A 57,671-nucleotide genomic window follows, 5' to 3' on the forward strand; every position below is an offset into this window, starting at 1 on the left:
ACGAAGGCTACCGAACCGACGGGCTCGGGTTGGCCGGTGTCAGCCCAGGTCCACGCGATGTACGCGGCAGCCATTACCGCGTAGAAGAACGCGAGCACCCAGAGGAGCTTTGCATTAGTCCGCATCTGTCTTACGCCTTTCCGCCTACGGTGACAGGCTCATTGTGTGCACCGGGTGCAGCGAGCTCGGGGTGGTTGAGGTCGAACGCCGGGCGCTCCGAACGGATGCGCGGGATCGAAGTGAAGTTGTGACGCGGCGGCGGGCAGCTGGTTGCCCACTCGAGCGAGCCGCCGTAGCCCCACGGGTCGTTCACGGTCACCTTCTTACCGTTGCGGTGAGTGAGGTACACGTTGATGAAGAACGGGATCATCGAGACCGCCAGAATGATGGCACCGATCGACGAAACCTGGTTCATCCAGGTGAAGTGGGCCTCCGCCTGGTAGGTGAAGTAACGGCGGGGCATACCCATCACACCGAGCCAGTGCTGGATCAGGAACGTGGTGTGGAAGCCGACGAACAGGATCCAGAAGTGAATCTTGCCTAGACGTTCGTTGAGCATCTTGCCGGTGAATTTCGGCCACCAGAAATAGAAGCCAGCGAACATCGCGAACACCACGGTACCGAAGATCACGTAGTGGAAGTGCGCCACCACGAAGTAGGTGTCGGAGACGTGGAAGTCGAGCATCGGCGAAGCGAGGATGACACCGGTGAGACCACCGAAGACGAACGAAACCAGGAAGCCGAGCGAGAACAGCATCGGGGTTTCGAAGGTGATCGAGCCGCGCCACATGGTACCGATCCAGTTAAAGATCTTCACACCGGTTGGCACCGCGATGAGCATGGTCATCAGGGCGAAGAACGGCAGCAGCACCGACCCGGTCACGTACATGTGGTGTGCCCACACCGAGGCCGAGAGTGCGGCAATCGCGATAGTGGCGAGCACCAGCGTCTTGTAACCGAAAATCGGCTTGCGGCTGAACACCGGGAAGATTTCCGAGACGATACCGAAGAACGGCAGCGCAATGACGTACACCTCTGGGTGACCGAAGAACCAGAACAGGTGCTGGTAGAGGATCGTGCCGCCGGCATCTACGTCGTAGATGTGGGTTCCAAAAACACGGTCCATGAGCAGACCAAACCAGGCGGCGGTGAGCACCGGGAATGCGAACAGCACCAGAATCGAGGTGATGAGCACGTTCCAAGTGAAGATGGGCATACGCCACATGGTCATACCGGGAGCACGCATGGTGAGGATCGTGGTGATGAAGTTCACGGCACCGAAGATGGTGCCGTAACCGGTGAGAGCAAGACCCGCTACCCACAGGTCGCCACCGGCACCGGGGCTGAAGGTTGACAGCGACAGCGGTGTGTACGCGGTCCAACCAAACGAGGCCGCCCCCTGCGGGGTGAGGAAGCCAAGCACCGCGATGATGGCACCAAAGCTGTACAGCCAGTAGGCAAACGCGTTCAGTCGCGGGAAGGCAACATCAGCGGTACCGATCTGCAGCGGCACGAGCACGTTGGCGAAGCCAGCGAATAGCGGGGTCGCGAACATGAGCAGCATGATCGTGCCGTGCATCGTGAACAGCTGGTTGAACTGTTCTTTGGTGGCGATCATTTCCATGCCGGGTGCGAACAGCTGACCGCGGATCAGCAGCGCAAGTACACCACCAATGCAGAACCAGACAACCGATGAAGCCAGGTACATGTATCCGAGCTTCTTGTGGTCGGTAGTGGTCAGTAGGTCAACGATTGCGTTGCCTTTTTTGCCGATCGTGTTGCGGTCGAGGTCGGAAACCGTGAGCGGTCCGTCGTTACCTTCGATGCCTGTCGGCCGGTTAAGCGTTGAACTCATCTTTACCCTGCCTTAGTGCTCTTCGTGTTGGATCTCGGGGACCTTGGTACCCGGGTTGTGCAAGTTGCGGTTGTACTCGTCGCCGACGGCGCCAGTGTTGCCCTGGGCGGCGAGGCTGTTGAGGTACTTGTCGTATTCGTCTTTCGATACCACTTTGACCTGGAACAGCATCATTGAGTGGTACTCACCACACAGTTCGGCGCACTTACCGATGTAGGTGCCTTCTTCGGTTGGAATGAACGACATCTGGTTGGTCTTGCCAGGAATCGTGTCTTCCTTGTAGTGGAACTGCGGCACCCAGAACGAGTGGGCAACGTCACGCGACTTCAGGTCGATAGTGACCTTTGCGTCAACCGGCAGGTAGAGCGTGGGCAGCTTGTCCATGTTGATTTCGCCGGTGGTCTTACCGTCGGCATCGCGGACTTCTTCGGCTTGAACACCCTGGTAGTACACGGCCTCGTGGTTGTAGTCTGAGCCCTCGACCTCGAGGTAGTTGAAGTCCCAGGCCCACTGCTTGCCGTACACCTCGATGTGCACCTCGCGCTCATCTTCGGCCCAGTTCTCTTCGATGTTGGCCTGTTCGCGTGCGGTGAAAGCAAAAAAACCAGCAACCAGCACGACCGGGATCACGGTGAACATGATCTCGATCGGCATGTGGTAGCGCATCTGCAGCGGCATACCGGTCTCGTTCTTCCGGCGACGATAGGCAACCGAAGCCCAGATAACCAGGCCCCAGGTCAGCAGGCCTACGCCCATGAGCGCGACCCACGAGTTGGCCCAGAAGGTACCGATGGCATCACCAATGTCGCTGATGCCCTCGTGGCCAGGCATATAGCCCGCACGTACTGTGTCATGGCAGCCGGTGAGCACCAGCGCCGCTAGCGCGGCCGTACCTCCGGCTAGCCACTTCTTAGTGTGGTTCTTCCGCACGATGGACCTTTCGAGAAGACGCATACAGACGACTCACAGTGTAGTCACATTTTTGAACGAGCGACGCCCACGCCACCCCGCGTGCGCGCCGCTTGTCGACAAAATGCCCTGCCAACCGCCGATTCGATGTGGGTATTAGTGAAATGAATCGCCGCAGGCGCACGAGCCGGCCGCGTTGGGGTTGTCGATCGTGAATCCCTGCTTTTCGATCGTGTCACTGAAATCAACTGTGGCGCCTTCGAGATACGGGACGCTCATCTCATCCACAATCAGCTCAACACCGTCGAAGTCGACCACAGCATCATTCTCGAGCTCACGCTCATCGAAATACAGCTGATAGATCAGGCCCGAGCAGCCGCCGGGCTGCACGGCGACACGCAACCGCAGGTCGGTGCGCCCCTCCTGGTTGAGCAGCGCCTTCACCTTGTCAACTGCAGCCTGGGTAAGTTTCACCCCGTGCGTGTGCTCGGTCATGGTGATGCCATTCAGGCCGATCACCTCATCAGTTTGGATTTCGGTGGTCATGGTTCCTCCCAATTGTTTCGTTAGATAACGCTGCTATCGAGCTGTTTATTCCGGCTCAGAGACCGCTTCATCCTCGAGCACTAGACCCGCAAGAAACAGCGCCTCTGTCTTGATCGCCTTGCGCAGCACACCAAGGTGCTGCGACTCATTCGGTGAGTGTGCGCGAGTTTCGGGGTCTTCCACCCCGGTCACGAGAATCTGAGCGCTCGGGAACCGCTCAACCAGCTCAGCAATGAACGGAATCGAACCACCGATCGCGGTGAGTTCGGGCTCAGCACCCCATGCGCCGCGCATTGCGGCACACATCCGCTCAACACCGGCAGCTTTGGTATCGACGAGGAATGGTTCCCCCACATCCAAGTCGTCAAACTCAAGCTCTGCACCCCAGGGCACCTGTGCGCGCAAATGCGCCATCAACGCTTCGGCCGCCTCCTGCGCTGGCTGACCCGGAGCAACCCGGGCCGACACCCGCACCCGAACCTCGGGTAGCAGCGTGTTCGATGACTCTGCCACTGATGGTGCATCAATCCCGGTGATGGTGATCGCCGGCTGATACCAGGTGCGCGCTCGCACCGGCCCCACGCCGATCAGCTCACCCCCGAGCGCACCGATCTCGCGTGCCAGCTGCCGCTCGTCGTAATCGGGCACCGCTGCAGCATGCGAGAGCACGCCCGGAACCGCAACCGAACCGTTTTCGTCCCACAGACTGTTCAACAGTCGGATCAGCACCAGCATGGCATCGGGGGCCACTCCCCCGAACATGCCCGAATGCCACGCGCCCGTCAGCGATCGCACTGTGAGCGCAAACGTCACATTGCCTCGCAGCGCGACCGTGAGCCCGGGTGTTTCGGTGCTCGGATTATCGCTATCGGCCACAATGATGTAGTCGGCGCCAAGCGCATCTCGATGTTCGTCGAGGAAGCGCCCAAAGCTTCGCGAGCCGTTTTCTTCTTCGCCCTCAATAAACACCGAGATCCCGATCGGCAGCCGCTGCTGGTGCGCCTCGCAGATATCGCGCAGCGCTTCGAGTGCGGCAATGTGCAGCATCACACCGGCCTTGTCGTCGCTCGAACCGCGACCATAGAGGCGCTCGCCGCGCAATGTGGGTTCGTACACCGGCGACTCCCACTTGCGTTCATCTCCGGGGGGTTGCACATCGTGGTGGGCATAAAGCAGCACGGTCGGTGCGCCGGGTGCAGGTGCACGATGCGCAATCACCCCAGGCTGGCCCGGACGGCCGGCAGCATCGTCGTACTGGTGAATTGCCACCTCATCAAAGAGCCCGGTCTGCTCGAGCTGATCGCACACAAATTCAGCGCTGCGCTGCACCTGTTCGCGATCAAATGCATCCCAAGAGACTGACGGGATGCGAACCAGCTTGGCGAGCCGGTCGATCGTGTGCGGCATACCGAGGTCGACACGGTCGACAAGGTCGCTGCGGAATTGGTCGAGTGCTGCGGATGCGTCCGCCTGACGAGATTGCGACATAGCGACAGCGTACTGGCAGCGGCTGAGTCAACTAGGATAGACAGCACCTAGCCACCCGGAGGTAGAACAAAAACCATGGCAAAGCACGAGACCCAGCCGGCCAAAGACAGCGACAACGAAGCCGCTGCGCCGACACAGGGGAAGAAAGGCCCCACCCCTCGACGTCGCGAGCGTGAGGCACAAAACTTTCAGCCGCTGGTTCCGGAAAACCGCAAGGCTGCTTCGAAACAGGCGCGCGAGCAGATTCGTCGTGAACAGGCTAAGGCACGCGAGGGTATGGCCCGCGGTGACGACCAGTACCTGCGTCCGAAAGAGCGTGGCCCGCAAAAACGCTACCTTCGCGATTTCGTTGACATTCGCTTCACGCTTGGCGAACTACTCGTACCGTTCATGTTCCTGGTGATTTTCGCCACCATGATCCCCGGATTGCAGTATTACAGCACTTTTGCGCTGCTGGCTATCTGGACCTACCTGCTCGTCTGCATCGTTGAGGGCGTCATGCTCGGGCTCATCGCTCGTAAACACGTCACGAAAGTCGTCGGCGAGGCGCGTACCGAAAAAGGCTTCGTGTGGCAGGCCATCTCACGCAGTATGCAGATGCGGTTCATGCGGCTGCCGAAGGCACGTGTCAAGCGCTTCAGCTCGATTGCATTCACCGCGAACTACAAGTAGTCAACGCGGTGGCGGCGCAGGGATTGCGAACAGCTGGCTCCTCAGCACCGCATCATATGCGGCTGCGGCAGCTGCTAGCGTCCACGGCGACGCAGGCGTTCAAGTCCGCGGTTAATTCCCGCCGCCCATTGCGGGCCTTCGTACAGAAACGCCGTGTACCCCTGCACAAGAGTGGCGCCGGCGGCGAGCCGCTCGTGCACGTCGTATTCATCAGTCACGCCACCCACCGAAATGATGCAGGGGCCATCACCAAGCTCGGCGCGCAATAGCTTCAACACCTCGAGTGAGCGATCGCGCACCGGTGCCCCCGACAACCCACCGGCACCGTAGGCCTCCACCACTCGCGAGCTGGTCGCAAGCGGTTCGCGCTGGATGGTCGTGTTCGTTGCCACAATGCCGGCAAGACCGATGCGCCGCACGAGCTGCGCGATGCGCTGCACCTGGTCGTCAGCCAAATCGGGAGCGATCTTCACCAGCAGCGGCACTCCATCAGCAGCTTTGAGGGTCGCCCGCAAAATGGGTTCGAGGGCGTCGAGTTCCTGCAGGCCGCGCAGTCCGGGTGTGTTTGGTGATGAGACATTGATCACCAGGTAGTCGGCCTGTTCACGCACAGTCGCGGCCGCTGAAACATAGTCGGTCACCGCATCCGCTGCCGAAGTCACCTTGTTTTTGCCAATATTGATGCCCACAATCGCCTGCTGGTTGCGGCGGGCACGAAGATTTTCGAGAGTGTTCTCAGCACCATCGTTATTGAACCCCATGCGGTTGATGAGCGCACGATCATCAACCAACCGAAACAGCCGCGGCTTCGGATTACCGGGCTGGGCCTTAGGTGTAATGGTGCCAACCTCAACGTGACCAAAACCGAGCGCGGCTAGCCCATCAACCATGTCGGCGTTCTTATCAAACCCCGCCGCCAAACCGAACGGCGACGGAAAAACCAGGCCGAGAGTCTCAACACTCAGCGAGCTCGCCGGGCGCGTGCAGCGTGCGAGCGCGCGGCGAGCTGCCTCGAAGCGCCCGATACCGCGCAGCACACCGGCGGCAATGTGGTGTGCTCGTTCGGCGTCCATCCGGCGAAAAACCGTGGTGAACACGACCTGATATCCGGAGCGTACGAGCCGAGTGAACACTGTGGTCCTTTCGCTTGGGCCTTAGTCGGCACTATCGGGTTAGCTGGAATATTTCGCGGTGACACCATCGTGCTTGAGCTGATCGATGGCACGCTCGAAGTCGTGCATCGAATCAAAGTCACGGTACACACTGGCAAAGCGCAAATACGCAACGTCGTCGATCTCGCGAAGGAATGGCAGCACTGCCAACCCCACATCACGCGCACCCACCTGCGAGGCGCCACTGGCGCGAATGGTTTCTTCAACACGCTGTGCGAGTAGCCCCAGGTCGGCTTCTGTGACGGGCCGACCCTGGCAGGCTTTTCGCACACCGTTTTTCACTTTTTCGCGCGAGAATGGCTCTTCTACACCGGAACGTTTTTTGACACTCAGGCTCGCGGTCTCGATCGTCGAAAACCGCTTCCCACACTCCGGGCACTGCCGACGCCGCCGAATCGCGATACCGTCATCGATCGTGCGCGAGTCGACCACGCGCGAGTCTTCGTTCCGACAAAACGGGCAATACATCCCTGCCCCTAGCTGAACCGTGCGTCGACCGACTCGCCGTGTGCGGGTAGGTCTTCATCTTCGGCGATGACGCGGATGTGCTCACGTACTGCCGACAGCGCGTCGCGGTCGTAACGAATGAGCTGCTGGGAGCGCAGGAAGGTGTGTGCGCCGAGCCCGGAAGCGTGCGCGGAAGAACCGCCGGTGGGAAGCACGTGATTAGAGCCGGCCACATAGTCGCCCAGCGGCACTGGCGCGTAGGGGCCAATGAAGATGGCGCCGGCATTAGTGATCATGGCGACTGTGGTCGCATCATCAGCGGTGTGAATCTCGAGATGTTCGGGGCCGTAGACGTTTGATACTCGGCAGGCCGCGGTGAGATCATCAACCAACACGATCGCAGACTGCTCACCGCGCAGCGCGATGCCGGCGCGTTCACTATGCTTCGTGGCAGCAAACCGCGGCTCAAGCGCTGCCAGCACCTTGTTCGCAAACGCCTCGTCGTCGGTGACCAGCACGCTCGAAGCAAGCTCGTCATGCTCAGCCTGACCGAGCAGGTCGGCAGCCACCAGGTCGGGGTCGGCCGACCCATCGGCGATAATCAAGATTTCGGTGGGCCCGGCCTCAGCATCGATACCGACCACCGATTGCACGGCACGTTTAGCGGCGGCCACCCAGACGTTGCCGGGGCCAGTGATCACGTCGACCGGTTCGAGACCAATATCTGCCACACCATACGCGAGCGCACCGATCGCGCCGGCGCCACCCATCGCGTACACCTCGGTCACCCCGAGCAACCCCGCAGCGGCGAGGATGGTCGGGTGAATGTGACCGTGGTGATCGGCTTGGGCGGGCGAGGCAATGGCGATGGATGCAACACCGGCTACCTGCGCGGGAACCACGTTCATCACGACACTTGAGGGGTAGACAGCTTTACCGCCAGGCACATACAGTCCGACTCGGGATACCGGCTGCCAGCGCTGCTCGATCACAGCGCCGGGTGCCACCTCGGTGAACGCGGGCGGTGGCACCTGAGCGGCCGAAGCCTGACGCACACGAGTAATCATCTCTTCGAGTGCGGAACGCAGCTTCGGCTGCAGCTGCGCGGTTGCCGCCTCGATTTCAGCGAGGGGCACTCGGATCGCCGGAACTGTGGTGCGGTCGAAGCGTTCGGCCTGCGCTTGCAGCGCGGCCTGGCCATGTTCTCGAACCTCATTGATGAGCTCGATTGCTCCGGGAACTGCAGCGGTAACGTCGAGTTGTGGACGGGGAAGAACAGCGCGCAACTGACCGGTTGAAAGCTGCTGACCGCGCAAATCAATGGTGTTCATCATGATGGCTCCATTCTAGTTGTCATCTGCGGGTGCGCACGATTCGGTTGCGTTCGGGCAAAAGCTATCCCAGACATTCCGGGCCGAGCAGCGCCACCAGCTCGGAGTACAGGGCGCCAGAGTTCTCTACCCGGTGTGGAAGCTCAAACCGACGAATCGCATAGGGGGTGCGCAGCCGTAAGCGCACCTCACTCTCACCGGTGTTACGCCGCAGCAGGGCATCGAGCTCGGTCACAAGCGGCACAGTAGCCTGGCGATCGTTCAGCGTGATCGTCAGCGCCTGATTATCACCCACCGAAAGCTGCGGGATGGTGATCCCCTGTGCCGTGATGGTGACTCCGTCATCACGCTGCTGTGCTCTCCCCCGAATCACCGCAATCGTGTCAGATTTCAATTGCCCGGCGTACTCCTGATAGGTCTTGCCGAGGAACATCACGGTGATTTCGCCGCCGAAATCTTCAACAGTGACCATAGCGTACGGGTTACCCGACTGCCGGGCAATGCGGTGCTGCACCACGGTCATGAGTCCTGCGATCTGCACCTGCGAACCGTCCGCGACATTCGCCTCTTCGGCGGTCAGCTGCAAAATCTGGTGGGATGCGAGCTTCGCCAGATCCGTCTCGAGGCCGCGCAGCGGGTGGTCGGAGACATACAGCCCGAGCATGTCGCGCTCAAAAGCAAGTTTGTCTCGACGCGAAAACTCGGGACGCTCGGGCACCACCGACTCTTCTTCTTCAAACTCTTCAAGCCCGGCAAACAGGTCGACCTGGCCGTGTGCCTCATTGCGTTTTTTCGCCACCGCAGCATCGATCGCATCCTCGTGAATCTCCACCAGTGCGCGCCGCGTATATCTCAGCGAGTCAAACGCACCGGCCTTGATGAGCGACTCGATAGTGCGCTTGTTAGTGACCGAGGTTGGCACCTTCGTGAGGAAGTCGTGAAACGAGGTGAACTTCCCCTTGCTTTCACGCGCGGCAACGATATCGGCGACAACCTGATCGCCCACGTTTCGCACCGCACCCAGCCCGAATCGAATGTCCTGTCCCACCGCACGGAAGCGCAGCGTCGATTCGTTCACGTCCGGCTGCAGCACGCGGATACCCATATGCCGGCACTCGTTGAGATACTCGGCAAGCTTGTCACGCGAGTCGCCCACCGAGGTGAGTAGGCCCGACATGTACTCGGGCGCGTAGTGACATTTCAAGTAGGCAGTCCAGTACGACACCACGCCATATGCTGCCGAGTGGGCCTTGTTAAACGCGTAGTCAGAGAACGGCAGCAGGATGTCCCACAGTGCCTGCACCGCCGCTTTCGAAAACCCATTGGCGTGCATCCCCGACGAGAACTTTTCGAACTGTTTCTCGAGCTCGGCCTTTTTCTTTTTGCCCATTGCTCGCCGCAGCAGGTCGGCTTGACCGAGCGAATAGCCGGCCACTTTCTGGGCGATCGCCATCACCTGCTCCTGGTAGATGATCAGACCGTACGACTCGGCCAAGATGTCACGCAGCGGCTCTTCAAGCTCGGGATGAATCGGCGTCACCGGCTGCAAACCGTTCTTGCGATGGGCATAGTTGACGTGCGAGTTCGCGCCCATCGGGCCGGGGCGATACAGCGCGATCGTTGCCGAAACGTCGTTGAAGTTGTCGGGTTTCATCAGCCGCAGCAAGGCCCGTAGCCCGTCACCATCCAGCTGAAAGACTCCCAGCGTGTCGCCGCGTGAAAGCAGCCGATAGGTGTCGGTATCGTCGAGCGCCATGCGTTCGAGATCGATTGCTTCGCCACGGTTTTCGGCAATGTTGTCGATCGCGTCTGAAAGAATCGTCAGGTTGCGCAGACCCAGAAAGTCCATTTTGATCAGCCCGAGTGACTCACAGCTCGGGTAGTCAAACTGGGTGACGATCTGACCGTCCTGCTCGCGGCGCATCAACGGAATCACATCAATAATCGGCGCCGACGACATGATCACACCTGCGGCGTGTACACCCCACTGGCGTTTGAGGCCCTCGAGCCCTTTCGCAGTGTCGAACACCTTCTGAAACTCGGGGCTCGACTCGATGACCGAACGAAGCTCACCAGCTTCTTTATACCGACCCGCTTCCGGGTTGAACACATCGCTGAGCGGAATGTCTTTCCCCATCACCGCCGCGGGCATCGCTTTGGTGAGCGTCTCGCCCACCGAGAAGGGATAGCCGAGCACTCGAGATGCGTCTTTGAGGGCCTGCTTCGACTTAATCGTGCCGTAGGTGACAATCTGCGCCACGTGGTCGTCACCGTATTTTTCGGTGACGTACTGAATCACCTCACCGCGACGACGGTCGTCAAAGTCGATATCAAAGTCGGGCATCGATACCCGGTCGGGGTTGAGGAACCGCTCGAAGATCAGCCCGTGTTCGATCGGGTCAAGATCGGTGATGCGCATGGCGTAGGCACACATTGAACCGGCGCCCGAACCACGCCCGGGCCCCACTCGCACGCCGTTTTCTTTCGCCCACTGAATGTAGTCGGCAACCACCAGGAAGTAGCCGGGAAACCCCATCTGTTTGATGATGCCGGTCTCATAGTCGGCGCGTTCGCGCACCCGGTCGGGGATGTGGTCTCCGTATCGGTAGTGCAGCCCGCGCTCGACTTCTTTCTCGAACCAGCTGGCCTCGGTTTCGCCCTCGGGCACCGGGAATGCCGGCATGTAGTTGGCCGATTCATCGAACTCGGCGTTGCAGCGCTCAGCAATCAGCAGCGTATTGTCACAGGCATCCTGAAAGTCGCGGAATAGATGCCGCATCTCGGCGGGTGACTTCAGGTAGTAGCCCTCCCCATCGAATTTGAATCGGTTCGGGTCGTCGAGCGTCGAACCCGATTGCACGCACAGCAGCGCCGCATGGTGTACGGCATCTTCTTTGCGCGTGTAGTGCAGGTCGTTGGTGACCACGCGCGGCAGATTCATCTCTTTACCAAGACGCAGCAGATCATCCCGCACGCGACGTTCAACCTCAACGCCGTGATCCATGAGTTCGAGGAAGAAGTTTTCCTTCCCGAAGATGTCTTGAAACTCTCCCGCCGCCTGCTTGGCAAGCTCATACTGACCCAGCCGTAGCCGTGTTTGAATCTCACCCGATGGGCAGCCGGTGGTGGCGATGATTCCCTTACCGAAGCGGTTCAGCAACTCGCGGTCCATCCGGGGCTTAAAGTACTGCCCCTCAATCGAAGCCCAGCTCGATAGCCGGAAAAGATTGTGCATACCCTGCGTGGATTCGGCCAGCATCGTCATATGCGTGTAGGCGCCGCCACCTGAAACATCGTCACCACCGCCATTGCCCCAGCGCACACGTTCGCGGTTATTGCGGTGGGTACCAGGTGTCAGATATGCCTCGGTGCCGATAATTGGTTTGATCCCGGCCCGTTTCGCAGCCTTGTAGAACTCGTAAGCCGAGAACATATTGCCGTGGTCGGTGGTTGCCAGTGCCGGCATTCCCATTTCGGCAGCGAGCTCGCACACCTCGTTAATTTTCGCCGCACCGTCGAGCATCGAGTACTCGGTGTGGTTGTGCAGGTGTACGAACGAGTCAGACGTAGCCACGGCGCCTCCGGTAGCAGGTTAGGGATGGCTCCAGTCTAGTTTGCGCGGCAGCTCGTTGGCGTGGTGTCGGGCCTGCGTAGTAGCGACTCGATGCTGCCAGCACGGTCGCCGGTATCAGTAGTCGACGCCGCGGCGCAGCGCTTCGAGCGCCTGCTGCAGGTCATCAGGGTAGTTCGAGGTGAACGACACATACTCACCGGTGAGCGGGTGCACAAAACCGAGCCCCACCGCGTGCAGCCATTGCCGGTCAAGGCCGAGGGCAGCCGCCAATTTGGGATCACAACCGTAAAGCGGGTCGCCGACACAGGGGTGCCCTTGGGCCGAGGTGTGCACACGAATCTGATGGGTACGCCCGGTTTCGAGCTTTACTTCGAGTAGCGATGCGCGGCGGAACGCCTCGATCGTGTCGTAGTGCGTGATCGATGGTTTGCCGTCGGCAACCACAGCAAATTTCCAGCTCGAACCGGGGTGGCGGCCGATCGGCGCATCAATCGTCCCCGAAAGCGGGTCCATGAGCCCCTGCACCACTGCGTGATAGGTCTTGTCAACCGCCCGATCCCGAAACGCCTGCTTCAACACCGAATAGGCGGTTTCTGATTTTGCCACCACCATCAGGCCCGAGGTGCCAACATCCAGCCGGTGCACGATGCCTTGACGTTCGGGTTGCCCTGATGTGGTGATCCGGAACCCGGCGGCTGCCAGCGCACCGAGAACGGTGGGGCCACTCCACCCCACCGAGGGGTGCGCGGCCACCCCTACGGGCTTCATCACAACCACAAATGATGGCTCATCGTGCACAATCTCAAGCTCGGGAACCGGAATCGGTTCTACTTGTAGTGGCCTTTCATGCTCCCACTCAATGTGCAGCATTGCACCTGCTGGCAGACGGTCGGATTTCGAGGCTGCCACGCCGTCGACGAGAATGTCACCCGCCGCGGCAAGGTCGGCAACCCGGCTTCGACTCAAGCCCATGAGTTTGGCGACACCGGTGTCGACACGCTCCCCAACCAGGCCGTCAGGTAGCGGCAGAATTCGCGTCTGTTTCATGGCATTCCACGGCGGTTCTGTCGGGTTTGTCAGCGGGCATGGTTTTGGCTGAGCCGCGTTCGCCGTCAAAACCCACGTCGAGGATGGTCAACAGCGCGACCATGACCATGCCACCGACAATCGCGATATCGGCAAGATTGTAGATGGCTGGCACAATCCAGGGCGTCGAAATGTAGTCAACGACGTGCCCCTCAAAAACACCCGGTGCCCGGAAGAGCCGGTCACCCAGATTCCCCAGGGTGCCACCGAGAACGAGCCCCAGCACAACCGCCCACCATACCGATTGGATGCGGCGCGCATTCGCCACAATCACCCCGACCACCACGGCCGCGATAATTGTGAAGATCCACGTCATTCCCGAAGCAATCGAAAACGCAGCGCCGGGGTTACGCACGAAGTGAATCTGCAGTGCCTCACCGATCACCTCGATGCGTTGCCCCTCGACCATGTGGTCGACAACCAGCTGTTTGATGAGCTGGTCTCCAGCCAATAACACGGCCGCGACCCCGACCAGCAACGCAATATGGCGTGTGCTGGCCGCGGGCCGCGGTGTGGTGATGGACTCAGTCACTCCGAGATACTACTGACCGGCTTCTACCTCGCCGCCACCGGACGAGTTGAGCTCGTTGAGCTGGCCCTCGATGTAGCTGCGCAGGTTGTTGCGGTAGTCGCGCTCGAATAGACGGAGCTCTTCGATGCGTTCTTCAAGCTTGCGCTGTGACGCCTCGAGGCGGCTGGTGGTGTCACGCTCACGGTTCTCGGCGTTGCTAACGAGCGCGCGCGCGCGATTTTCAGCGTCGGCCACGACGCGCTTCGCCTGAGTCTCGGCTTCGTCGGTCACTACCTGGGCCTGCGAGTTGGCTTCCTCAACGATACGCTTGGCGTCGGCTTCAGCCTCGGAGATCAGTTGGTCGCGGCGGCGGGTACCCTCGGCAACATGTTCGTCGTGCAGACGACGTGCCAGCACCAGCAGCGACTGTGACTCGGCGGTCACATCGCCAGCGGCAGCTTCGGGAGCGGGGGCTGGCACCGGAACGGGAGCCGGAGCCGGAGCGGTAACAGGAACGGGAGCCTCTTCTCGCACCTCGGGTGCAGGTGCAAACGGCGCAGCCGGCGCAGCTTCGCCGCCTCCGGCAGCCCTGAGCCGCTCGTTTTCAGCCGTAAGCTGTTCGTTTTCAGCAATCAGTCGACGAAACTCAGCGACCACCTCATCGAGAAAGTCGTCAACCTCGTCTTGGTCGTACCCCTCGCGGAACTTCGTTTGCTGAAACCGCTTGTTAACGACGTCTTCCGGCGTAAGCGCCATGGGTCGGGCCTCTCTCTTCGTGGATTGGAAACAGCTCGTTACTGAGACAGATCTCGATCTACTTCGACAACCTTACGCCACAACCACAACATTCGTCACATCATTTTCATGAAATGAGCTGCTATTGCGCACTCGTCACGGCCAAATAGCTCGTGAAATAGCTCAACAGATTCAGCCCGATTAACACCACAAGCCACGAAAGATCAAGGGCGATATTGCCCACTTGCAACGGTCGAATCCACTTGCGGAGCAACTTCAGCGGCGGATCGGTGAGCCGAAAGACGGCGTCGACCAGCACTAACAAAACACCCCTTGGTCGCCAGCGCGGCGCAAGCACCATGGCCCAGTCAATAATCAGCCGTGCCCACATCACCGCCGTGTAGAGAGTGATGATGTAGAAAAGCATCGTCCACAAGAGATACAAGTGCGTTCCAACCTGTCAGATACGAGATTGACGGTGCACCCATGGGTACACCGTCAATGAGGCACTGCAACACAATTTAGCTGAAGAACGTGTTGTCGTCAGCGTGGCTCGACTCGTCAGCGTGCACGTTGACATGTTCGGGGGTCAGCAAAAACACGCGATTCGTGACGCGCTCGATCTTGCCGAGCAATCCCTGCGCGAGACCCGATGCAAAGTCAATGATGCGTCGAGCATCGCCGTCGCTCATCTGCGACAGGTTCATGATTACCGGCACGCCATCACGGAAGTGCTCGGCAATCACTCTGGCATCGTTGTCGAAAGCCTTAGGGTGGACGGTGAGAATCTCGTTCATCTTCGATGCCGCGGGGGTCGGCTTAACCACGGGAGTCGCGTGCGGCACGGACGCCCGGTTGATTGGGGTTACAGGAGCGGGGGTGGCGCGCTCGGTTACCGGCTCTACGCGATCAGTTTCGGCATTTGTCACCGACTGCGTGACCTGCCCCTGACGGTCGATCTGGTTGTCGGTTTCCTCGGCGAGTCCGAGATAAACCATTGCGTTACGAAGCGGATTGCCCATGTGTGCCTCCTGACGTGTATGCAATTACGTTACGGGGCGGTTGGACGATTTCCGGTGATTGCCGTGCCGATTCGCAGGTGTGTCGCACCCTGTGAAATTGCTGAGTGAAAGTCGTGCGACATTCCCGCCGAAATCCATCTCGCATCCGGCACAATTGCGCGAATTCGTTCTGAGGTGAGCCGAACCTGTTCAAATGCCGGCAGCGGATCAACACCCAGCGGCGCCACCGCCATCACACCGCGCAAGCGGATGGTCGGGGTTGCAGCGATCCGCTCTGCTAGCACTTCGGCTTCGCCAAGCGGAACTCCTCCACGGCTCGGATCGCCGTCTAGCGACAGTTGCATCAGCACATCGAGCGCACCCGCATCGCCACGCTCGAGCGTCGACAGTGCTGTGACGAGTTCTTCACGGTCAATAGAGTGCACTGCATCGGCGTAGCGCCCCACCTGGCGGGCTTTATTACGCTGCAACTGCCCAATGAAGTGCAGACGCCCCGCCCCCAGTTCGTGAATGCGCTGGGCCTTATTGCGCGACTCTGGGTGTCGGTTTTCACCGAAATCGCGCACACCGAGTTCAGCGAGCACATCAATGAGTTCGAGTGGCTGGTATTTGGTCACCACGATGACCGTCAGCTCGTCGCTCGAGCGTCCGACCGCAGCGGCAGCCTCAGCGATCTCGCCTCGCACCCGCTCGAGCCGTTCGGCAACGGCCGCAGCATCAACCGCGCTGTTCATCGCAGGAATGAGGGGATGTCGAGACCACTACCGTCCTCGTCATCGAACGGGCTGTCATTCTGGCGCGGAGCGACAGTGGGCTGCTCGGCAGTGCTCCATGCCGGAGCCTGATCGAGTCGGGGAGCGCTTTCTTCAGCGATCGATGCGGGATGTGTGACCGGTTCTTCCGACTCATCAACCGGATCAATGTTGCGCGCAGTGGCCTCTGCGACTGTCGGCAGCGACAGCGGAGCGCTTTCTGGCTTCAGTTCGGGTTTGCTTGGCTCTTCGTTACGCACCATGGGCTTCGGTTCACCACCGATGAAACCGGCAGCAATAACCGTGACGCGCACTTCGTCGCCGAGGGTGTCGTCTACAGCGGTACCGAGAATGATGTTGGCACCATCAAATACCGCGTCACGCACCAGTTGGGCGGCTTCAGCCACTTCGAACATGCCGAGGTTCGAGCCACCCTGCACCGACAGCAGCACACCGTGCGCCCCCTCGATTGAGGTTTCGAGTAGCGGCGAGGCAACCGCCAATTCGGCAGCCTTGACCGAGCGGTCGGCGCCGCGCGCGGTACCGATCCCCATGAGTGCCGAACCCGCTCCCTGCAACACCGATTTGACGTCGTTAAAGTCAACGTTGATAACACCGGGGTTGGTGATGAGATCGGTGATGCCCTGCACACCGGCCAGCAACACCTGGTCGGCCGTTGAGAATGCTTCGAGCATCGAGATACCGCGATCGCTGATCTCCAAGAGCCGGTCGTTTGGCACCACAATCAGCGCATCGACCTCATCTTTGAGCGCAGCCACACCGGTTTCTGCCTGATCCATGCGCCGACGGCCTTCGAAGCTGAAGGGCTTCGTTACCACACCGATCGTGAGCGCTCCTATTGACTTGGCAATGCGAGCCACCACCGGGGCACCGCCGGTGCCGGTGCCACCACCCTCGCCAGCGGTGACGAACACCATGTCAGCGCCAGCGAGAGCCTGCTCGATTTCTTCCACGTGTTCTTCGGCAGCGCGACGACCAATTTCAGGGTCGGCGCCGGCTCCCAGGCCGCGGGTGAGCTCGCGACCGATGTCGATCTTGACATCGGCATCCGAGAGCATGAGGGCCTGTGCGTCGGTGTTCACCGCGATGAACTCGACACCACGCAGGCCGATCTCGATCATGCGGTTAACGGCGTTGACGCCGCCACCACCAACGCCGACGACTTTGATGACGGCGAGGTAGTTATTCGTGTTGGCAGAAGTGGTGTTCGACACTGCGTGACCCCTTGTCGTTGGGTGGTTGATCCCCGTAGCGAGCTCAAACCCGGTCGCGGACGATTGCTGGTTGTAACGTTATGGCCGTTTACCCGCTGAGCTCTGCGGCGTCTCGCGCGTGTTGCCGGAAGCATGCAACTTGCCTCAACCAGGGGTTGAACCTTTGCGGGTGCTCTGGTTATGGCTGTGCGTCACGCGATACCGGATTGTCGGGGCTCGACACGTCAAAATATGCGGGCTGCCCGCCCGACGCCACCACGAGTGCTTCGAGCACCCGCGCCTTGCGGTCGGAGTCTTCGGCACTCCCCCACATTACGAGCGTTCCGTCACGCAGCGTCAGTGTGATGCTGTCGAGTGTGTTCGCTGAAATCTCCGCAACTTGCTTGCGCAGTTCGCCGTCGAGCGCGAGCGAGGCTTGAGCTGCAGCAGCGAATCCGGGAGCATCGACGCTGCTCACTCGAATCACCGGAATATCGCCGGGCAGCTTGTCGGCTCGCCAAAGGGTGGTGCCAACCGCATCAACCATGACGATACCGTCGCCACCCGTGATCGCTCCCACCGGTACACGCTCCACCACCTCGACAATGAGCCTTGAAGGTGGTTCGGTGCGCACCGAATAGCTTTGCACCAGCACAAATTGATCGAGCAGAGCCCCCACATCGGCATCGGTCACCTGCGCCAGTGGTCGCCCCTCAAGCTGTTTCAGCGACGATTCGATCGCCGCTTTATCGGCACGCTCAACGCCGATCACAGCCACCTCGCGCACGCTGAATAGCGGCGTAAACACTCCAATCGCCACGAACACGACAACGAAAGCGGTAAGCCCGGTAACGCCCCACAGCACCCGGCGACGGGTTCGGGCGCGGCGGGTGAAACGGCGCACCTCGTCGCGCTCGAGCTGCTTACGTGCCCGGCGAGCCTGCCACAGCGGCGGCAGCTTCGAATCTGTAGCGGCAGCCTCGCTACTGGTCGGTTCACGCCGAGCACGCTCGGTTTCGGATCCGGTCACCGGGTCGGTTTCGCCGGTGTCGTAAACGAAATCGTCATCGTCGCGGCTCGGGGGCCAATCATCTCCCGAACCGCGACGAAACCGGTCAAACCCGCCCACGAATTCACCTGTCGCTACGGCTGTTGATCACAGCGGCAGCCGACTCGGATGCACGCGGTGTACGCGCGCGCAGCGCCGCCAGCAGTTGCGGAATGATGAGGTTGACATTGCCGCAACCGAATGTGATGACGAAGTCGCCCGGTTCGGTCCATTCCGCAACGCGGGTGGCCGCATCAGCCCAATCTGGCCGGTAATCGACCTTGCTTGCATCCTCAAACCCGCGCACGACAAGTTCGCCGGTTACGCCCGGCACCGGGTCTTCACGGGCACCGTCAACATCGAGCACCACCGTGTGGTCGGCAAGCGCCTCGTAGGCGGCAGCAAATTCGTCACTCATTGCCTGCGTTCGCGAATACAGGTGCGGTTGATGAACGGCAAGGATGCGGCCGTCACCAACCACCTCGCGTGCGGCAGTGAGCGCTGCCACCACCTCGCGCGGGTGGTGTGCATAGTCGTCGTACACCGAAACACCATCAATCGTGTCGTGCAGCTCGAAGCGGCGTTTCGTACCGGTAAAAGCGGCCAGCCCCCGCAGCGCAGCAGCCGGGTCGACGCCGAGTTCGCGAAGCACCGCAACGGCACCTGTGGCATTCAACGCATTGTGGAAGCCAGGCACCGCCAGCTCGCCCTCATACTCGGCACCGTCTACGGCGATCCGCATCCGGGTGCGCCCCTGCAGCGGCGTGGTTGCAAGTAGCCGCACATCGGCGTTCTCTGCGGTGCCAAACGATACGGTGCGCGGGTGATCGAGCCGTTTGCGAAGCGCCACGGTCAGGTCATCATCGGCGCTGAGCACCACAGCCTCGCTGGCACCGCTGGCAAAGTCGACAAAGGCCTGCTGGAAAGCGTCGACGCTGCCATAGTGGTCGAGATGATCGTTGTCGATATTGGTGATCAGCGCGATCGCGACGTCGTAGAACAAGAATGAGCCGTCCGACTCATCGGCCTCAACAATAAACTCTGCTCCCGAACCGCGGCGTTCATTGGTTCCGAGTGGTGCGACCACACCGCCGTTAACAAAACTTGGATCGCGGCCAAGCTCGACCAACGCGGTGGCAATCATGCCGGTTGAGGTGGTCTTACCGTGGGCGCCGGCTACCGCAACCACCCGCGAGTTTTGTGTCAGCCACACCAGTGCTTGCGAACGGTGCAACACGGTGATGCCGCGCTCGCGAGCCGCCACGAGTTCGGGGTTATCGGGCCACAGCGCCGAGGTGACGACCACCACATCCACCCCGTCGGGAAGGTTCTCGGCGGCGTGTCCAATGGTTACTTGAGCGCCGGCGCCAAGCAGATTGCGAGTGTATTCCGACTCGCTGCGGTCGGAGCCCGACACCGCAACATTCGAATCGAGAAACATCCGGGCGATGCCGCTCATGCCCGAGCCACCAATCCCAATGAAGTGTGCGCGCGCAATTTGCGCGGGAATCTGCGCTTGCGGATCCGGCTTGATTACCACGGTGATTCCTCTCCTGAACGTTCGCAACCGGCAAACTCACCGGGCCGGTAGCTTGAATAGACCGATCAACTGGTTGAATGTTTCGGCTGCTGGTTAACTGCGCCGCCGAGACCGGCCCGGTCGGTTTTTCAGCCTAGGTGCTTCGGTTGTCATCGCGTCACCGATCAGTTCGGCGAGCCGCTCGGCAGCATCGTTAATACCGATCGCGGCGGCATTTGTAGCCAGCTGGGCCATTGCTTCATCGTCACGCATCAGCGGTAAAAGTTCACTGCGAATCCACTCAGCACTCATCTGGGCGTCACTTACGGTGCGGGCCGCACCCGCTTCAATCACCGAGGCAATGTTCTTTGCCTGCTCGCCGTTACCGACCGCGTAGGGCACATACACCGCTGGCAGCCCCACCGCCAGAATCTCTGACACTGTCGATGCGCCCGCGCGCGAGAGCAGCAGATCGGCAGCAGCAAATGCGAGATCCATCCGATCGCAATATTCGACCACGTGATAGTTCGGCAGCTGCGGATCGTCAAACGGCGAGAGTTGCCCAACAATATGCACCACCTGCCAGGCCGATTCGGGCTGCGTCGAATCAGCTGGCTCAGGGGTACCGGTGAGATCGACTCCGGCCTCGCGAACAGCGTCATTAATTCGCTTAGCTCCGAGCGAGCCGCCGGTTACCACGAGTGTGCGCCGGTGCGGATCCAACCCAAAATAAGAGATGGCTTCGGGGCGCAGCGCCTCACGGTCAAGCTGTGCAATCTGTTTGCGCAGCGGCATCCCCACCATCACCGCGCGCGGCAGCGGCGTGTTTGAGAACGCCACGGCCACCCGGGCTGCCCAGCGGGCACCGAGCCGGTTGGCAAGCCCAGGCATGGCATTCGCTTCATGTACCACCACCGGCACTCTACGGCGCGCTGCCACATAGGCCGGGGTCGCTGCATAGCCGCCAAAGCCCACCACAACTGCAACGCCACGGTCAGCGATCAGTCGACGCACAGTGCGCACCGCGTGAAGAAAGCGACGTGGAAACCGCAGTGCGCCACCGTTGAGCCGGCGTGGAAACGGCACTTTCTCAATGAGCTTGAGTTCATACCCGTGGGCGGGAACGAGGCGCTCTTCAAGGCCACCACGGCTGCCGAGCACGATGATCTCAGCTGCGGGATCGCGCTCGCGCAGCGCGTCGGCGGTGGCCAGAAGCGGGTTGACGTGGCCGGCAGTACCCCCGCCAGCCAGCAGATAGGTCGTCATCGCGAGACCGATTCCTTTCGCGCTTGGACCGCACCGGCGGGTTGGTTACCAGCCGATGAGGGAACACTCGGGCCGGTGCCGCGGCTCACCGACAGCACAATCCCCATAGCCAACAGTGTGGTGACCAGAGCCGAACCACCGGACGATACAAACGGCAACGGCACACCCAGCACCGGTAGCAGTCCGATCACAACAGCAATATTCACGAATGCTTGGAAAATGATCCAGCTGAAGACGCCGCCGATAATGGCGCGATCTGGTGCATCTGCGGCATTGCGCCACATTCGCAGCATTACGATCGCCAGCGCGGTGAACATGACGATCACCAGCAGTGCCCCCAGCAAACCAAACTCCTCACCAATTATGGCGAAGATGTAGTCGTTATCGGCCTCGGGTAGCCACGACCACTTCGCGGTTGAGTTACCGAGCCCCACACCAAACAACCCACCGTGGGCGAGGGCGTAGAAACCATGCGTGGTTTGCCAGCACAGGTATTCATAGTCGCACTCGCCAGAGAAAAACGCGGTGATACGTGCCACACGGTTGGGTGACAGCGCCGCAGCCATAACCGCACCGATAACCGCAAGTGCCACACCCGAGGCGATCCAACGCAGCGGCATACCCGAGAACCACATCGTTCCCAGCAGCACCACGGCCATCACCATTACGGTGCCGAGGTCTTTCCCTGCCATCGCCAAACCGATAATGAGCAGTGACGGCAACAGAATTGGCACGATCAGGTGCTGCCACCGTTCGATTGGCTTGCCCTTCATTCGCAGTACCGCACCAAACCAGACACACATCGCAATCTTGCCAACCTCGGCAGGCTGGAGCGAAGTGAAGCCCAGATCGAGCCAGGCACGGTTACCGCCCTCGGTAATTCCAAGCGGTGTGAACACGAGCGCCTGCAGCACCAGGGTGACCACCAGCAACGCCCCCGCAATCTTGCCAGTCCAGAACTGTCGGGGTAGTCGTGACGCAACATACATGATGCTGAAGCCGAGCACCGCGAACACTGCCTGTCGCAAGAACTTGGATGACACCCCGCTACCGGCCGCGAACGACTCAACCGAAGAGCTCGAAAGCACCATCACCAACCCGAAGCCGGTGAGCAGCACCACCAATGCCCACAGCATCGTTCGGTCAACATCTGCGGGTGTGCCGGGCTTGCCAAAACGGATGCGATACGCCCAACCGCGGGGTGCGTCGCTACCCGAGCTGCTCTGGCTCATCGCTACTCCCCCTTCGCTCCGGTTTGGCTAGTCGTTATTGTCGGTCAGCGCTGCTCGTACTGCCTGCTGAAATTTTTCGCCGCGGTCGGAGTAGCTCGCAAACTGGTCCATTGATGCCGCGGCAGGGGCCAACAGCACCGTGTCACCATCGCGGGCGAGATCGAGTGCCGCCGCAACCACCTGCGGCATCACACGATCAGTGTCGTCGCAATCGATCGCAACCAGCGGCACCTCGGGCGCGTGTTGGGCGAATGCAGCAAGCACCGGTTCGCGATCAGTGCCGATCACCACCGCACCGCGCAGTCGTTTGTTGTGCGCAGCCACAAGCGGTGCGATATCGACTCCTTTGAGGAGCCCCCCAACGATCCACACCACACTGCGATAAGACTGCAACGAAGCCTGGGCTGCATGGGTGTTCGTCGCCTTCGAATCATCGACCCAGCGAACACCGTTGCGGGTGAGCACGTGCTGGTTTCGGTGTTGATCGGGAGTAAATCCGGCGATCGCGGCCGAAATCTGTTCGGGAGTCACGTCAATTGCACGCGCCAGCGCAGCGGCCGCAAGCACATCCTCAACGAGATGTTTCGCGCTCATCCCACGTTCACGCAGCTCGTCGACGGTGGTGAGTTCGAGTGCCCGGCTGCGCCGGTCATCAAGGAATGCACGGTCAACGAGAACACCGTTCACCACCCCGAACGCGCTCACCGGTGGCACATCGGTACCGAATCCGATAGCTCGGCAGCCTTCAATCACATCGGCCGCTGCAACTAGCTCACGAGTGGTGTCATCGGCAAGGTTGTACACGCAGGCGACACGGGCCAGGTGGTAGGCACGACCTTTCGCTTCCCGGTATGCAGCAAATGAGCCGTGCCAGTCGAGGTGGTCGGGCGCGACGTTCAGCACCACTGCGGCCTCTGGCGACACCGTGATGGTGTGATGCAGCTGATAGCTCGAAATCTCGACAACGAGCACGTCATAGCCCTGAGGATCGCGCACCGCATCCAGCACCGGGATCCCGATGTTACCCGCGGGAGCAACGCGCAATCCCGACTCAGCCACCATATGAGCCGTTAACTGGGTGGTGGTGGTTTTGCCGTTCGTTCCGGTCACAAGCAGCCAGCGCGAGGGGGTACCGGTTTTATCACGCAGTCGCCAGGCCAGTTCGATATCGCCCCACACCGGAATCGACTCGCCCTGAGCCCATCGCAGCAGGGTGTGATGTGGCGGGTAGCCGGGCGAGGCAACGACCAGATCGGCGTTGAAATCGCGCAGCTGCTGCGGCACCTCATCCGCCGATTCAGTCACCACGCACGGCACCTGCAACACCTGCAGGATGCGCTGACGATCTTCGTCGGGTCGCCCGGCGATCACGAGCACCTCGCAACCGAGTTCGGCGAGCGTATCGGCCACCGAAAAGCCAGTCATTCCCAGGCCGAACACGGCTACTCGAAGATCCGACCAGTCGGAGTGCCAGCTGATAAGCGAGTCGAGTCGTCGGTTCATAGTGTGAGCTCCGCGGCGATAGCCCACTCGGCATAGAAAATTGCCAGGCCCAGAATTGCGAGCAGGCCACCAATGATCCAGAAACGCACCACCACGTTTTGCTCGGCCCAACCCTTAAGTTCGAAGTGGTGGTGGATGGGAGACATGAGGAAAATTCGCTGCCCCTTGGTCACCTTGAAATAGGCGCGCTGCACGATAACTGATCCGGTTTCGATGACAAACAAGCCCGCAATCACCACGAGCAGCAGCTCTGTGCGGCTCATGATGGCAAACGCTGCCAGCGCCCCGCCGAGTGCCAACGAACCGGTATCGCCCATGAAGATCTTGGCTGGCGAGGTGTTCCACCACAGAAAACCGACCAGCGACCCCACGATCGCCGCGGCGAGAATGGTCATATCGAGTGGTGCGTGCACCACATAGCAGGCATGGGCCACGTCGGGTGACAGTCGCGGCGCATCACACTGCTGGTTGAACTGCCAGTACCCCACGACCCCATAGGTGCCGATGGCGAAGATCGATGCGCCGGTGGCGAGACCATCCAGACCGTCGGTGACGTTCACGGCATTTGAGGTGGCGGTGGTAATGAAGACAATCCACAGCACCACCAGCACCGTGCCCACCACCGCACCCAGCACGAAGAAGTTGATGGGGGTGTCACGAATCATCGAGATAGCGCTTGAGATCACCGGCACATCGTTATCGTTGACAAATTGCAGCCCCACCAGCGCGAAGATGGCAGCCACAATGACCTGACCGAAGATCTTCTGCCAGCCGCCAAGGCCGAGTGACTGGTGCTTGCGAACCTTGAGGAAATCATCCACGAACCCGATGACGGCATGCCCCACCATCATGAACATGGCCAAGAGCCCCGTTGCGGTGGGGCCCTCTCCAGCGGTGTACACAGCGATGAGGTAGGCGATCACCGAGCCGAGCACGAAGATGACCCCGCCCATAGTGGGTGTGCCTCGTTTCGCGTAGTGCTCTTTGGGTCCATCCTCGCGGATGTACTGTCCCCAGCGCAGCCGGTTGAATCCCTGAATGAATACCGGTGTGAGAAACAGGGTGAACAGCAGACCAATCGCACCGGCCAGCAGAATCGCGATCACGCAGTGGTTCCTTTCACAAGCTCGCCAATCCGGTCACCGAGCGCCAGAAGCCCGGCAGAGTTCGATGATTTTACAAGCACAATGTCACCCGGTTGTAGATAGCTTTCGAGAAACTCGAGTGCGGCATCGGCGTCGGCAGCAAAAGTAGCCTCGTTATCCCAGCTGCCCTGCGCCACCGCTGCCAGATAGAGCGGTCGAGCAGCCTGCCCCACCACCACGGTCTGAGTGATCCCCAGCCGCACCGCAAGCTCGCCAAGTCGGTCGTGTTCCTGCACATGCAGCTCACCAAGCTCACTCATTTCGCCAAGCACCGCAACCGTGCGTTGCTGAGGTTTGGCAATCTGCGCCAGGGTGCGAAGTGCTGCACGCATCGAGTCGGGGTTCGCGTTATAGGCGTCATTGATCACCGTGATCGGCTCGCGAACCAGCACCTCCATCCGTCCGCGCTCGGCGCGCGTCACCCGTTCGAGGGTCGCGACGATATCCGACACCGCGATTCCTTCCGCCCAGGCCGCGGCGGTGGCGGCAAGCGCATTCATCACGTGATGCTCACCAATCACCGCAAACTGCACCCGCACGGGTTCGTGGTCGGGAACATGCAGCGTGAACTCGGTGCCCTGCTGCCCTACCATCACCTCGGTAGCACGCACCTGGGCTGCTTCCGAACGGCCAAAGGTAATAACCCGGGCCGAGGTGAGCTCGGCCATTGCCATTACGCGAGGATCGTCAGCGTTGAGCACCGCGACACCGTCTTCCGACAGCGCCTTAACCATCTCTGATTTGGTGCGCGCGGTCGCTTCGATACAGCCAAACTCACCGGCGTGTGCGAGACCAACCACCAGTACGATGCCCACATCGGGTCGCGCCATACCGGTCAGCCTGGCAATTTCGCCTTGGGCACTCGCCCCCATTTCGGCGACGAGCGTGTCGGTGGTTTCATCCACTTTGAGGAAGGTCACCGGCGCACCCACCTCGTTATTGAACGATTTGATCGGGGCAACAACGTTTCCGTGGGCACCAAAAATTGCTGCCAGCAGGTTCTTGGTTGTGGTTTTGCCGTTTGAACCGGTGACGGCTACCACTCGCATCCGGCCCAGCGACCGCACGTGTTCAACCACTACGCGAGCCAGATCTCCCAGCGCTGCAACCGTGTCGGCCACCACAATTTGCGGCACGTCGACGTCGAGTCTGCGTTCTACCACGCACACCGCAGCGCCGGCTTCAGCGGCCTGGGGTACGAAGTTGTGTCCGTCGGTGTGCTCACCGGGTTTGGCGAAGAAGATATCGCCGCTACCGATATTGCGGGAGTCGGTGTCGCACACACCGCATACGGTCTGTTCCGGATCAGCACCGATCAGTTTCCCTGCCATAGCCGCTGCCATGTCACCAAGTCGCATTTCGATCATGCCGGGGTGCCTTTCTGTGCCATTTCGGAGTGGTGCGGGGATGCGGTGATCTCGCCAGATGCTTTCGATGGGGTAATAAGCCCGGTGAGGTCGAGGCCGTCGTAGCGATCGAACGCATCCTGTAGCTGCTCGAGTGCCCAGCCGGCCTCATCTAGTGCCACCAGCGCGAGCGCCAGCACCGTGCACATATCCTCGACGTTCTCGGCCCGCACCACTGTTGACACGCTGCGATCATCGCGCCCACGCAGCGTGAACCGCCCGTCCCCGTCAATGGCTGCCTGCCAGTCGGCCGAGGTTTCGCCAATTCCTACGGTTGTCACCGGCACCCGCGATTCTTCGATCAAGCTGGTCGCCAATGCGTCGTCAACCAGCACCACCGCGCGTCGCGAACGGTCGGGACTCATCGCCTCGGCAAGCATCGCTGTTGTTGGTCGGTCACCAGTGAGCTCGCCACAGTAGGTCACCACATCAATTTCGACATCGTCAAGCTGGTGGCCAGCCATCTCACCACTGCCGAGCTCAAACACTGCGGTATCGACGCGCACCTCGCGCAGCCGCGCCAGCAGGGCATGCAGGTCATCGGCGCGCGTGGGCGTGGTGATGCACGAGGCGTCCTCATCGTTAATGCGCGCTTGCGACGCGACCAATAAGGCTCGATACTGACCCAGCAGCGCCAGCACCGCGTCAACGCAGCGGGCAACCGACACTCGTCGTGCCCCACCGAGAGTCACGAGCGTGCGGAAATCATGCTCGCCGGTGCGGTACACCCAGGCAGCAATTGGCCCCAGCGCCAGCTGCGGGTGTTCAACGGCCAGCACCGGCACAGCAACATCCAGTTTGGGTAGGTGCTGGGGGGCGGCGATTACGGCAATGGCTCCTCGCTCCACCGCCAGCTCAATGGCCGCAGCCTCGCTGCCGGCAGCGTCAATGGCGAGGTAAAGGTCACCTGAACGAGTGGTTTCAACGCGACTGGTGACACCGGTCACCTCGATTTGGTCGAGGTCGGCATCACTTTCCAATCCGAAGTGTGCGCACAGCTCCGAGAGTTCGCGAGCGGCCTGATGGTGGGGACGTAAGGTAGATTCGGACATAGCTTTCAGAGATTCGTGCTCAGTATCGCGCGTCAATTTCTGGATAGGGCTCGGGTGACGGCGGCACCTGATATTTGGCGAGCACATAAGACATGGTCTGCTGCCAGGCAACCGGAGTTGATCCAGAACCGGTGACCATCCTAGTCGGCCGGTACATCCCCACGAGAACGGCGAACTGTGGATCATCCGCCGGGGCCAGACCCGCCATCGTGGTGTAGTAGCTGCCGACATAGTAGGTGCCGGTGTCAGGGTTAACCGTCTGCGCGGTACCCGATTTGGTTGCCACACGATACCCGGGAACAGCAAGATCTTCGTGACCCGGCGCCCTCGCCATCGCCTCCATCCCATCAATAGTGAAGCGTGCTGCCTGCGGCGACACCACCTGCACCGAATCACCACCGGGAACATCCGCGAGCGTTCCGTCTTCCTGACGGCAACCGCGCACGAGCTTGAGCGGCAATCGTTTGCCGCCGTTACCAATGGCCTGATATGCACTGGCCATCTGTGCGGCGGTGGCGGTTAGTCCCTGACCGAACGTGACGGTGTAATTGGTTTGGTTGTCCCAATCTTCTGGGTTGTGAACTGTTCCGGCAGCCTCACCGTTAAAGTCGACCGCGGTCTGCTCACCAAGACCGAACTTGCGCATGTAGTCATAACGCGCCTCGCGAGGTAGCCGCGCACCAAACTCAGCCATCCCAACGTTCGACGAAACCGCGATCACCCCGTTGAGGTTCATCTCTATCGGGGCATGGGCTTCGTGATCACCGAAATCGGCATCATCGTGCGGCCACTGGTCGGGAACGGTGATGGTCTCGTGCGGATCAACTTTGCCCTGGTCGTAGAGCATGGCCGCGGTAAGCGGTTTCATAATCGAGCCCGGCTCGAGTGCCGCACCGAAAGTGCGATTGCCACGATCTTCAGGATTAGCGTCGGTGGGCACGTTCGGGTCGACCGTTGGATACTCGGCGGCCGCAACGATTTCTCCGGTTTTCACATTGACCACGGTGATTGTGCCGTACTCGGCCTGCTGATAGTTGACCTGATCAGCCAGAATCTGCTGTACGCGATACTGCACGTCACTGTTGATAGTGAGTTCGAGGGTGCCGCCGGGGCGCGGTTGTTCAACGGTGACCACCGTGCCGGGAATAGCCACACCATCGGCGGAGCGCTCATACATTTCTTTGCCGTTCACACCGGAAAGACACTTGTCATATTGCAGTTCTAAACCGGCCAGCGGCGCACCGGCGGCGTCGCTGAACCCGACAATATTGCCGGCAACGGCGCCCGCGGGATAGCTGCGTTTGGGATGCGGCTGTGGATACACCCAGGGGATGCGGAGCTTACGGATTTCTTGATACTGCTCAAGGGGCACCATATGCGCCAGATACGCGAAGTTTGATTCGGGGTCTTCGGCCAGAATCGCGTCGATCTCGGCACGCATGGTCTTGGCATCCTGTCCGGTGATACTGGCGATGCGCTGCAGCGAATCATCGACGGTGACCACTTCGGTCTCGCCGGTCTTCGGGTTTGAGCGGTTGAAGTCGACCATGTTGACCGGGGCAATGGTGATGTCGAACCGGTCAACCGAGGTTGCGAGCGGTTTCCCCTCGGCGTCAACGATCGCCCCACGCGTGGTCCACAGCGAGTTGACGACACCGCGTCGACCGTCGGCTTCTTCGTTGATGGTGGCCGCGCTGAGCACCTGCAGATCAAACAGTCGCCCTGAGAAGATAACGACCATCGCGACGATGAGACCAAGCGGCACGATATGCCGCCACTGTCGGTCTTTCTGCCGACGCTTACTCTTCACGCTCTCCGCCCGTGGTCAATGTTCGTTTCGGTCCCGCTGCAGCACGCGGCCGCAGCCCGGTATCCACACTCGCTTCGCAGCCCTACTCGCAGCACACGGTTTTGCGTGCTGGGAGTCTAGTGCGTGTTTGGTGAACTCAATTCGAACTCTGACGGTACGCCAGCAGGCTTGCGTTGCGGTGTTGACGCTCCGGAGTTGGCGGGCTTTTGGGGCTGCTGTCGGTTTTCTTGCTCGGCGCGGTCACGGTCGCCACTGGTAATCGCATTGGGTACGAGATCTGGGTTTACCGCGGGCAGATTGGTTGGTGTTTCGGCGCCACCAATGATGCGGCGCTGCTCGATATCTAACGATGGCACGCCAGCTGCAGGCACCATCCCCAGGTCGGTAGCCAGTCGTGACAGATGCTGCGGCGATGCCATTGCGTCGATCTCTTCCTGCGCCGAGGTGCGCTCACGCTGCGCCTGCACTCGCTGGCTGGCAAGTTCGTCTTCAGCGTAGGCGCCGCTAATCAGCATCAGGCTCAAAGCGAGCTTCAGCCCGAGCATCGCGGTGATTAACACCAGGGCGAATACGACCGCGCGCCGCGTGCCCCATCCCCGCGTCAGTTTGCCTTCGATAACGCGCAGGTCGGGGCGAGACTCGGCCCCGGGTACCGGTGCGCCCGGCACTTCGGGAGTGATCGGCCGAACGGCACGACTCGTTTCGATCACGCTCATCGATTACTCCTTAATCCGTTCAACTGCGCGCAGGCGAACCGGTTTGGCGCGTGCGTTTTCATCAACTTCGCTACTGTCGGCTTGCTCGGCCCCGCGGGTGAGCAGAGCAAATTCGGGTTCGAGTTCGGGCGGGATAAACGGCAACCCCGGTGGCACATTTGCCGTGGTCACCTCGTGGAAGGTGTGCTTCACGAAACGGTCTTCAAGCGATTGATAGGCCTCCACGGCAACGCGACCGCCCACTCGCACTCGACCCAGCGCCTGCGGCATGGCAGATTCAAGGGCTTCGAGTTCACGATTTACCGCAATTCGCAGCGCTTGGAAGACACGTTTTGCCGGGTGGCCAGCATTGCGCTTGGCCGCGGGAGTTGCCTGCTGCAAAATTTCGACCAGCTCGAGCGTGGTTGTCGGAGCCGTTTCGGCGGTGATGATCGCGCGGGCATAACGTGCTGCCAGTGGCTCATCGCCGTAGCGGCGGAACAGATTGCGCAGTTCAGCCTCGCTCGACCGCGCGAGCAGTTCGGCCGCGGTAACACCGCTCGTTTGATCCATGCGCATGTCGAGGGGGGCGTCGCGCATATACGAGAATCCGCGCTCGGCCTCATCGAGCTGCAGCGATGAAACGCCGAGGTCAAAAAACACCGCGTCAATCTGGTCGACGCCGAGTTCATCGAGCTTCTCGTCGAAACGGTCATAGACAGCGTGCACGGTGGTAACCCGGTCGCCAAACTCGCGCAGTCGCTGCTGCGCGAGCGCAAGCGCGTCGCTATCTCGGTCGAAACCGATCAGCCGCGCCTGCGGGTTGGCTTGCAGCACGGCTGCCGCATGTCCACCCATCCCGAGCGTGCAGTCGACATAGATTGCATCCGATTGTTTTAGGGCTGGTGAGAGCAGGTCGACCACGCGATCGACCATGACCGGGATGTGGATGGCAGTGGGGTCGGCGTAGCGGTCATCTTTGCGGTGTTCCATATTCGCCCCTACTGCTGTGTTCTGAATCTCGAACCCGCGCTATTCCCGACCCGCCGCCGGGGAAGGTGCTTCGGGACGTGATCTGCTGCCGGGGAAGGTGCCTCAGATCGACGAACAGCACGAGATCGAAACTCAGAACTAGAACAGTCCCGGGATCACCTCCTCTGCGGTCTCCGAGAAGCTGGCTTCGTTGGCGTCGAGGTAGTGCTGCCATGCCTGCGCATCCCAGATTTCGGCGCGGTTGCCGGCACCGATAACGGCCAGTTCGCGGTCGAGACCGGCATATTGGCGCAGCTGTGCGGGAATGGTGACGCGATGCTGACGGTCGGGAGTTTCGCTGTGCGCACCCGACAGCAGCAGGCGCAAATAGTCGCGCGCCTGTTTGCTAGTAACGGGGGCCTGTCGGATGCGGTCGTGAAACCCGGCGAATTCTTCGTTCGAGAACACATAGATGCAGCGATCCTGCCCTCGGGTCATCACGACCCCGTCAGCCAGCTCGTCGCGAAATTTAGCCGGCAGGATGAGCCGCCCTTTTTCGTCGAGCTTGGGCGAAAACGTGCCAAGAAACATGTTCGCCCCTCCTCTCGACGCGACTCACCTCCACCAACATCCACCACTTTACTCCACTTCACCCCACTAAGACAGTTATTTCGCAGATAATTGCGGAATTTCTAAGCTTCTGCCCTTGAAATATGCGGGTGGTGCGAAGTGGAGGAACAAACCACATGTTCACTACTCTGGCGACCAAAAATTGCACCTGAAAGAGCTGCGCTAGCGAAAAAGCCGGAATCGAGCTGATACGCATGGGGAGTTCTGGCGGAAAACAATCCCGCCCCAACCGATTCGGTTGGGGCGGGAGGAAAGTGGAGTACGCCCGATTAGACGGGCAACAACTACCGCAACCTAGAGGTCGCCGCGACGGCGCTCATCCCAGCGCTCTTCAAGACGAGACATGTAGTCGGAGCGCTTGCTGCGCTGCCCTCCGGCGGGGCGCCTTCGCGGTGTCGAACCAGTATCCGCGCCACTGGCAGATGTGTCTGTGCGCAATGACCAGGCAAGACCAGCCACGATGACAATGAACCCGAGCAGGCCAACCAGGGGCTGGCTGATGATCAGCCCAGACACCACAATACCGAGGCCAATGGCAATCGAAAGCACCGCGACAGTGATAGCGCGAGCCGAAAAACCGTTCCGAGCCGGCGCCGCGGTTGACATGAAGTCGGCATCTCCCTGGTAGAGACTGCGCTCCATTTCGTCAAGCAGCCGCTGTTCCTGTTCAGAAAGTGCCATCATTACCTCGCGTTTGCAGCTTACGGATACTCCGCTATACGAGTCCCCATTGTAGGCCGAGATGACTTTGTAAAGTAGGCACGTGCCTGAAAGTATTCCGCTGTCTGCTGACACCCTTGTAAATGCCGTCAATGATCGCATCGTCGCCGTCGTTACTGCCAAGCGCGACGAGTTTCTCCCCCTGGGCGAAGACCTTGGCCCAGTGTTCACCCAGATCAGCTCGTTCACCGAGGGTGGTAAGCGAGCCCGAGCCCGGTTTGTCGCTGCCGGCGCGGCGCAGGTGCTGGGTGCGGCGGTGCCTGCGCCGCTCTATCAAGCCATCGTCGATGCTGCAGCCGGGCTCGAGCTCTTCCACGCCGCGGCGCTCGTGCACGATGATGTGCTCGACCGATCTGACACCCGCCGCGGTAAGCCCGCAACGCACCGGGTGTTTGAGCAGCTGCACCGCGATGGATCGTTCGCCGGCGACACCGAACACTTCGGCACCTCAGCGGCAATTCTCGTGGGTGATTTGCTCTTGATGTGGAGTGACGACCTGCTGTTGAGCGCCTGCGCCCACATTGATGCGTACTCGGCCCGTCGGGTGCGCCACGAATATGCCCGGATGCGCACCGAGGTGACGGCCGGTCAATATCTCGATGTGCTTGCCGAGCTCAACTGGCACACAGTTCCGGTAACCGAACACGTTGAGCGCGCAATTGCCATCGCCACCTCAAAGTCGGCACGCTACTCGGTCGAGTCACCGCTCGTGCTCGGTGCGCTGCTGGCCGGCGGTGATGACCACACGGTCGCTGCCATTCGCGCCTATGGGTTGCCTCTCGGGCTCGCCTTCCAACTGCGCGACGATGTGCTCGGTGTTTTCGGTGACAGCCAGATCACCGGCAAGCCCGCAGGTGATGATCTACGTGAGGGTAAGCGCACCCTGCTTGTTGCCGAGTTTGAACGTCGCGCCGAGGGAAACGATCGCGACTATTTCATGCGCCACCTCGGTAACCCCGAGCTGACCGATGCCGAGGTAACGCACATGCAGCAGCTCTTGCGAGCAAGCGGAGCGCTGACCGCGGTTGAGACGCGCATCCAGAAGTGGCTTGATGAAGCGCTCAGCGCCATCGATGAAGCTGCCCCGGATGATCAGGTGCGCGCACTATTGGGCGAACTCGCGGAGCGGGCCGCGCTGCGAAACGCCTAGTTCGAACACCACCCGATCACAAGCCGGGCGCTCGTCAACGATGCGCTAGAACGCCAGCAGCTGCGCCGACTTGCGCACACTCGTTTTGTGTCCCCGCTGCAGCGCCGAGACCGGTGCTTCACCGAGCGCGCTGTCTTCGCTCAGCATCCAGTTCATCGCCGCTTCACCCTCGAGACCCATATCGGCCAGCAGGGTGAGTGTGCCGCGGAGCCCCGGCAGCGGCTCGCCATTCTTGAAAAAATCGGCCGGGATGCGCGGTTCACCGTCAATCTGCGCTGCAAGCAGATATCGGTCTTCGAGCAGTCGACGGAGTTTGTTCTTGGTGACCCCGAGCAGCTCGCATACCTGTGCAAAAGTGAGCCACTCGTGTGACGAAAAGTGTTCTGACACCCTCCTATGGTTGCAGATTCTTGAACCGCGCGGGGTATCTGCGGAGTTTCACCGGGAGTTCGTTGCACGAGCCAGCTACCCTGCCGAACGTGACAGCAGCGAACCCAGACACGATCATCGGTCGTCTCATCGACGACCGCTATCGCGTGCGCTCGCTTATCGCCCGCGGCGGAATGGCCACGGTGTACGTTGCCACCGACCTGCGGCTCGATCGGCGCGTGGCAATCAAAATCATGCACGACCACTTGGCCGCGGACGAGGCTTTCCGTGATCGTTTCATCCGCGAAGCGCGAGCGGCCGCGCGCCTGGCGCATCCCAATCTGGTGAATGTCTTCGACCAGGGCGAGGATGGTGACCTCGCCTACATGGTGATGGAGTACGTGCCCGGCATCACCCTTCGTGACCTGCTGCACGACCACCACCGCCTCACCGTCGAGCAGACCATCGACATTATGGATGCACTGTTGGCGGGGCTGCAGGTGGCGCACCGTCAGGGCATCGTGCACCGCGATATCAAACCCGAGAATGTGTTGCTCGCCGATGATGGACGCATCAAGCTCTCCGACTTTGGGCTCGCGCGCGCCGCCACCTCGAACACCGCCACCGGTTCGGTGCTGCTCGGCACGATTGCCTATCTGGCCCCCGAATTGGTTACCAAGGGTTCGGCAGACGTGCGCAGCGATATTTATTCGGCCGGCATCATGTTGTACGAGATGTTGGTGGGTGAACAGCCCTATCGCGGCGATGAACCGGTCAACATCGCATTTCGACACGCCAACGACGATGTGCCCCCGCCCAGCGAGAGGCAGCCCGGTGTCCCCCAGATGCTTGATGATCTAGTGCTATGGGCCACCGAACGCAATCCCGAAGACCGGCCCGCTGATGCCGAGGCAATGCTCGCGGCGCTGCGTCAAGCCGAACGCGATATCGCAGCCGGTGGCGGCGCTCCGGTGCCGCCAAGCTCACCCACTCTGCCCTCCGAGACCGGTGAGGCCGCTCGGATGCTCGCCACCGCTGACGATCACGGACAGCCGTGGCACGTGGCGAGCCAACCCACTGGTGCGATTGGCGCGAGCCCGATGGGTGCGGTTGCTGAACCTCTGGTCCACACCCCCACGGGGCTTCCTGCCACGGCGGCAAGGCTCGAGCGCATCAACCGACAAAAACGCCGCTCGGGTCAGGTCACTGCGGCGGTTGTGGTGCTGCTGATGACGTTCGCCGGTGTTATCGGCTGGTGGCAGGGGTACGGGCCCGGTTCGTATCTGGTCACTCCCGATTTGGCCGGACTGTCTGAAGCGGATGCGCGTCAACAGATCAACAGTTCTGGTTTCGTGCTCGGTGAGGTGCAGCACGAAAACTCGCTCGAGACCCCCGCCGGTCAGGTGATTCGCTCCGATCCCGAAGACGGCTTGAGCATTGCCCCCAAGTCGCCCATTTCGATCGTGATTTCTGATGGGCCAAGCATCCTGACAGTGCCAGCGCTTGCTGGGCTCAGCCATGACGAGGCGGTTACCGCCATTGAAAAAGCCGGGTTTGTCTATGTTGCAGCAGACGAACGGCGTGAGTTTTCAACCAGTGTGCCAGTCGATCACGTCATCGCGGGCACCACTGACGAGGGCGAGCCACTCCCCCAAGAGCTGCCCGAGCAGTCGTCGATTCGGCTGGTGATTTCAGACGGTAAAGTGCCCGATGTTGAAGGGCAGGGCGAGGCTGATGCGATCGCCACACTCGATGCGGTTGGGCTGAAGGGCGACGTTGTTGACCGACAGTTCTCGTCGGATGTTCCAGAGGGCGTTGTGATATCCCAGGCGACCACCAGTGACCCGGTTGTTGCTGGTGACACGATCGAACTGGTGGTTTCAAAAGGCCCCGACCTCGTGGAGGTGCCCAATGTCGGGGGCCAGAAGCTCAAGAACGCGGTGAAGAAGCTCGAAGACGCCGGTTTCAAGGTGTCGCATCGCGTACCCGATCTGTTTATTGATAGCGCCAAGGTGGTCTCAACCAACCCACCCGCGGGCAAGAAGGTCGAACGCGGCAGCACGATCGAGCTGACCACCGAAGTTAAGCTCTAGCTGCCACGGCGTGCTGTAGTTACCTGCTCGACGGCACAGCTACGGCTGTGCCGGGTGCTTCGAATCGAGTTCGATGCCCCGGCCACAGCACGCGATGGTGCCGATTCGCTCGTGCTATGCGCCGCGGTTTTGCAGCAGTTCGGCAACCAGGAAGGCCAGTTCCAGCGACTGGCGGTGGTTGAGCCGTGGGTCGCACAGACTCTCATAGTGTGTCTCGAGTGTGGCCTCGTCGATCTGGTCGGTGCCGCCGAGGCATTCGGTGACGTCATCACCGGTGAGTTCGATGTGAATACCGCCTGGATGCGTACCAGCTTCGGCGTGGGCGTCAAAAAACCCGCACACCTCCTCCATCACATCATCGAAGCGACGGGTCTTGAAACCGCGTTCGGTAGTGAAACCGTTACCGTGCATCGGGTCGGTGATCCACAGCGGTGTCGATCCCTCAGCCTTAACTGCGCCCAGCAACGCCGGCAGTGCTTCACGAATCTTTGTCGCTCCCATGCGGGTGATGAAGGTGAGCCGGCCGGGTTCGCGCTCCGGGTCGAGTTTGTCGAGCAGCCGCAGCACGGTGTCGGGGTCGGTGGTGGGGCCTAGCTTCACCCCAATTGGGTTGCGAACGCGCGAGAAGAAGTCGACGTGTGCTTCGTCAAGGCCACGTGTGCGCTCACCGATCCAGATGAAGTGGGCCGAGGTGTCGTAGGGAGTTCCGGTACGCGAGTCGACCCTGGTGAGTGCGCGCTCGTAGTCGAGTAGCAGCCCTTCGTGGCCGATGTAGAACTCCACTTCACGCAGCGCGTCAAAATCAGCCCCGGTCGCAGCCATGAACTGCAGCGCCCGGTCGATCTCGCGGGCCATCACCTCGTAGCGTGAGTTCTTGGGGTTCAAACGGAAGTCGTGGTTCCACGAGTGCACTGCACGCAGGTCGGCAAAACCCCCGGTGGTGAAGGCACGCACGAGGTTCAGCGTCGAAGCCGAGATGTGGTAGCCCTCCAGCATGCGCTGCGGATTAGGGATGCGTGCCTGTTCGGTGAACGCGAAATCATTGACGATGTCACCGCGGTAGGCGGGTAGGGTTATCCCCTCGCGGGTTTCGACATCCTTCGAGCGCGGCTTGGCGAACTGTCCGGCCATCCGGCCAAGTTTCACTACGGGCATCGCGGCACCGTAGGTGAGCACCAGCGCCATCTGCAGCACCGTCGAAACCCGGGCACGAATTTTGTCGGCGGTTGCTGCCGCAAATGTTTCTGCACAGTCGCCGCCCTGCAGCACAAACGCTTCGCCGTGTGAGGCAGCGGCCAGCCGGGTGCGTAGCCGGTCGACTTCACCGGCAAACACGAGCGGCGGACGGGTGGCGATATCGGCGAGCACGCGTTCGGCCTGTTCTAGGTCGGGCCAGTTGGGCTGCTGTCGGATCGGAAGTTCGCGCCAGTCATCAAGGCCGTGGTCGCCAGGTTGCGGCTGCGTCAATTCTGTGTCGTTCATCATCCTGTTTACATTCATATTGGAGTCAAGTTGGTGCTGCCAGATTCCGTCCAGAAGTGCAGCCTATCGGTGTCAGATTGCGTGCCGATGCCGCCGGTTACGATTCGACGGCCGCCGCGCGCTGCGCGTCGAGCTTCTTGCGTAGCGTGGATGCATACACGTCGGCGTACTCTTGGTCGCTCAACTTGGCAATCTCGCTCATGATTTCGTCGGTGATAGCGCGAAGCACAAACCGGTCGGCTGGCATCGTGCGATATCGACTGAAATCGAGCGGTTTCCCAAAGATGATGCCGGTGCGACCGCGGATGGGACGTTTGGCGCCGATGGGCATGATTTTGTCGGTGCCCACCATCACTACCGGGATCACCGGTACCGATTCGTCTGCCGCGAGCAACATCCGCGCAATCCCCGTGCGGCCACGATAGAGCCGGCCGTCGGGGCTGCGAGTGCCTTCCGGGTAAATACCGAGCCATCGACCCGAGTTCAGCACTTCGACACCGGTGTCGAGCGAGTTCTGCGAAGCCTGTCCGCCCGAACGGTCAATCGGAAGCTGCCCGACCGATTTCATGAACCACTTCGTCATACGGCCCTTCACGCCCTTGCCGCGGAAATACTCGGCTTTGGCGAGAAAGTACACCTGGCGTTTCACAACAAGGGGCATCAAGATCGAGTCGATGACCGAAAGGTGGTTCGAGGCAAAGACCACGGGGCCCTTCTTCGGAATATTTTCGAGACCAACGATGTCCTGCGGAAACAGTCGCTTCACGGTTGGGCCGACGAAGACATGCTTGAGCAGCGAATACATCATTGGCAAACACTCCATGTGGTATTGAGGGCGTCAGTCATCATACCCGGCCACGCCACCCCTGGCGGCAAGCGCGCGCAGCCGGCGGTAAGTCAGCCACGGTACCGCTCATGAGAATCGGTAGGTGAGGTAGCGTTGTGCACAGCATCGGATGCAAATCACGAGCATCCCATTCGAAGCCGCTATTGTGTGTTTTATCCCCGGCAACGAGGCCGCGGTAGCTGCGCGATCCGCGTAAATCGTGCCTCGCTGCCTTCACACACTCGAGAAAGGCCGCCACTGATGACCGACAACGCCGTCGTTCAGCATCAGCGCGAATTTCATACTCCGGCACTTGTCCCGCACGATCCCGCCAGCAGCACCTATTCACTGCTACTTGAACGGGTTGCGTTGACGCCCGAGACACCACTTTTCTCGGTGCCAGAGGGCGAGGGATGGCGGGATATTTCCGCTCGGCAGTTTCTCGATGAGGTGCACGAGATTGCGCGGGGGCTGATTGGTTCGGGGATACGTCCCGGCGAACGCATCGCATTTATCGGTACGACGAGCTACCAATGGTCGCTTATCGACTATGCGCTGTGGGCGGCTGGCGCAGTTATGGTGCCAATCTATGAGACCGACTCTCCCGAACGAATCAATTGGATCATCGATCATTCCGAAGCGATCGCGGTGATCGCGCAGCTGCCCGAGCATGCCGAGAAAATCACGGCACACGAGGCACCACTCCCCGAACGCGTTCGCAAGCTGTGGCAGCTACATAACGGTGGGATGCACGAACTTCGGCAGGCCGGCGAGGGTGTCACCGACGAGCAGGTGCGCTCGGCCGGGCTGAGCCGAACGGCCGCCGACGAAGCAACCCTCATCTACACCTCTGGTTCCACCGGCAAGCCCAAAGCCGTCATTCTCACGCACTCCAATTTCGTCGATCTCTCTAAGAACTCTGCTGAGGCGCTCTCGGTGATGATCGACAAGCCCGGCGCCTCAACACTGCTGTTCATTACGCTCGCACATGTGTTTGCCCGCTTCATTTCGGTGATGTGTGTGAGCAACGGCGTCAAAGTGGGGCACCAGTCTGACACCAAACGATTGGTTCCAGCGCTCGCATCTTTCCGCCCCACTTTCCTGCTGGCGGTACCTCGCGTATTCGAGAAGGTCTACAACTCTGCGGCTCAGAAAGCGGCCGCCGGTGGTAAGCGCGGTATCTTCAAGCGCGCGGTGCGGGTCGGCGTTGCCTATTCGAAGGCGCTCGACACCGGCCGGGTACCGTTCGGGTTGCGGCTGCAGTATCGGCTGTTCGATAAGCTCGTTTTTTCAAAGCTGCGCGACACGCTCGGCGGCCGAGTGGAGCATGCGGTGTCGGGGTCGGCACCACTCGGGCTTTTCCTCGGCCACTTCTATCGCGCGCTCGGAGTGCAGGTGCTCGAAGGTTACGGGCTCACCGAAACCACGGCGCCAATATCGGTTAATCTGCCCGATAGCTTCAAGATTGGTACAGTGGGGCCGCCCCTGCCCGGCTGTGCGGTGCGCATCGATGCTGATGGTGAGATCCTCACCCGGGGTATCAATGTGTTTCGCGAGTACTGGCGCAATCCCGAAGCCAATGCGACCGCGTTCACCGAGGACGGCTGGTTCTGCACCGGCGATATTGGTCAGTTGGATGCCGATGGCTATCTGAGCGTCACCGGCCGCAAGAAAGACCTCATCATCACCGCCGGTGGTAAGAACGTGGCGCCAGCGGTGCTTGAAGACCCCATTCGAGCCGATGTGCTCGTGGGCGAATGCGTGGTGGTGGGCGATGCGCAGCCCTTCGTTTCAGCGATCATCACGCTCGATCACGAGATGCTCTCGTCTTGGCTCGAGGTCAACGGGCTCGAGACAGAAATGTCACTCGCCGAAGCATCCCGTCACCCTCGTGTGCGTGAGCACGTGCAGGAGGTGATCGATCGGGCGAACCGTCAGGTGTCACGCGCCGAATCGATTCGCAAGTTCGAGATTCTCGACCACGTGTTTTCGATTGATGAGGGCACGATGACCGCGAAACTTTCGATTCGTCGGCACGTGGTGCTCGAGCAGTACGCAGATGTGATTGACCGCATCTACGAGGGCGTTGAACGCGCGCAAGAGCCACACAGCGCGTCCAAGCACTAGGAGGGGATCCGGCCCGGTCGGCGTCTTGGTTCTCGGTTATTAGAACCAGTCTGCGGCGCGGATCTGCCGCAGCGCCTCACGGCGGTGCTCTTTGGTGAGGGTGTCGACGTACACAGTGCCGTCGAGGTGGTCACACTCGTGCTGCAGCATCTGCGCCATGAGTCCCTCCCCCTCGAGCACCACCTCGTTACCGTCGAGGTCGATGCCCCGCACCTTCGCGTACGGGTAGCGACGGGTCGGGAACCACAGCCCGGGTACCGAAAGGCAGCCCTCATCGATCTCGTTGGGTTCACCCTTGAGCTCGATGATTTCGGGGTTGATGACGTAACCGATTTTGCCGTCGATATGCCAGCTGAACGCACGCAGACCAACACCAATCTGGGGTGCGGCCACGCCCGCACGACCATCCATATTGGTGGTGTCGAGCAGGTCTTGGATGAGCGCGCGAACCTGATCGGTGATCTCACCAATCGGGTCGGCAGGTGTGCGCAGTACCGGATCGCCGTAGTGGCGAATTTGCCGAACGGTCACGGCTTCCTTTCGCTAGTGATTTGTGCTGTCGGTCGCGGCACGCGACTCAGTCGGCACCCAGTTCTTCTTCGGCACGCAGCAGCGCGTTTTCAATAACTTCGGTAGCGGCCGGATGCGGCCAGTACTGTTGTCGCGCTAGGCCCCGCACGCTGCGCCCCGCGCTTGCAGCCTGAATCAGAGGCTGCAGCAAGATCGCCGCATCGGGGCCGATAATCTGCGCACCGAGCAGTTTTCCGCTGCCACGATCTACAACAAGCTTGCAGAAACTCGTTTCGTCATCGAGGGCCCACCCCCAGGCGGTGGCACAGTAGTCGTGACGCACGGCGAACGCATCGGCGCCGCGATCAAGCGCCTGCGCGAGCGATTCACCGAACGAGGCCACTTCCGGATGCGAAAACACCGCGGTCGGCACCGGGCCGAGTGTGTTGCGGCGCAGCGGTGCACCGGTGAGTTCGGCCTCGACATTGTGCGCGACCACGCGCGCCTCTTCGTTGGCAACGTGCTTGAGCTGGTGTGACGAACTGATGTCGCCAAGCGCCCACACGCCCGGTACCGGTTCACCCTGGCGAAGCACTCGCTGGTATTCGTCCACTGCGATGCGGCCGTCGCGGTGCAGGTCAAACCCTGCCGCGGCGGCGTCAAGACGGTCGCTATTGGGGATGCGTCCGGCAGCCACCAGCACCAGGTCGGTGCGCAGCTGCGAGCCGTCTGACAGCGTCAGTGTCATACCCTCGGTGGTTTCGTCGGCGTCGGTCACTTCGATGCCTGTGCGCAGATCCCAGTCGGCCACTGCCGTGAATGTGGTGGCCACATCACTGTCTACAGATTTCAATGGCAGTGAGCGCACCAGCTGCACCGTGTTGACGCCAAAACCGTGGAAGATGCTCGCAAACTCACAGCCGATTGCACCGCCACCGATCACTGTGATGTGCTGCGGCAGCTGTTCAAGACGCAGCGCCTCGGCGTTGCTGATCACCCGCCGCGACCACGGCAGCGCATCGAGTGCGGCGCTGCGCGATCCGGCCGCGATGATGATGCGCTCGCCGCGAAGTCGGCGACCCGAAGCGGTTTCAAGTTCACGCTCGGCTACAAACCTCACCTGTTCTCGAACAAGCTGAATATTTGGTTCGCCACTGCGTCGGTATTCTTCGCCCGAACTCGAGATCGCATCGATACGGGTGAAGATGCGGTCGCGCACCGCTCCCCAGTGGGCTCGCACACTCTCTGCAGTGACGCCGAGGTGCTGTGAGGTTCGCGCTTCCTGAGCAATTTCTGCGGGGCGCACGAACATCTTCGTGGGGATGCAGCCCACGTTCAGGCAGGTGCCACCGAAGTGATCGCCGTCATCGATGATGGCGATTTTTAGGTCGGCAAATTGCGGACCGGGGATAGTGTTTCCCGACCCGGCACCGATGATGATGAGGTCAAAGTCGTTTTCGCCAGCTGTTGTGCTGGTAACCGGGGCTGACACCAATGCGGTTAGCTCGCGCGGTGCTTGCGACGACGCGCGGCAAGTTCGTCGTGCGGGTGTGCCTCGTCACTGTCGACATCAACGAGGTTGTCTTCGACCTCACGTACGACCTGGCCGAGGAAGATGCCAAATACGCCCTGTCCGCGCCGAACCAGGTCGATGATCTCGTCTTCTTTGGTGCACAGGTACACGCTCGCGCCGTCCGATAGCAGGGTGATCTGGGCGAGGTCGTTGATGCCTGCCTCATGCAATTGCTCAACAGCAACTCGGATCTGCTGCAGTGAGATACCCGTTTCGAGCAGACGCTTCACGAGGCGAAGCACGAGGATGTCTCGGAAGGAGTACAGGCGCTGCGAGCCCGACCCCGCTGCGGTCTGAATTGAGGGTTCAACCAGTTCGGTGCGAGCCCAGTAGTCAAGCTGACGATAGGTGATACCTGCCACTCGCGCGGCAACAGCGCCGCGATAGCCGGCATTGGGGTCGAGATCCGGAAGGCCATCGGTGAACAGCAGTTCGGCGCGCGACTCCGTCTGCGGAGCGTGCTCACGTGCGCTCATGTTGCCACCTTTCTACGCGACATGTGGTGTGGGTGAGTAATGACTGCGCCCAATCGGCGCATTCGAGTGCGACTCGCCCGGTTCTCAGTGTAGGTGACGGCACCGCCAACTTCGAGGAGCAAAATCACATCGATGTGATGGTTTCAGTAATCTGTCGAGTTCAGTGGCGACGCGCCGAAAGCTTCAACCAATGCTTGAGACCGTAACCTGATTGTTACCAATTGCGAGTCGGCGACGGCCGACTACTTACCTGAGCCAGCGACGCCCTGTTGGATGAGCCCACGCCGCACGCACGCCAGCTGCTCGGCAACCTCCGCTGCCACAGCTTCAGCACGCTTCCGTGAACTGGCGTCATTGCGACGCCCCAATGACGAAACCACCTGTTCGATCAGCCCGAGCTCGTGGTGCACCGAGGTGCGGAACGCCCGTAGATGACGCGGTTCAATCCCCCGCCGCTCAAGCGTCACCAGCGTCGCTAGCAGCTGCACGTGCGACTGCGTGTAGTGCTGCTGCCGTGGCAGCAGCTGTGCCTGCAGCGCCTGGTCGAGCAGCTCGCGGCTGGCACCAGCCTGGCGCTGTAGTTGCTGCCGTGAGACCAACTCACCATCGAACAGAATGCTCCGCGACTGCGAAGTTGACTCGGCTCCGGGAAGCTTGGGCTGCTCGCCACGGTCGACAGCTTCGAGATACTCGCCGATAACGCGCAGCGGCAGATAGTGATCGCGCTGCAGCTGCAAAATGGTGCGCACCCGATCTACATCGCGCTCGGTGAACTTGCGGTAACCAGCCGGTGTGCGGTCGGGATGCAGCAGCCCCTGTTCTTCAAGGAAACGAAGTTTCGATGGTGTGAGATCGGGGAACTCCGCCCCCAATCGAAGCTGCACCTGGCCAATTGACAGCGAAGCAGCCGGACGCGTCCGACGGGCGGCGGCGCCGTTAGCACTCATAGCTCAGGCGCTGTCGGGGTGTTCACGTCGAGCGGCGAGGCGTAGAAAGTGAGTCGATACTTCCCAATCTGCACTTCGCTGCCATTCGAGAGCTCAACCTGGTTAATGCGCTCACCGTTGTAGTAGGTACCGTTCAGCGACCCGAGGTCTCGCAACTGGAAGGTCTTTCCCTGACGGGTGAACTCGGCATGACGACGCGATACGGTCACATCGTCGAGGAAGATTTCAGCGTTCGGGTGGCGTCCGGCGATCTGCAAATCGGTGTCGAGCAGATAGCGAGCCCCGACGTTGTTCCCACGTCGAACAATCAGCAGCGCCGACCCCGAGGGCAGTGCGCTGATCGAATCCATCTCTTCTTTTGAGACACCGCCGGCAATGAGTGCCGCGAGTTGCGCACTGAAATCGCCGGTAAATGACATAGTTGACGAATGATCCGCCGCTGCAGACGTCTGCGCGCTATCCAGGCCGGCTGAAGCCAGCCCCTCATCGCGACCATCCATGGTTGTCATTCGCTCCTCCTGCTGCAAGTGAGCGTCCAGTTTATCGCACCCCGCGCATCCAAAAACTGACGATCTACCCCGAATCGAGTGCGTCTTCGACCAAATCGAGCGAGTAGCAGAGTATCCTCGTCGATGCAATTCGAGAAAGTTAAGACAAAGTTAATTGACATGCCTACGCTGACGACCATGTTCGATGATCGGTACGATGACGACCCGGTCGCACAGATGCGCCTGGCACGTCGTCCACGTGAGCCGCGAAAACTGCGGGCTCGACGTGGTCTCTGGTTGGAAGACAGCGTCACCGGGTTCTATGGCGAGCTCGTACGCGCTGACCACTACCAGGTGGAGCTTCGCGATGCCGACGGCGCTACCCGCCGGTTCGTGCGCGACACAATCTTTCTTGATGACAATGACAACGCCGTGCGGCTTGACTTCACTCGCCCACAGCCGACCGCTCCCGTCCGTAGTGCATCGGGCTCGCTCTATGTCAGCAATACCCCGGCGCGAGTGGCACGGGCCGCACGCATCTTCGTTGAGGGACGTCACGATGCCGAACTCATCGAGAAGGTGTGGGGGCACGACCTGCGCATTGAGGGTGTAGCGGTGATCTACCTCGAGGGCGCCGATCACCTCGAAGACGTGTTGCGCGAGTTCAATCCGGCTCGGCATCGCCGCGCCGGTGTGCTGCTCGATCACCTGGTGCCCGGTTCGAAAGAGTCGCACATCGCCTCGCACATCACGCAGCAGTTTGGGGCAAATACGGTGCGAGTTGTCGGGCACCCCTATGTGGATGTGTGGCAGGCGCTGCGACCCGAACGTCTCGGCCTCAACGAATGGCCGTCGATCCCCCACGGGCAGTCGTGGAAACACGGTATCTGTGCGGAATTGGGCTGGCCACACGAAGACCAGGCAGATATTGCGCGGGCGTGGCAGCACATCCTTGGCCAGGTGCGCAATTGGCACGATCTCGAACCCGCCGTCATTGGCCGCGTTGAAGAACTCATTGACTTTGTAACCGAGGAATAGTCGGAGGCTCGCGCTACGGTTTCGACATGCGCATCCTCCACACCTCTGATTGGCATATCGGACGCACCTTTCACGGCGAACCGGTACTCGATAACCTCGCGATCGCACTCGACCGTCTTCACGAGCAAGTGCGTGAACACCGCGTCGAGGTCGTGTGCATCGCTGGCGATATTTTCGATTCGGCAATCCCCTCGGGGCAGGCACTGCAGTTTTTCGAGGCTCGACTTGCCCAGTTTATTGACGACGGCGCGCGAGTGTTGGTCACCTCAGGCAACCATGATTCGGCTGCCCGGCTCGGCTATTTGGCGCGCTGGCTAGAAACGTCGGGCATCCACATCTTTGCCGACCCATCACATCCGGCCGAGTTTGTCGAGATAGAAGACACCACCGGCCCGGTTCGTTTTTACGGTATCCCCTATCTCGAACCGGCAATCGTGCGTCGCTACGCGGGTGATGCACCCATAAGTTCGCAGCGCGATGCGATTGCGTGGGCGATGGGGCAGGTGCACGATTCGGCAGTCGATTTCAGCGGGCGCATAGTCGTGCTTGCCCACTGTTTCGCTGCCGGAGTACCCGATAGCGGCGTGGCCGACGATATTGAACGCGATCTGAGCGCAGGAGGCATCGATGTGGTGCCACTGGAGCTATTCGAGGGGATCAACTATGTGGCGCTCGGCCATATCCATAGTCGGTCGGCACTCAACGACCGGGTGCGCTACTCGGGGGCACCGCTGCACTACTCGTTTAGCGAGGCAGGTCAGGGACGCGGCTCGTGGCTTATCGATCTTGATGGCGACGGCGATATCGACTGCCAGTGGCTTGCACTACCGGTGCCGAGGCCGCTGGTTGAACTCACCGGCACACTGACAGAACTCGAAACCGAAAGTCGATTCGCCGCGTACCACGACAACTGGGTGAGTGCTCGGCTCACCGATCCCGATCGACCGGTTGATGCAATGCGCCGCCTGCGAAAACGCTTTGCGCACGCCGTGCATCTCGAGTATGTGCAGCGCAGCACCGCCCAGCAGTCCCGCCGCTCGATACCTCGCGCCACCTCACCAACGGAACACACGGATGCGTTCCTCAAGCATGTTCGCGAGGCTCAGGGGCTGACCCGGGTTGAGCGTGAGGTGTTGGCCGAACTCCTGCATGAAATCCGCGAGCAGGAGGCCACGCGATGAAGATCCTTACGCTGACGGTTACCGGTTTCGGCCCCTACCGCACCGAACAGTTTGTTGATTTCACCCGCTTCGACGATGACGGACTCTTTCTTATTGCTGGCCCGACGGGAGCTGGTAAGTCGAGCGTGCTCGATGCCATCATGTACGCCCTGTATGGCAAGGCACCACGCTATGACGACACCGGCACGGGGCAACAAATCCGCAGTAATTTCTGCGAACCAGCCGACCCAACGCGGGTGGTAGTCGAATTCGAGCACGGTGGTGATCGCTACCGAATGAGTCGCTCACTCGACTATCAGGTGCCGAAAAAATCGGGTGACGGACTGCGCACTGTGCGCGGCAAGCTCGCTTTCGAGCGCTGTGACGGCGACCAGTGGCACACTCTCGCCACCCGGGCTCGGGAAGTGTCTCAGGAGTTCACGGCGGTGTTTCCGCTGAGTGCCGACGAATTCTTGCAGGTGGTGCTGTTGGCACAGAACGCCTTCATGAAGTTTCTCGACGCTAAGACTGGCGAGCGCCAGGAGGTGCTGCGAAAACTGTTTCGCACACATCTATACCGCGATCTGATGGATGCGGTAAAAACTCGCGCGGATGCGGCGCGTGCCGCGGTGGGTGAATCCCGCAGCAGCCTTGCCGACGCCGTGGCCGAAATCACACGGCTGCGCGATAGTGTCTGCGAAGCAGTCGACGGGGTATCCCCACAGAAGCCGTGCGACGTCAAAACTTCTACTGCCGACGAACCTGCACCGGCTAACGCAGCAGCACCTATTGCCGATGGCGCCGCCCATGACGGCAGCGCCGAGCAGCCCGAACCAGCACAGATCGTTTCGGTGGCGCTCGATGACATTGCCGCCGCTCAGCTGCGGGTGCATGAGGCACGCGACCGTGCCGAAGCCGTCGCCAAAGCCGACGAACAGCGCGCTGCCCTCGCTCGTGAGCAGCGCCAGCTGCAGCAAACCCGCGCTCGGTTGCAGCAAGAGCGTGCTGAACTGCAGCAGCAATCCCACACCCTCAGCGAGCAGATCGAACCCAAAATCACCCGGGCTGAAGCTGCCGCTCCCCTACTGCCCTATCTCGAAAGCCAACAGCAGGCGGCAGCCGCAGCCAACGAAGCAAAGGCTCGACTGCAATCAGCGCGCAGCCATTTTGCCAGTGTCGAAACCGATGCCGAACTCGAACTCGGTCGGGAACCAATCACGTTCGACCAAGAAGCCCCACTTGCAGCCGAGCTGGTAGATCAGCACACCCAGACGCTCGCACGCGCGCGCGAACTATTGGGGGTGCTCCGCGACCGCTCAAGCGCCGAAGCAGAACTCGAGCAGCTGCAGCAGCGCGACCAAGAGGCGAACGAGCACGTCGCCGAGCTCACTCAGCGGCTCGACCAGCTGCAGCATGAAGCTGCCACCCGCCCGGCAAAGCTGGCCGAACAGCGCGCGCAACACACCGAGTTAACCGGGCTGGCTGCGCTCGTCGGCGCGCGTGCAGCCACTGTGGAGCAGGCAGAGCTGGTGTGCGCGGCGGCGCGTCAACTTTCTACCGCCCAAACCCGGTGTGCACAGGCAATCGAGGCCTACCGCAGCGCGCTTGCCGAACGCGAACTCGCCAATCAGCACGAGCGCGAACTCGCCGAGCGGCGCTATCGAAACGCTGCCATCGAGTTGGCATCACAGCTTGCTCCGGGCGAAGCGTGCGCGGTCTGTGGTGCCACCGAGCATCCCAATCTGGCACACGCAAACAACACCCAGCAGCAACCGGTAACCGACACCGACCTGGCTACCGCTCACGAACGTTCACAGACCGCACATGAGCGTGCCACCGTCGCCCAGAACGAACTGCAAGAACGCCAGCGGGTACTCGATGCGCTGCAAGAACAGGCCTCCGGTATGGCACTCGAAGATGCCAGCGCAGCACTCACCACCGCGCGGGCTGCCCTCACCCAGGCCCGCGAGGCGAATGCCCAGCTGCAAGCGTGCGCCGAACACATCACGACCCTCGAACGTGCAATTGCTGCCGATGCGCAGCGGCTTCGCGATGCCGAAGCGGCCCTTGTGCAAGCACGCAGCTCGCTCGATAACGCGCTTTCGACAACCCAACAAAAACACACTGAGGTGACCCGGCTGCGAGCCGGGCAGCCGTCGATCGCCAAGCGAATCTCCCTCATTTCGGCACTCATCTCGGCCACCGAGTCACTGCTGGAATCGAATACCGCAGTGCTCGACACCAACCAGCGACTCGAAACCGCCAGCACCCAACTCGACACTCGGCTCGCTAGCTCACCGTTTGCCAACCGCGACCAGCTCACTGCAGCTGCGCTCACCGCATCTGAGCTAACACTGCTGCGCGAGCGTGTTGAGCGCCATCACGAAGCGCTCACTGCGGTGAACGCAAAGCTGAGTGATGAGCGCTTCAGCACCCTCCCCGATGCCCCCGTCGATAGCGACGCCCCCGCAGCCGCAGCCCGTGCAAGTGCCGATCGGCTCACCGAGCTCAACCAGCTCACCGGGTCGGTCGCCTCAGATCAGCGCCGAGCTACCGCACAGGCCGAGCTTTCGCACACACTCATTGACCGCATCGGCGATGAGGCCGTGCGTGCCGACGCCATAACCAGATTTGCCGACACACTGCGCGGTAGCAACTCACGCAAACAGAATCTCGAAGTGTTTGTGCTCGCGAGCTGGCTCGAAGAGATCGTTCAGGCCGCCAACGCACACCTCAGGCAGCTGTCATCGGGCCGATACCAGCTCGAAGTGGATGAGTCGATCGAGGCGCACGGCCGCCAGTCGGGGCTCGGCATCGCCGTATTCGACAGCTACAACGGTGAGCTACGGCAGCCACAATCGCTTTCGGGAGGCGAGTCGTTTCTCGTATCGCTCGCACTCGCGCTCGGCCTCGCCGAGGTGGTTTCGGCACAGGCTGGCGGCATCTCGCTCGACACACTGTTCATCGACGAGGGCTTTGGTTCGCTCGATAATGAAACCCTTGAGGTGGCCATGCGCACCCTCGATCAACTGCGTCAAAGCGGGCGCACTATCGGGGTAATTAGCCACGTCGAGGCAATGCACCAGCGCATCCCGGCAAAACTCACCGTGGCGCGTGAGCCAGACGGCTCCAGCCACCTGCGCGCCAAATAAGTCAGTTAGCCTGCCAACTGTGAACACTTCCGTCGCCGCGTCACCCGCAACCCCCTGGCATGCCCGCGAGCTCAGCACCGTGGCGGCACAGCTCGGTGTCGACCCCATTACCGGGCTGACAACCGATGAGGCAGCTCGTCGCCGTCAAGAATACGGTGGCAACGAACTGCGCGGGGCACCCTCGGTACCCCGCTGGCGACGATTCCTCGAGCAATTCCGCGATCCGCTCGTGTACCTGCTGTTCGCAGCGGTTGCCATCTCGATTGCGGCATGGACGATTGAGGGCGCAGCCTCGGTTCCGGTTGACGCGCTTGTCATTCTCGTCATCATCCTGCTCAACGCCGTCATCGGTTTTGTGCAAGAACAGCGTGCCTCCGAAGCGGTTGCCGCCCTTGCAGAAATGAGCTCGCCACAGGCCAGCGTTATCCGTGACGAGGTGCGTCAGCAGGTGCCGAGCATTGATCTGGTGCCGGGCGACATCATCCTGCTCGAAGAGGGAAATACGGTACCCGCCGACGCGCGCATTCTTGAATCGACCCAGCTATTGGTAGGCGAAGCGTCACTCACCGGTGAATCAGTGCCGGTTGAGAAGGATGCAACGGCGACAATTGCAGAGGATGCGGCACTGGGCGACCGGCTCACCATGGTGTTTTCAGGCACCGCGGTGGTTCAGGGCGTTGCCCGCGCGGCAGTTTGCACCACCGCAATGCGCACCGAGGTCGGAAAGATCGCCAAACTGCTCGACGCCGCCGAGACCGAGGCAACACCGCTCGAACGCGAGATCGCCGCCGTCGGTAGGTCGCTCACCGTGCTAGTGCTGCTCATCGCGCTAGTGGTGATGGTGAGCGTGTATGCGGTTACCCCCGATCACTCGGCGTCAAGTCTGATCACCATCTTGCTGCTCGGAGTTTCACTGGCGGTAGCCGCCGTTCCCGAGGGTCTGCCGGCGATTCTGTCGCTCGTGCTGGCGCTCGGTGTGCAGCGGATGGCTGCCCGTCGGGCCATCGTTAAGCGGCTCAGCTCGGTCGAAACACTCGGGTCAGCCACGATCATCTGTTCGGATAAAACCGGCACGCTCACGCGAAACGAGATGACCATAGAGCGCGTGTGCACCGCGGCCAGCGAGACGTATCTCAACTCATACTCCCCCGACGCTACCGATGCATCCGCGGTTGCACGTGTGCTACGCCTTGGCTCCATCGTCAATAACGCCGAGGTGCGTTTCAGTGATGATGCCGCCCCTGAAGTCTTCGGCGACCCCACCGAAGCTGCCTTTCAACTCGCGCTACACCGGCACCACATCGACACGCCGCGGGTAACCCGGCTACGCGAGGTTCCGTTCACCTCGACACGCAAACGCATGTCGGCTCTCGTCGCCACCGAGTCGGGAAATCGCAGCGTTGTCGCCAAGGGCGCACCCGATGTGCTCATCGAACGATGCGACCGGGTAGTTGTCGACGGTGCGGTAGTGCCCCTCACTCCGAAACTGCGCGACACCATCCTGCAGCAGATCACCGCACTATCAGCGCAGGCCTATCGCACCCTGGCAATTGCTGCCCGCCCGGCTGACGACGCTGACGCGCATGCCGCCGATGATGAGTTTGAGTCGCGACTCATCTGGCACGGTGTTGTCGGCATCGTCGACCCTCCGCGCACCGAGGTTGCCTCAGCCATTAGCGAAGCGAAAGGCGCCGGCATCCGCGTCGTCATGAGTACCGGCGACCATCCCCGCACCGCCAGCCGAATCGCTACCGATCTGGGGGTCATCGACGCCACGCGCGATGCCGCGCCGCTCACCGGCCCACAACTCGACCGGCTGCGTGATGACGAGTTTGCTGTTGCAGTGCGCGAAACCTCGGTGTTTGCACGCGTCGCGCCCGAACACAAGCTAAGAATTGTCAACGCGCTGCGCGCCGAAGGCGAAGTGGTGGCGATGACCGGTGACGGTGTCAATGACGCGCCCGCACTCAAATCGGCTGATATTGGTGTCGCGATGGGCGTCACCGGCACCCAGGTCACCCACGAATCGGCCGATATGATCCTCGCCGACGACAACTTCGCCACCATCGTCGCTGCCGTGCGCGAAGGACGCGGAATCTTCGCAAATATCCGCAAGTTCCTGCGCTACCTGCTCTCATCGAATATGGGCGAGGTGCTCACCATGCTGCTCGGGGTGGTGCTCGGCGCGATGCTCGGGCTGCGACTCGATGACGGCACAGTGATCCTGCCGCTACTTGCCACACAGATTCTGTGGATCAATCTGCTCACCGATTCGCTACCAGCTTTGGCGCTGGGGGTTGACCCCACCGATGCCACCGTGATGCAGCACCCTCCACGCCGACTCACCGACCGCGTCATCGATGGGCAGATGTGGTTCACGATCGTGTTTGTGGGCCTCGTCATGGCTGCGGCCACACTCTTTGCCTTCGATTTCTTCCTGCCCGGTGGTCTCATCGACGGACCGCACACCACTGACGAGCCCCACGCCCGCACGGTTGCTTTCACGGTGCTGGTGTTCGCTCAACTCTTTAACGTGTTCAACTGCCGATCGGATACGCGTAGCGCGCTCAGCGGTATGTTCCACAATCGCTGGCTGTGGTGCGCCATCGGAATTTCAGCGCTGCTTCAGGTGGCGGTGATCTATCTTCCCGTGCTCAATCACGCGTTCGGCACCGTACCGCTCAACCTCGAGCAGTGGGTCATGGCAATCGTGCTCGCTTCGATGGTGCTGTGGGCCGATGAGCTGCGCAAGCTCACCCATTGGGCGTTCAGTGGCTCGCGCAGCTAGTGGTCCCCGCGACCATCAGCTCTATTTCGAGGCAGCTCGGGGCCGCGCATCATTCGCTGCGGCTGGTGGCCGATATGGTTAGGGGCATCCGACTTTACGCCTGAGGATTGCGTTCACTTGACCAGCTTTAACGTTGATGCCATCGGCCGCGGCCTTCCCGCTCACGCCTTGCAGCAACCGTTGCGCTCGGCCATCATCGAACATCGCGCCGCAGTGGTCACATCCCCTCCCGGTTCGGGAAAGACCACGGTGGTGCCGCCGGTGCTCGCGAACATCGCCGATGGCCGCGTGCTCGTGGCTCAGCCCCGACGCGTGACAGCCCGGGCCGCAGCCAGACACCTTGCCACACTCACCGGCACACCGCTGGGCGATTTGGTGGGGTACACAGTGCGAGACGACAGCAGAGTGTCGCGCAACACGCGCGTCGAGTTCGTGACTGCCGGGGTGCTCGTACGCCGGCTACTTGGCAACCCCGATCTTTCCGGAGTGTCGGCGGTGGTGCTCGACGAGGTGCATGAGCGCAGCATCGACGCCGATCTCGCGTTCGCGTTCAGCCAACAAATCGCTCTGCTGCGTGACGATCTCGCTGTGGTGGCGATGTCGGCAACCCTCGAGGCCGCGCAGTGGTCAGCGCTGCTCGGCGATGCGCCCGTGCTCTCGGTGCCGATGGAGCTGCATCCGCTCACAGAAAATTGGGCGCCGTTCCCCGGCCACCGACTCGATGAGCGTGGCGTGCGCCGCGAGTTTCTCGCCCATATTGCCGCCACCACGCGCGAAGCGATGGCTGCGCATCCCGAACATTCGGCGCTGGTGTTTCTTCCCGGGCATCGCGAAGTTGAACGGGTGGTGACGCTTTTGCGTGCCGACGGCATCGAGGCGGTGCCACTGACCGGTTCGCTCTCGGCCACCGAACAGGATGCGGTGCTGCAGCCCGCGCGAAACGGTGCCCAGCGTGCGGTGGTCGCCACTTCGGTTGCCGAGTCATCGCTCACCGTGCCAGATATTCGCATCGTGGTGGATTCGTGTCTTGCGCGCGAGCCGCGGCTCGATCTTGCACGCGGTATCTCGGGGCTCGTCACCGTCTCGATGTCGCAAGATTCGGGTCGACAGCGAGCCGGTCGTGCCGCACGTGTGGGTCCGGGTGCCGTGTATCGCTGCGTCAGTGAGGCGCAGTGGGCGAGTTTTTCGGCCGCCCGGAAACCCGAAATCACCACTGTCGATCTCACCGAAACCGCGCTGCTACTGGCGTTGTGGGGTGACGCGTTTGCTCGCGATCTCGCCCTCCCCGACCACCCGGCACCCGATGCCCTGCGTCGAGCGCAGCAGACGCTGCAGCTGCTGGGTGCCGTCACGATCACGGGTGACGGCACGGTTGAGATCACCGATCTCGGTAAACAATTGGTGCGGTTTCCGGCGCATCCTCGCCTTGCCCGCGCCCTCATCGATGCGGCACCGCGCATTGGAGCGGTTGCGGCGGCCGGGTGTGTTGCCACGCTGCAGTCAATCCAGCGGGCACCGCGGTGCGATCTTGCCGCACTTGATCGCCAACTGCGGCGCGGTGATGACGCAGCGGCTCGGCAGTGGCGTCGCGAACGCGACCGGCTGCAGCGGCTACTCACCGAGGTTACGGCGGCCCAACCACCGAGCGAGTCGGCGGCTGCGCTTCCGCGCGAGCAGGCGCTGGCGTTTGTGGCGGCGGCCGCTCACCCCGAACGAATTGCCTGCGCGCGCGGTGGTGATGGTTCGTATCTGCTGGCCAGTGGCACCGGCGCACAGCTGCACCGTGATGCCGCGCTGTTGGGTCAGCAGTGGCTGGTGGTCACCGATGTTGCCCGCGCCCATGCCGCGGATGGTTCGGGGGCACAGATTCGGGCAGCGGTGCCCATCACGAAACAGCTCGCGCTTGAGGTGGCTGCCACGCTGCACACGACCGTAACCGAAACTGCGCTCGTTGATGGTCGGGTGAAGGCACGCAGCTACGAGCGCCTCGGCGCGATCACGCTCTCGGAGACGGCCGTGGCCCCCACGCCCGACCAGGCGCTCGAATGTGTACGTGATGAGTTCGCGCGGCGCGGCCCGCAGCTGCTGCACTGGTCGATGGCGGCCCAGCAGCTGCGCAACCGGTTGGCGTTCGTGCGCCGCTACCTGGGTGATCCGTGGCCGGATGTTTCGGATGCGGCGCTGCGCGAGCAGGGTGCGGATTGGCTTGCACCCGAGTTCACACAGCTCGCCCAGGGGGCATCGCTGCGTTCGGTCGATTTGGTGGCAGCGCTACAGCGGCTGCTGCCCTGGCCCGAGGCTGCAGGTTTGCCCGAACTGGCGCCGGAACATTTGCGGGTGCCAACCGGTTCAAAAATCCGCATTGAGTATCCGCAGGCAGGTGAGACGGATGCACCGGCACGGTGTTCGGTGAAGCTGCAAGAGTGTTTCGGGATGCTCAATACGCCGCTGCTGGTAGGCGGACGGGCGCCGCTGGTGATGCAGCTATTGTCACCGGCGCAGCGGCCGGTGGCGATTACGGAAGACCTCGCGTCGTTCTGGCAGCAGGGATACCCACAGGTGCGTGCTGAGTTGCGTGGCCGTTACAGTAAGCATCCCTGGCCGGAAGACCCATGGACTGCACCGCCGCAGCGAGGCACGAAAAAATCGGGCCGCTAATCACCTCGGCCGTCTGAAAGCCCCTGAAAGCCGACGGGTCGTGGCCTGACGTTCGCTGCGGCACGGAAAGAACCTTTCGGGCCCCGGGGCCGAGGCACCGAACGGTTCTTGTCGTTGCTGAGCGAGTTGTGCTGCTAATAGATGAATAGCTGCGCCGCAGTGATTGCGGTCATGATCACGCCGTAGGCGAGTATTCCGCTGACGATCAGCCACGAGAATATGAGACGACCGGAACCCGGCAGTGATTTATCGCCAACCTGGTCGATTTCACTGCGACCGTTGAGTTCGTCAAGGTGTGCTGTAACAGTGTCTTCGGGTTCGTGGAACCGTGAGTCGACCCCGCGCACCAGCAGGTTGGCGATGAAACCGACCGCGAGCACACCGATCATGATGAACAGGGCGACCCGGTAGGCGCCGGCATCGAGTTCACCGGGCTTGCCCTGGGCGTCGAGCACCGCGTTAACGATCAGTGGCCCGGCCACACCGGCCGCCGACCAGGCGGTGAGTAGCCGCCCGTGGATGGCGCCCACCTGGTAGGTGCCGAACATATCGCGCAGATAGGCGGGGATGGTTGCGAAGCCGCCACCGTAGAACGACAGCGCAATCACTGCGAACAGCACGAAGAGCGCCACCGAGGTGTGCCCGAGTAGCGCCAGGCCCGCGAACATCAGCATGCCAACACCGAGGTAGATCATGTAGATCGGTTTGCGACCGATCTTGTCGGAGGTCGACGACCACACGAACCGGCCCGCCATGTTGAACAGCGATAGCAGCCCCACAAAACCTGCGGCGGCTGCCGCGGCCACTGTCGAGGTGCCGTCGGGCTGACGGAAGAAGTCTTGGATCATGGGGCTTGCCTGCTCGAGGATGCCGATACCCGCGGTGATGTTGGTGAACAGCACGATCCACAGCAGCCAGAACTGCGGGGTGCGGATGGCGTTCTTTGCCGACACCGATTTGTCGGTGATCATTGAGTTGCTCTTGGCAGGGGCGGGCGTGAAGCCTTCGGGTTTCCAATCGGGGTGCGGCAGGCGAATGTTGGCGACACCGATGAGCATTAGCACCAGATAGATGGCGCCCAGGGTGACAAATAGCAGCGCCACGGCCGAGCCGCTCACCACCGCAGCTTTGTCGCTGGGGTCGAAGGCTGGGTCGTAGAGGCTCATGAGCTGGCGCGAGATGGGGCTGGCAACCATCGCACCGCCGCCGAAGCCCATGATCGCCAGGCCCGTTGCCAGACCGGGGCGGTCGGGGAACCATTTGATGAGGGTCGACACCGGCGAGATATAGCCGATACCGAGGCCGATACCCCCTATCACGCCGTAACCGATGTAGAGCAGCCACAGTTGCTGGGTTGCGATACCGAGCGAACCGATGAGAAAACCCGCCACCCAAAAACACATGGAGAAAAACATGGCCTTGCGCGGGCCATTGCGGTCTACCCAGGTGCCCAGCACTGCGGCCGAGACACCCAACATGACGATGGCGATCGAGAAGATGATGCCGATTTCGGTGAGTCCCACACCGAAGTGTGCGGCGAGCGAGGTTTTATACACGCTGGTTGCGTAAACCTGGCCGATGCTTAGATGCACGGCGAGGGCTGCGGGTGGGATGAGCCAGCGGTTATATCCAATTGGGGCGATGATGTTTCGCCGGTCAAGATACCCGGCGAGGCCGCCACGACGCGCGGACGACACTGATGAAGTGGTCATCGAAGTTACTCCTGAGTTGAATCAATCGCGCCTATGCGATCAGAGCTAACAGTGATTCCGGGAGCACAATACGCCGATTCGGTCGGTATTTCGAAGTCAGCGCTCAGGTTTCAACCCGAAAAGTGATCGCAACGGTGCGGTGAGACGAGCCCACCGCTCACGGCGACGCTGCCGAATCTCGTGCCTGCGGGCGCCCCGACGAAGATCGTCCACGAGCCCCATGAGCCGGTCTTTTCGGTCGACAGGATCGTCTTGATCGGGTGGAATTGCCGTGTCTTGCAGCATCCGCGCCCGGAACATTTCGTCCATCGCGTCTTGACGTGCCTGAGTGGCAAGCTCGGAGCGGAACTGTTCGTCATCGCGTTGGCTGCGCAGCAGCTTCGCGAGCGCGGCCTCGGCATCGCTGCGCAATTGCAGCGATTCGGGGTCGAGGTTTTCTGCCGGGTTGCCTCGGTAGGCCTGGCTGCCCTTGGTGCGCACGAGCTTGCGGGTAGCGGCCAACCGCTCGGCTGCCGCATCGCTTTCGTCTGCCAGCCGATCAATTTCGGTGAGCACCAGCTCGTCATAGTGTGACCGCGGTAGCCGCTGTTGTTTACCCATCACTTCCACAATGATGCGGTTCTTCACGCGCATCCGCAGCACCGAACGAGCGATCATCAATCCCTCGTTCGCGAGCCGATCGACTTCATCGTCGAACTCAGCCGACCTCTCGGCAGCATCGGCCATCTCGACTCCTTTCAGCCTTCCTATTATGCAGCCGCGGTGACATTCCGCAGCCACTCAGCCACGAGTGTCATTCTGGTCGTATGA

At 61.2% G+C, this 57,671-nt stretch carries 49 protein-coding genes (2 of these 49 cut by a window edge); 10 read left to right on the forward strand and 39 right to left on the reverse strand.

All coding sequences use genetic code 11. The annotated features are described in order from the left end of the window. From RQ865_RS04465 to RQ865_RS04485, 5 genes are all read right to left on the reverse strand, one after another. Positions 1-125, reverse strand: the 5' portion of a protein-coding gene (locus RQ865_RS04465; protein WP_311477900.1) for a cytochrome c oxidase subunit 4. 295 nt of this gene lie to the left of the window's left edge; 125 of the gene's 420 nt are visible here — the first part of the coding sequence; its start codon is at positions 123-125; its stop codon lies beyond the left edge, outside the window. Positions 126-130: 5 nt separating this feature from the next. After that, positions 131-1,855 carry a cytochrome c oxidase subunit I gene (ctaD, locus tag RQ865_RS04470; RefSeq protein WP_311477902.1) on the reverse strand — a complete coding sequence of 575 codons (1,725 nt, stop codon included), beginning with the start codon at positions 1,853-1,855 and terminating at the stop codon, positions 131-133. A gap of 12 nt (positions 1,856-1,867) precedes the next feature. Next, on the reverse strand, positions 1,868-2,785 hold the full coding sequence (coxB, locus tag RQ865_RS04475; protein ID WP_311477904.1) for a cytochrome c oxidase subunit II: 918 nt from the start codon (positions 2,783-2,785) through the stop codon (positions 1,868-1,870). Positions 2,786-2,920: 135 nt separating this feature from the next. Beyond that, positions 2,921-3,259, reverse strand: a complete 339-nt coding sequence (gene erpA / locus RQ865_RS04480; RefSeq protein WP_230972546.1) for an iron-sulfur cluster insertion protein ErpA — start codon at positions 3,257-3,259, stop codon at positions 2,921-2,923. Positions 3,260-3,355: 96 nt separating this feature from the next. Next, positions 3,356-4,798, reverse strand: coding sequence for a dipeptidase (locus tag RQ865_RS04485; protein ID WP_311477906.1), 1,443 nt, complete (start codon positions 4,796-4,798; stop codon positions 3,356-3,358). A 75-nt stretch (positions 4,799-4,873) separates the two neighbouring features. Between RQ865_RS04485 and RQ865_RS04490 the strand changes: the two genes are divergently transcribed. Then, positions 4,874-5,470, forward strand: coding sequence for a DUF3043 domain-containing protein (locus RQ865_RS04490; RefSeq protein WP_311477908.1), 597 nt, complete (start codon positions 4,874-4,876; stop codon positions 5,468-5,470). A 74-nt stretch (positions 5,471-5,544) separates the two neighbouring features. On the opposite strand, the gene RQ865_RS04495 is transcribed toward RQ865_RS04490, so the two are convergent. From RQ865_RS04495 to RQ865_RS04610, 24 genes are all read right to left on the reverse strand, one after another. Further along, positions 5,545-6,567, reverse strand: coding sequence for a quinone-dependent dihydroorotate dehydrogenase (locus RQ865_RS04495; protein ID WP_311477910.1), 1,023 nt, complete (start codon positions 6,565-6,567; stop codon positions 5,545-5,547). A 75-nt stretch (positions 6,568-6,642) separates the two neighbouring features. Next, complete coding sequence (gene nrdR / locus RQ865_RS04500) at positions 6,643-7,110, reverse strand: transcriptional regulator NrdR (protein WP_311477912.1); 468 nt, start codon at positions 7,108-7,110, stop codon at positions 6,643-6,645. 8 nt (positions 7,111-7,118) lie between these two features. Next, positions 7,119-8,423: a histidinol dehydrogenase gene (hisD, locus tag RQ865_RS04505; protein WP_311477914.1), complete on the reverse strand. Its 1,305-nt coding sequence runs from the start codon at positions 8,421-8,423 to the stop codon at positions 7,119-7,121. 61 nt (positions 8,424-8,484) lie between these two features. Continuing rightward, positions 8,485-11,994 (reverse strand): DNA polymerase III subunit alpha, encoded by a 3,510-nt coding sequence (dnaE, locus tag RQ865_RS04510; RefSeq protein ID WP_311477916.1) that lies wholly within the window; start codon positions 11,992-11,994, stop codon positions 8,485-8,487. A 114-nt stretch (positions 11,995-12,108) separates the two neighbouring features. After that, positions 12,109-13,041: an RluA family pseudouridine synthase gene (locus RQ865_RS04515; RefSeq protein ID WP_311477918.1), complete on the reverse strand. Its 933-nt coding sequence runs from the start codon at positions 13,039-13,041 to the stop codon at positions 12,109-12,111. Beyond that, positions 13,010-13,612 carry a signal peptidase II gene (lspA, locus tag RQ865_RS04520; protein ID WP_311477921.1) on the reverse strand — a complete coding sequence of 201 codons (603 nt, stop codon included), beginning with the start codon at positions 13,610-13,612 and terminating at the stop codon, positions 13,010-13,012. The genes RQ865_RS04515 and lspA overlap by 32 nt, the downstream gene beginning before the upstream one ends. Before the next feature lie 9 nt (positions 13,613-13,621). Continuing rightward, positions 13,622-14,347 (reverse strand): DivIVA domain-containing protein, encoded by a 726-nt coding sequence (locus RQ865_RS04525; RefSeq protein WP_311477923.1) that lies wholly within the window; start codon positions 14,345-14,347, stop codon positions 13,622-13,624. Positions 14,348-14,468: 121 nt separating this feature from the next. Beyond that, the gene (locus tag RQ865_RS04530) at positions 14,469-14,771 is read right to left on the reverse strand and encodes a YggT family protein (protein ID WP_311477925.1); all 303 of its coding nucleotides are present in this window, start codon (positions 14,769-14,771) and stop codon (positions 14,469-14,471) included. A 76-nt stretch (positions 14,772-14,847) separates the two neighbouring features. Continuing rightward, a complete protein-coding gene (locus RQ865_RS04535) occupies positions 14,848-15,348 on the reverse strand; it encodes a cell division protein SepF (protein WP_311477927.1) in 501 nt (166 codons plus the stop codon). 29 nt (positions 15,349-15,377) lie between these two features. Next, positions 15,378-16,082 (reverse strand): YggS family pyridoxal phosphate-dependent enzyme, encoded by a 705-nt coding sequence (locus RQ865_RS04540; RefSeq protein ID WP_311477929.1) that lies wholly within the window; start codon positions 16,080-16,082, stop codon positions 15,378-15,380. Beyond that, the gene (ftsZ, locus tag RQ865_RS04545; RefSeq protein ID WP_311477932.1) at positions 16,079-17,335 is read right to left on the reverse strand and encodes a cell division protein FtsZ; all 1,257 of its coding nucleotides are present in this window, start codon (positions 17,333-17,335) and stop codon (positions 16,079-16,081) included. Before ftsZ ends, RQ865_RS04540 begins: the two co-directional genes overlap by 4 nt. Positions 17,336-17,513: 178 nt before the next feature. After that, the gene (locus RQ865_RS04550; protein ID WP_311477934.1) at positions 17,514-18,443 is read right to left on the reverse strand and encodes an FtsQ-type POTRA domain-containing protein; all 930 of its coding nucleotides are present in this window, start codon (positions 18,441-18,443) and stop codon (positions 17,514-17,516) included. 4 nt (positions 18,444-18,447) lie between these two features. Continuing rightward, positions 18,448-19,902 carry a UDP-N-acetylmuramate--L-alanine ligase gene (murC, locus tag RQ865_RS04555; protein WP_399521801.1) on the reverse strand — a complete coding sequence of 485 codons (1,455 nt, stop codon included), beginning with the start codon at positions 19,900-19,902 and terminating at the stop codon, positions 18,448-18,450. Positions 19,903-19,995: 93 nt separating this feature from the next. After that, positions 19,996-21,147 carry an undecaprenyldiphospho-muramoylpentapeptide beta-N-acetylglucosaminyltransferase gene (gene murG / locus RQ865_RS04560; protein ID WP_311477936.1) on the reverse strand — a complete coding sequence of 384 codons (1,152 nt, stop codon included), beginning with the start codon at positions 21,145-21,147 and terminating at the stop codon, positions 19,996-19,998. Continuing rightward, entirely contained in the window at positions 21,144-22,379 is a 1,236-nt protein-coding gene (gene ftsW, locus RQ865_RS04565) for a putative lipid II flippase FtsW (protein WP_311477938.1), read from the reverse strand. Before ftsW ends, murG begins: the two co-directional genes overlap by 4 nt. 27 nt (positions 22,380-22,406) lie before the next feature. Then, the gene (gene murD / locus RQ865_RS04570; protein ID WP_311477939.1) at positions 22,407-23,882 is read right to left on the reverse strand and encodes a UDP-N-acetylmuramoyl-L-alanine--D-glutamate ligase; all 1,476 of its coding nucleotides are present in this window, start codon (positions 23,880-23,882) and stop codon (positions 22,407-22,409) included. Next, positions 23,879-24,988 carry a phospho-N-acetylmuramoyl-pentapeptide-transferase gene (mraY, locus tag RQ865_RS04575; RefSeq protein ID WP_311477940.1) on the reverse strand — a complete coding sequence of 370 codons (1,110 nt, stop codon included), beginning with the start codon at positions 24,986-24,988 and terminating at the stop codon, positions 23,879-23,881. The genes murD and mraY overlap by 4 nt, the downstream gene beginning before the upstream one ends. After that, a complete protein-coding gene (murF, locus tag RQ865_RS04580; protein ID WP_311477941.1) occupies positions 24,985-26,394 on the reverse strand; it encodes a UDP-N-acetylmuramoyl-tripeptide--D-alanyl-D-alanine ligase in 1,410 nt (469 codons plus the stop codon). The genes mraY and murF overlap by 4 nt, the downstream gene beginning before the upstream one ends. Continuing rightward, positions 26,391-27,485: a hypothetical protein gene (locus RQ865_RS04585; protein ID WP_311477942.1), complete on the reverse strand. Its 1,095-nt coding sequence runs from the start codon at positions 27,483-27,485 to the stop codon at positions 26,391-26,393. Before RQ865_RS04585 ends, murF begins: the two co-directional genes overlap by 4 nt. A 19-nt stretch (positions 27,486-27,504) precedes the next feature. After that, positions 27,505-29,295, reverse strand: coding sequence for a penicillin-binding protein 2 (locus RQ865_RS04590; protein WP_311477943.1), 1,791 nt, complete (start codon positions 29,293-29,295; stop codon positions 27,505-27,507). A 116-nt stretch (positions 29,296-29,411) separates the two neighbouring features. Continuing rightward, complete coding sequence (locus tag RQ865_RS04595; RefSeq protein ID WP_311477944.1) at positions 29,412-30,011, reverse strand: hypothetical protein; 600 nt, start codon at positions 30,009-30,011, stop codon at positions 29,412-29,414. A gap of 3 nt (positions 30,012-30,014) precedes the next feature. Beyond that, positions 30,015-30,983, reverse strand: coding sequence for a 16S rRNA (cytosine(1402)-N(4))-methyltransferase RsmH (rsmH, locus tag RQ865_RS04600; RefSeq protein WP_311477945.1), 969 nt, complete (start codon positions 30,981-30,983; stop codon positions 30,015-30,017). 138 nt (positions 30,984-31,121) lie between these two features. Then, on the reverse strand, positions 31,122-31,553 hold the full coding sequence (gene mraZ, locus RQ865_RS04605) for a division/cell wall cluster transcriptional repressor MraZ (protein WP_311477946.1): 432 nt from the start codon (positions 31,551-31,553) through the stop codon (positions 31,122-31,124). A gap of 333 nt (positions 31,554-31,886) precedes the next feature. Next, positions 31,887-32,276, reverse strand: coding sequence for a DUF3040 domain-containing protein (locus tag RQ865_RS04610; protein WP_311477947.1), 390 nt, complete (start codon positions 32,274-32,276; stop codon positions 31,887-31,889). Between the two features lie 79 nt (positions 32,277-32,355). Here RQ865_RS04610 and RQ865_RS04615 point away from each other — a divergent pair, with 79 nt between their 5' ends. Beyond that, a complete protein-coding gene (locus RQ865_RS04615) occupies positions 32,356-33,462 on the forward strand; it encodes a polyprenyl synthetase family protein (protein ID WP_311477948.1) in 1,107 nt (368 codons plus the stop codon). Positions 33,463-33,507: 45 nt separating this feature from the next. Here the strand turns inward: RQ865_RS04615 and RQ865_RS04620 are convergent, their stop codons facing one another. Beyond that, positions 33,508-33,852, reverse strand: a complete 345-nt coding sequence (locus RQ865_RS04620; protein ID WP_311477949.1) for an Rv2175c family DNA-binding protein — start codon at positions 33,850-33,852, stop codon at positions 33,508-33,510. A gap of 173 nt (positions 33,853-34,025) precedes the next feature. Here RQ865_RS04620 and pknB point away from each other — a divergent pair, with 173 nt between their 5' ends. Beyond that, complete coding sequence (pknB, locus tag RQ865_RS04625; RefSeq protein ID WP_399521803.1) at positions 34,026-35,924, forward strand: Stk1 family PASTA domain-containing Ser/Thr kinase; 1,899 nt, start codon at positions 34,026-34,028, stop codon at positions 35,922-35,924. Between the two features lie 114 nt (positions 35,925-36,038). Here the strand turns inward: pknB and RQ865_RS04630 are convergent, their stop codons facing one another. Continuing rightward, complete coding sequence (locus RQ865_RS04630) at positions 36,039-37,409, reverse strand: class II 3-deoxy-7-phosphoheptulonate synthase (protein WP_311477951.1); 1,371 nt, start codon at positions 37,407-37,409, stop codon at positions 36,039-36,041. Between the two features lie 94 nt (positions 37,410-37,503). Beyond that, on the reverse strand, positions 37,504-38,214 hold the full coding sequence (locus tag RQ865_RS04635; RefSeq protein WP_311477952.1) for a lysophospholipid acyltransferase family protein: 711 nt from the start codon (positions 38,212-38,214) through the stop codon (positions 37,504-37,506). A 279-nt stretch (positions 38,215-38,493) separates the two neighbouring features. On the opposite strand from RQ865_RS04635, the gene RQ865_RS04640 reads away from it, so the two are divergent. Next, on the forward strand, positions 38,494-40,359 hold the full coding sequence (locus RQ865_RS04640; RefSeq protein WP_311477953.1) for a long-chain fatty acid--CoA ligase: 1,866 nt from the start codon (positions 38,494-38,496) through the stop codon (positions 40,357-40,359). Between the two features lie 39 nt (positions 40,360-40,398). Here the strand turns inward: RQ865_RS04640 and def are convergent, their stop codons facing one another. From def to RQ865_RS04665, 5 genes are all read right to left on the reverse strand, one after another. Further along, positions 40,399-40,890, reverse strand: a complete 492-nt coding sequence (def, locus tag RQ865_RS04645) for a peptide deformylase (protein WP_311477954.1) — start codon at positions 40,888-40,890, stop codon at positions 40,399-40,401. A gap of 46 nt (positions 40,891-40,936) precedes the next feature. Beyond that, a complete protein-coding gene (locus tag RQ865_RS04650) occupies positions 40,937-42,361 on the reverse strand; it encodes a mycothione reductase (RefSeq protein ID WP_311477955.1) in 1,425 nt (474 codons plus the stop codon). 8 nt (positions 42,362-42,369) lie between these two features. Then, complete coding sequence (locus RQ865_RS04655; RefSeq protein ID WP_311477956.1) at positions 42,370-42,918, reverse strand: MerR family transcriptional regulator; 549 nt, start codon at positions 42,916-42,918, stop codon at positions 42,370-42,372. A gap of 242 nt (positions 42,919-43,160) precedes the next feature. Next, a complete protein-coding gene (locus RQ865_RS04660; protein ID WP_311477957.1) occupies positions 43,161-43,865 on the reverse strand; it encodes a MerR family transcriptional regulator in 705 nt (234 codons plus the stop codon). Continuing rightward, a complete protein-coding gene (locus RQ865_RS04665; RefSeq protein ID WP_399521802.1) occupies positions 43,862-44,374 on the reverse strand; it encodes an FHA domain-containing protein in 513 nt (170 codons plus the stop codon). Before RQ865_RS04665 ends, RQ865_RS04660 begins: the two co-directional genes overlap by 4 nt. Before the next feature lie 177 nt (positions 44,375-44,551). Here RQ865_RS04665 and RQ865_RS04670 point away from each other — a divergent pair, with 177 nt between their 5' ends. The 5 genes from RQ865_RS04670 (at position 44,552) to hrpB (ending at position 55,149) form a co-directional block, all read left to right on the forward strand. Next, a complete protein-coding gene (locus tag RQ865_RS04670) occupies positions 44,552-45,391 on the forward strand; it encodes a DUF3097 family protein (RefSeq protein WP_311477958.1) in 840 nt (279 codons plus the stop codon). Between the two features lie 26 nt (positions 45,392-45,417). Beyond that, positions 45,418-46,572, forward strand: a complete 1,155-nt coding sequence (locus RQ865_RS04675; RefSeq protein ID WP_311477959.1) for an exonuclease SbcCD subunit D — start codon at positions 45,418-45,420, stop codon at positions 46,570-46,572. Further along, positions 46,569-49,703 (forward strand): SMC family ATPase, encoded by a 3,135-nt coding sequence (locus RQ865_RS04680; protein ID WP_311477960.1) that lies wholly within the window; start codon positions 46,569-46,571, stop codon positions 49,701-49,703. Before RQ865_RS04675 ends, RQ865_RS04680 begins: the two co-directional genes overlap by 4 nt. Positions 49,704-49,722: 19 nt before the next feature. After that, complete coding sequence (locus tag RQ865_RS04685) at positions 49,723-52,491, forward strand: cation-translocating P-type ATPase (RefSeq protein ID WP_311477961.1); 2,769 nt, start codon at positions 49,723-49,725, stop codon at positions 52,489-52,491. 117 nt (positions 52,492-52,608) lie between these two features. Then, complete coding sequence (gene hrpB, locus RQ865_RS04690; RefSeq protein WP_311477962.1) at positions 52,609-55,149, forward strand: ATP-dependent helicase HrpB; 2,541 nt, start codon at positions 52,609-52,611, stop codon at positions 55,147-55,149. 134 nt (positions 55,150-55,283) lie between these two features. Here hrpB and RQ865_RS04695 read toward each other — a convergent pair whose 3' ends face one another. Then, positions 55,284-56,861 (reverse strand): OFA family MFS transporter, encoded by a 1,578-nt coding sequence (locus RQ865_RS04695; RefSeq protein WP_311477963.1) that lies wholly within the window; start codon positions 56,859-56,861, stop codon positions 55,284-55,286. A gap of 96 nt (positions 56,862-56,957) precedes the next feature. After that, positions 56,958-57,587, reverse strand: a complete 630-nt coding sequence (locus RQ865_RS04700; protein WP_311477964.1) for a hypothetical protein — start codon at positions 57,585-57,587, stop codon at positions 56,958-56,960. Between the two features lie 80 nt (positions 57,588-57,667). On the opposite strand from RQ865_RS04700, the gene amrB reads away from it, so the two are divergent. After that, positions 57,668-57,671 carry the 5' end (the start) of an AmmeMemoRadiSam system protein B gene (gene amrB / locus RQ865_RS04705; RefSeq protein ID WP_311477965.1) on the forward strand. Its footprint extends 824 nt past the window's final position, so the window shows 4 of its 828 coding nt (coding positions 1-4); its start codon is at positions 57,668-57,670; its stop codon lies beyond the right edge, outside the window.

The organism is uncultured Gulosibacter sp., assembly GCF_963509965.1.
In the GTDB taxonomy this organism is placed as follows: Bacteria; Actinomycetota; Actinomycetes; order Actinomycetales; family Microbacteriaceae; genus Gulosibacter.

Bases quoted from the DNA above. Each gene is read 5' to 3' on its own strand.
- RQ865_RS04655 (WP_311477956.1), bottom strand. From the start codon at position 42,918: ATGAGCGCACGTGAGCACGCTCCGCAGACGGAGTCGCGCGCCGAACTG.
- RQ865_RS04670 (WP_311477958.1), top strand. From the start codon at position 44,552: ATGTTCGATGATCGGTACGATGACGACCCGGTCGCACAGATGCGCCTG.
- RQ865_RS04680 (WP_311477960.1), top strand. From the start codon at position 46,569: ATGAAGATCCTTACGCTGACGGTTACCGGTTTCGGCCCCTACCGCACC.
- rsmH (WP_311477945.1), bottom strand. From the start codon at position 30,983: ATGGAACACCGCAAAGATGACCGCTACGCCGACCCCACTGCCATCCAC.
- RQ865_RS04610 (WP_311477947.1), bottom strand. From the start codon at position 32,276: ATGATGGCACTTTCTGAACAGGAACAGCGGCTGCTTGACGAAATGGAG.
- RQ865_RS04640 (WP_311477953.1), top strand. From the start codon at position 38,494: ATGACCGACAACGCCGTCGTTCAGCATCAGCGCGAATTTCATACTCCG.
- ftsW (WP_311477938.1), bottom strand. From the start codon at position 22,379: ATGAGCCAGAGCAGCTCGGGTAGCGACGCACCCCGCGGTTGGGCGTAT.
- RQ865_RS04490 (WP_311477908.1), top strand. From the start codon at position 4,874: ATGGCAAAGCACGAGACCCAGCCGGCCAAAGACAGCGACAACGAAGCC.
- erpA (WP_230972546.1), bottom strand. From the start codon at position 3,259: ATGACCGAGCACACGCACGGGGTGAAACTTACCCAGGCTGCAGTTGAC.
- RQ865_RS04660 (WP_311477957.1), bottom strand. From the start codon at position 43,865: ATGAGTGCTAACGGCGCCGCCGCCCGTCGGACGCGTCCGGCTGCTTCG.
- RQ865_RS04630 (WP_311477951.1), bottom strand. From the start codon at position 37,409: ATGATGAACGACACAGAATTGACGCAGCCGCAACCTGGCGACCACGGC.
- mraZ (WP_311477946.1), bottom strand. From the start codon at position 31,553: ATGTTTCTTGGCACGTTTTCGCCCAAGCTCGACGAAAAAGGGCGGCTC.
- ctaD (WP_311477902.1), bottom strand. From the start codon at position 1,855: ATGAGTTCAACGCTTAACCGGCCGACAGGCATCGAAGGTAACGACGGA.
- RQ865_RS04635 (WP_311477952.1), bottom strand. From the start codon at position 38,214: ATGATGTATTCGCTGCTCAAGCATGTCTTCGTCGGCCCAACCGTGAAG.
- RQ865_RS04675 (WP_311477959.1), top strand. From the start codon at position 45,418: ATGCGCATCCTCCACACCTCTGATTGGCATATCGGACGCACCTTTCAC.
- hisD (WP_311477914.1), bottom strand. From the start codon at position 8,423: ATGATGAACACCATTGATTTGCGCGGTCAGCAGCTTTCAACCGGTCAG.
- nrdR (WP_311477912.1), bottom strand. From the start codon at position 7,110: ATGTATTGCCCGTTTTGTCGGAACGAAGACTCGCGCGTGGTCGACTCG.
- RQ865_RS04535 (WP_311477927.1), bottom strand. From the start codon at position 15,348: ATGGGCAATCCGCTTCGTAACGCAATGGTTTATCTCGGACTCGCCGAG.
- RQ865_RS04485 (WP_311477906.1), bottom strand. From the start codon at position 4,798: ATGTCGCAATCTCGTCAGGCGGACGCATCCGCAGCACTCGACCAATTC.
- murD (WP_311477939.1), bottom strand. From the start codon at position 23,882: ATGAACCGACGACTCGACTCGCTTATCAGCTGGCACTCCGACTGGTCG.
- murF (WP_311477941.1), bottom strand. From the start codon at position 26,394: ATGATCGAAATGCGACTTGGTGACATGGCAGCGGCTATGGCAGGGAAA.
- RQ865_RS04540 (WP_311477929.1), bottom strand. From the start codon at position 16,082: ATGAACAGCGCGGTTGATGCTGCGGCCGTTGCCGAACGGCTCGAGCGG.
- pknB (WP_399521803.1), top strand. From the start codon at position 34,026: ATGGCCACGGTGTACGTTGCCACCGACCTGCGGCTCGATCGGCGCGTG.
- murG (WP_311477936.1), bottom strand. From the start codon at position 21,147: ATGACGACCTATCTGCTGGCTGGCGGGGGTACTGCCGGCCACGTCAAC.
- RQ865_RS04695 (WP_311477963.1), bottom strand. From the start codon at position 56,861: ATGACCACTTCATCAGTGTCGTCCGCGCGTCGTGGCGGCCTCGCCGGG.
- RQ865_RS04595 (WP_311477944.1), bottom strand. From the start codon at position 30,011: ATGAGCGTGATCGAAACGAGTCGTGCCGTTCGGCCGATCACTCCCGAA.
- RQ865_RS04585 (WP_311477942.1), bottom strand. From the start codon at position 27,485: ATGTCCGAATCTACCTTACGTCCCCACCATCAGGCCGCTCGCGAACTC.
- RQ865_RS04665 (WP_399521802.1), bottom strand. From the start codon at position 44,374: ATGACAACCATGGATGGTCGCGATGAGGGGCTGGCTTCAGCCGGCCTG.
- RQ865_RS04515 (WP_311477918.1), bottom strand. From the start codon at position 13,041: ATGAAACAGACGCGAATTCTGCCGCTACCTGACGGCCTGGTTGGGGAG.
- RQ865_RS04700 (WP_311477964.1), bottom strand. From the start codon at position 57,587: ATGGCCGATGCTGCCGAGAGGTCGGCTGAGTTCGACGATGAAGTCGAT.
- RQ865_RS04525 (WP_311477923.1), bottom strand. From the start codon at position 14,347: ATGGCGCTTACGCCGGAAGACGTCGTTAACAAGCGGTTTCAGCAAACG.